The sequence below is a fragment of the Nocardia sp. NPDC056100 genome (genome assembly GCF_042266325.1).
Taxonomy (GTDB): Bacteria; Actinomycetota; Actinomycetes; order Mycobacteriales; family Mycobacteriaceae; genus Nocardia.
The window spans coordinates 1835564-1877353 of sequence record NZ_JBHJVY010000003.1; the positions used below are offsets into that span (position 1 = coordinate 1835564).

Here is a 41790-nt window from a genome sequence, read left to right on the forward strand (position 1 = left end):
CGGGGGCATTCTCATTCCGGCGACCGCCCAGGTGGCCAAGCGGCTGTCCTGGGGTGAGGTGTGCGGCGTCGGCTCACACGTGCGCGCCATCAAGGTCGGCGATCAGGTGCTCTTCAGCGCCGACGACCAGTACGAGGTCGAGATCCAGGCGCAGGCGTATTACGTACTGCGCGAACGCGATATCCACGCGGTCGCGAACGAGCAGGCCGAACACGGCACCGGCCTGTACCTCTGATCGAAGGCCGGATCGGAAACGGCAACGGCCCGTGCCGTTCCGGGGACACGGGCCGGTGCGCTCAGAGCGTTTTCACCGTCCCGCCGTCGATTACGAAGTCCGCGCCCATGATGTTCCCGGCCTGTTCCGAGGCCAGGAACGTCACCAGCGCCGCCACCTCGCCGGGTTCGGAGATGCGCCCCGACGCGATACCGAACTGCGTGGGGATCGCGTCCAGGAACTGTTCCTGCGCAATGCCGTTGGCCGCGGCCAGCTTGGCCCCGATATTGTCCGGTCCGCGCCAGATCCCGGTGCCGACCACACCCGGTGACACCGTATTGACCCGGACGCCGTGCGGCCCGAACTCCTCGCTGAGCCGTTTCCCGAATGCGGTCAGGGCGGATTTGGCCTCGCTGTAGCCGACCGGACCGGCCGCCGGGAGTCGCGAGTTGATAGAGGATACGGTCACGATGGCCCCGCGCCGTTCGACAATGCTCGGCAGTGCCGCGCGGGTGGTGGCGACCACTCCGAACAGGTTGAGGTCGAACAGCTTTCGCCACTGCTCGACGGAAGTATCGAGTACCCCGCCGAGTTCGAGCTGATCGCCGTCGCCGCCGCCGACATTGTTGATCAGGATATCGATCCCGCCGAGTTCGGCGAGGGCCGCGTCCACCGCCGAGGTCGCACCCGCGAGGGTGCTCAGGTCGGCGGAAATCGCTGCTTCCGCGACTTTTTCGAGTTCGGGGGTGATGGTGCGGGCAACGCCCGCGACCCGTGCGCCCGCCTCGGCCAGCGCTTCGGTGACGGCGAGTCCGATGCCCCGGCTGGCGCCGGTGACGAGGGCGGTCTTGCCGTGCAATCCGAGATCCATGAGATGCCTTTCTTGAACTTCAGGTCAAAAACTGGGGCAGAAAAATACGGGTCGCTCGCGCGGCCCGTGATTCGGGTGGTTCAGAGGGTGATCAGTGCGGTCTCGATAATGCGATACAGCGTCGAGGCGTCCGCCGTCATAGCCGTAATACGCAGTCCCGCAACGGTGTTCTGGATGAACTCCGCGTACCCGCGCGGATCGATATCGGCCCGGACATCGCCATCGCGCCGACCCTGGTCGATGCGGGCGGTGAGCGCCTCGACCATATGTCGCTGGGCGGCGTCGACCGCGCGTGCGGCCCGCTCGTCTTGTCCGGCGAGCTCCAGGGTGGTGTTCGCGACCAGGCAGCCGCGCCGATTCCGCTGTGCGAGATCGGAATCCACCACGAAACGCAACCAGGCGTGGATCCGGTCCCGGGTACTTCCCGGCTGGTCGAGTATTTCGGTGATGAGCGCGGTTCCCTTTCGGGTGTAGAGCTCCAGCGCCCTGTCGAACAGTTCGCGCTTACTGCCGAAAGTGTTGTAGAGACTGCCTTTTCCGAGTCCGGTGGCCTCGGCGAGCTGTGCCGGTGAGGTATTGGCATAGCCGTTGGTCCAGAACGCCTCCATCGCGCGCTCCACCACGGTGTCCGCGTCGAAGTTGCGTGGCCGTCCCATGACATGAAAATACCCCGTTCTGTACCTTCAGGTCAAGAACGGGGTATTTCAGCGGGAAACCCTAGAGCGCCTTCAGTTCCTCGGTGACCGCACCGACGGACTTCTTGGCATCGCCGAACAGCATGGAGGTGGTGTCGGCGTAGAACAGCGGGTTGTCGATACCGGCGAAACCGGAATTCATCGAGCGCTTGAGCACGATGACCGACTTGGCCTGATCGACGTTCAGGACCGGCATGCCGTAGATCGGCGAGGAGGCGTCCTCACGGGCGGCCGGGTTGGTGACATCGTTCGCGCCGATGACCAGGGCGACATCGGTACGGCCGAATTCGCCGTTGATATCGTCCATTTCCTTCATGGCGTCGTAGGAGACCTCGGCCTCGGCCAGCAGCACGTTCATATGGCCCGGCATACGACCGGCGACCGGGTGAATCGCGTACTTGACCTCGACGCCCTTGGCCTCGAGCAGCGCCGCCATCTCCTTGACCGCGTGCTGCGCCTGGGCGACGGCCATACCGTAGCCGGGCACCACGATGACCTGGTTGGCGTACGCCATCTGGATCGCGGCGTCCGCGGCGGAGGTGGCCTTGGCCTGCTTCTGCTCACCGTCGCCGGACGCGCCGGGAGCCGTTCCGCCGCCACCGAATCCGCCCGCGACAATGGCCGGGATGGACCGGTTCATGGCCTTGGCCATCAGGTTGGTCAGAATGGTGCCGGACGCGCCGACGATCATGCCCGCCACGATCATGGCGGTGTTGTTCAGCGCCAAACCCGCTGCGGCGGCGGACAAACCGGTGAGCGCGTTGAGCAGCGAGATGACGACCGGCATATCCGCGCCGCCGATGGGCAGCACGACCATCAGGCCGAGGATGCCCGCGAGCACCAGCACCAGGATCATCCAGTACTGCGGCACACCGTCTTTGGTCGCGCCGATACCGATGACCACCGCGGCCGCGATGGCGCCCGCGAGCAGCAATAGGTTCAGCGGCTGCTGTAGCTTGCCGACGCTGATCGGCTTGCCGGACAACAGTTCCTGCAGTTTGGCGAACGCGATGACCGAGCCCCAGAACGACACCGAGCCGATGACCGCCGCGAACAGCGAGGCGATCACGATGTGCGCGGTCGGCTGCTCCCCGGCCGGGAAGTCCGAGAAGCCCTTGGTCTCCAGGAATTCCGCCCACGCGATGAGCGCCACGGTGCCACCGCCGACGCCGTTGAACGCGGCGACCAGCTGCGGCATGGCGGTCATCTTGGTGAAGCGCGCCGGGGGCACGCCAAGGCCGATGCCGACCACCAGACCGGCGATGATGATGATCCAGTTATTGGTGTCGCGAATGGAGATGAACGTCGCGATGACGGCGATGAGCATGCCGACCGCCGCGATCTGGTTACCGCGCACCGCGGTCTTCGGGCCGGTGAGGCCCATCAGACCGTAGATGAACATCGCAAACGCGACGATGTAGAGAATATTGACCAGATTGTCCATGGCTTACTTGTCCGCCTTCTCTTGCGCAGCAGGCTTCTTGGCCTTGAACATGCCCAGCATCCGGTCGGTGACCACGAAGCCGCCGATGACGTTCAGCGTGCCGAATACGACCGCGACGAACAGGATGATCTGCATGAGCACCGACGGGTGCTCGATCTTGCCGAACACCACCAGCGCGCCCAGCACGACGATGCCGTGAATGGCATTGGTGCCGGACATGAGCGGGGTGTGCAGGGTGTTGGGCACCTTGGAGATGACGGCGAAGCCCACGAACCCGGACAGCACCAGGATCGCGATATTCGCGAGAAGTTCGGTGTACATCAGGCTTCCACCTCACGGGTGACGCAGGAATCGGCCAGCACCTGATCGGAGAAGTCGGGCGCGAGCGCACCGTCCTTCAACATCAGTTCCAGCAGCGCCGAGATGTTCTTGGAGTACAGCTCGGACGCGTGCTCGGGCATGGTGGCCGGGAGGTTCAGCGGCGAGGCGATGGTGACGCCGTGGCGCACAACGGTTTTGCCGGGCTCGGTGAGCTCGCAGTTACCGCCGGTCTCACCCGCCATATCGATGATGACGCTGCCGGGCTTCATACCCTCGACCGCGGCGGCGGTGACCAGTCGCGGTGCGGGACGCCCGGGCACCAGCGCGGTGGTGACCACCACGTCGAAGCCCTTGATGGCGTTCTCCAGCGCGGTCTGCTGCTGTGCGCGTTCCGCATCGGAAAGCTCACGGGCGTAACCGCCTTCACCGGCGGCGTCGATACCCAGATCGAGCCACTGCGCGCCGACCGAGCGCACCTGATCGGCGACCTCGGGCCGCACGTCGTATCCGGTGGTCCGGCCGCCGAGGCGCTTGGCCGTGGCCAGCGCCTGCAGTCCGGCGACGCCGACGCCGAGCACCAGCACGGTCGCGGGCTTCACGGTGCCCGCGGCGGTGGTGAGCATGGGGAAGAAGCGGGTGGACTCGGAGGCCGCCAGCAGCACGGCCTTATAACCGGCGACATTGGCCTGCGAGGAGAGCGCGTCCATCACCTGGGCGCGGGAGATGCGCGGAATCGCTTCCACCGCAAAGGCTTGCACGCCGGCGGCCTTGAGCGCGCCGATCTTGGTGTCGGCATTGCGGGGTGCGAGGAAGCCGATGAGCGTCTGACCACTCGAAAGCTTGGCGATCTCGGCGTCATTGGGGGGCGCGACCTTGACGACCACATCGGTGTTCCACGGATCGCCGATGGTGGCGCCCGCGTCGACGTAGGCTTCGTCAGGAATGAGCGCGCCCAGACCGGCACCGGATTCGACGATCACTTCCACGCCCTGCTTCAGCAGGGACGGAATGATCTTCGGCACCAATGCGACACGTCGTTCGTCCGCGTTGGTCTCGCGAACCACGCCGACACGCGCACCGCGGGGCGCAGCTGTCTGTGCGCTCTGCGTTGTGTCCACTTGTCAAACTTCCTTCTCGTGGTGAGCCCGGGCCACCCGGTACTTCCTGATGGGCCGTGTCACCGGTCCAAACGGTGGGCCGAACTTACTTGTGAGTAAGTTCGTGAGAATTCTCGCAACTGTACCTGCTTCGCGGTGAGCGTAGCGGAGATAGGCATCACATGGGGTCGCGGGAAAACTGGACAACTCCATGGTCGGCGGCGCTGCTACCGGCCACAAGAGCGCACGGCCCGGTGCGCTACCTACTGGTAGGTGTGTATCCAGGTGAACGGGCACGCGCCGCTCGCAGGGGTGTCGCGCATCACTTTTACGCCGTAATGTCTGCGAGGTGAGCGGCTGCGTATTCTGTCGGATCGTGTCGGGCGACGCGCCCGCGACCAAGATCTTCGAGGACGACATCCTCCTGGCGTTTCTCGATATCCGCCCGATCACCCGCGGCCATACGCTGGTGATCCCCAAAAGCCACGCCACCGACCTGGACGAACTGAATCCGGCGCTCGGCGCGCAACTCTTCGCGGGCGGGCACCGGCTCGCCAAAGCCATGCGGCGCAGCGACTTTCCGGCCGACGGCGCGAACCTGCTGATCAACGACGGCAAGGCCGCCTTCCAGACCGTGCATCACGTGCACCTGCACGTGATCCCGCGCCAGACCGGCGACACCTTCACCTTCGCGAAGGGGTTCGTCCTGCGCCGCCCGCACGATATGGAACATACGGCCGCCGCCATTCGCATCGGACTGGACCGGCTCGCCGCCGAGGAAAGGGAAACCCACGCATGACCGACACGGTGCCGGACCAGCGCGCGATCATCGCCGCCCTGTCCGACCAGTGGGACCGGCTCACCCGGCTAGTGGACGGACTCCCCGAAGACCGCTGGCGGACGGCCTCGCCGCTGCCCGGCTGGACCGTGTTCGATGTGCTCGCGCACATCGCCGGCACCGAATCGCTGCTGGCGGGGGAGCCGACCCCGGAACTGGAGGTCGATGGCGACCACATTCACAATGCGATCGGCGCGCTCAACGAGAAGTGGATCGCCTCGCTGCGACCGCTGTCCGGCGCTGAACTGCTGACGCGCTTCCACGAGGTGACGGCCGGAAGACTGAAGACGCTCGCGGGGCTCAGCCCGGAGGCCTGGGCCGAGCCCGGGCCGTCCCCGGTGGGCATGACGCCCTACGGCCGGTTCATGCGCATCCGGGTCTTCGACTGCTGGATGCACACGCTGGATATCGCCGATGCGCTGGGTGTTTCGATCGACGAGGGCGGGACGCAGGCCGAAACCGCCTTCCCCGAAGTGATTTTCGGCCTCGGCCGCGCGGTGGTGAAGGGCGGCGGCGCTCCCGAGGGCGCGCGCGTCACCTTCGAACTCACCGGACCGGTGACGCGCACCCTGCACGTCGCGGTGGTGGGCGGGCGCGCGAACCTCGTCGAAACCCTGGACGGTCCGGCCGATGTCGTGCTCACCCTGGATTCGGGACTGTTCGCGCGCCTGCGCGGCGGGCGCACGACGGCGGACGCGCACCTCGGCGAATTCACCATCGCCGGTGACACCGAACTCGGCAACCGCCTGGTTCGCGGCCTCACGTTCACCATCTGAGTTCCGGTGCGACTGTTCCTGTCCAGCTACCGATTCGGGGCGCACGCGAATCGGCTCCTCGACCTGACCGGCGAACCCGGCCGGGTCGCGGTGATAGCCAATGCCTGTGACGCCTGGCCCTCGGCCTGGCAGAGCGCGGTCACCAGCGATCTGGTTCCGCTGCGCCGCATGGGTTTCCAGCCCGAGGTGGTGGACCTGCGCGAATACATCGGCCGGGCCGAGGCGCTGGCGAACACCCTGTCCGGCTTCCCCGCGGTGTGGGTGCGCGGCGGCAACACCTTCGTCCTGCGCGCCCAATTCGCCCGCAGCGGAGCCGATCTCATCCTCACCCGGCTGCTCCAGGCCGACGCCCTGGTCTACGCGGGCTACAGCGCCGGAGCCTGCGTCATGACACCCGACCTGCACGGACTCGAATCCACCGACGACCCGGCCGAGGTGCGCACCGCCTGCGGTATCGAACCGCTCTGGGACGGTTTGGGTTTGGTCCCGCGCCGGATAGTCCCGCACCTGGACTCACCCACCGACCCCGAGGGACACTCGCGCAAACTGGTCCGAGACTACCTCGCCGCGGGCACCCCGCACTGGGCGCTCACCGACGACCACGTCGTCGTAGTGGACGGCGAACGAACAGAAGTGCTCACTTAGAAAATGGCGAAAGCCGGTCGACCATTGATCGACCGGCTTTCGAATGTTCTTGTCCTGACTGGTTACTCGCCGCCGTGGCGAATGCCGTGCACCACGGCGATGATCGCGGCCAGCGCGGCGGCGATACCGAGAATGGTGAAGCACAGCACGTACGCGCCCAGCGTCGGCACATGGGTATGCGCGATGACCTGCGAGGTCAGAATGGATCCGGTGATCGCGCCCGCCACGCTGCCGCCCGCGGTGCGCACCAGCGAGTTGATACCGCTGGCGATACCGCTCTCACTCATCGGCACATGCATCACCGCGAGCGTGCCCAGCGCCGCGTAACCGATACCGAATCCGGTGCCCTGCAGGATATTCGAGATCACCATCTGCCAGCCGTGATCATGGAACGCCGCGGTCCACAGCAGCGCCGCCGCCGCGAATCCCGAACCGATGGCGAGGGTGTACGCCGCGCCGATGCGGGCCGCGATGCGCCCGGTGCGGAAGGAGAACAGCGTCATCAGCAATGCGCTGGGCACACCGTAGAGTCCCACGGCCAGCACCGATCCGGACAGGCCGTAGCCGACCTTGTCGGCCGGGGTCTGCACGAAATTCGAGACCAGCGTGAAGGATCCGAACAGCGCGGCACCGAGGAGCAGCGAAATCAGGTTGGCGGTCAGCGATTTCGGCCCGACCAGCAGCGGCAACCGCACCAGCGGCTGACTCACCTTGAGCTCCACGAACACCCACGCCACGGTCAGCGCGATGGCCGCGCCGAACAGTCCGAGCACGCTGCCCGAGGTCCAGCCCCAGCGCGGGCCCTCGCTGATGGCGAGCAGCAGTGTGACGAGCAATCCGGCCAGCAGTGCCGCGCCCGCGTAATCGGGGGAGCCGCCGTGCCGCACGCCGGTGTCTTTGGCGCTGAACTGAATCAGGATGGCCGCGACCACGCCGAGCGCCGCGGTGACCCAGAAGACCGGATGCGGGTTGGTGGTGTGGTCGGCGATGACGCCGGTCATCAGCATGCCGATGGTGCCGCCGACGCCCATGGTGCCGGACACGATGCCGATGGCGGTGACCATCTTCTCCGGCGGGAAGGTATCGCGCAGAATGCCGATGGCCAGCGGGATCATGGCCGAGGCGGTGCCCTGCAGCGCGCGGCCGATGATGTAGACGCCGAGCGAGGTGGCGAAGGCGCAGACCACCGAACCGATGATCAGCAGCCCCATGGCGATCAGCACCATGCGCTTCTTGCCGTACATATCGCCGAAGCGGGACAGCAGGGGAGTGGCGACCGCGCCGGACAGCAGGGCGGCGGTGAACAGCCACTGGATGCCGGCGGCATTGGTGCCGAGCTGCACCATCATGTGCGGCAGCAGCGGGATGACCACCGTCTGCTGGAGCGAGACGACCAGACCGGCGGCGCCGAGCGCGAGCAAGGTGAGCCCGAGATGGGCCTTGGGGCGGTCGTCGGTGGTGGTTCCGGCGACCTGACCGACAGCGGTCGTAGTCATGCGGCAATCCTTCAGATTACTTACCAAAATTAAGTAAATGGGTTACGTAAGATAACCACATGCCGCCGCCGGAAGCCACATCCGTCCACCAAGTTGACGCAGCTCACATCGTGGAACTGGAAGGCGCGCTCGCCCGTGTCGCCTACCTGCTCACACGCGTCCGCCGCCACGATTACGCCATGATCAAATGCGGTGTCACCATGGATCGGGCCAGCGTCCCGCTGCTGCGCGTCCTGGCCGACGCCGACGAACCCATGCGCCTCGGCGAACTCGCCACCCGCCTCGACGTCGAGGCCCCGCACGTGAGCCGCCAGATCCAGCGCCTGGAAAAAGCGGGCTACGTCGAACGCACCCCCGATCCGGCCGACGGCCGCGCCCAGCGCGTCCGCCCCACCCCCGAAGGCCGCCGCGCGGTCGACGCCGTCCGAGACGTGCTGCGCAACTGGATGGCCGAAGCCCTCGCCGACTGGTCCACCGAAGACCTCAAAGCCCTCGCGGTCCTGAACCACCGCATGGTCGACGGCTTCCTCTCCCACGCCGAACAGATCGGCGACCTCGGCGCCACCGCCCGCGAAGCCCGCGTCCCCCGCGCCGACTGACCGCCCCCGGCCACCCCGGCATAGTTGGGGCAGGGGATTCACACGCGCAGAGCCGCAACCCGATTCGACAGATGGCGTCCCCGCGGCGCTAGGTCCGCTCCCTCGTCCCCACGGCACCCGCGGCCCACGCGCAAGCGAGCAGCGCGACGAGTGGCACCACCATCGCGGTCGTCAGCGGCACCAGTTTGGTGAGCCAGCCGATGATCGCGGGCCCGGCGAGCAGGCCCATGTAGCCGAGGCCGAATACCCGGGACATGTCCGTGGCGGCGGTCGCCGAGCCCAAATTGCCTGCGGCCGTGAAGACCTGGGGCACCGCGCCCGAGAGGCCGATGCCCACCAGCGCCCAGCCGAACAGGGTGAGCGGCAGCCAGCCGGACAGGGCGATCAGGCCGAATCCGAAGGCCCCCAATACGGTTCCCCAGCGCACCACCGCGACGCGGCCGATCCTGCCGCTCACCCGATCGGCCACGAGACGGCCCGCGGTCATGGTTGTGGAGAACGCGCCATAGGCCAGTGCGGCCGTCCCGACATCCACGCCGAGGCGATCGCGCAATTGCAGTGCGCTCCAATCCGCCGCCACGCCTTCGGCCATCAGTACGGCGAAGGCGATTATCCCGAGTACCAGCACTTTTCGTGAGATACCCGAACGCTTGGCGGTGGCGATCTCCGTGCCGGATACCCCGGGGTGATCGACTTCCGATGGCGGTGTCGCGGCCTGGTCCGGTTCGTGGGGGAGCAGGCGCGGGGTGCAGAGTGCCACGGCGGCCAGGCCGAGCGCGGCCGAGACCAGCAGGGTGGTGTGCACCGGCCAGTGCGCGCGCTGGGCGGCGGCCCCGCCGAGCGAGCCGAGCAGTCCGCCGAGGGAGAAGAAGGCGTGGAAGGCGGACATGATCGGGCGGGGGTAGGCGCGTTCGATATGGACGGCCTGGGCGTTCATCGAGACGTCCAGCATGCCCATGCCGATGCCGAAGAACGCCAGGGCGGCCGCGAGGGTGGCGGGGTTGGTGGCCAGTCCGGGTCCGATGAGGGCGAGTGAGAGCAGGGTGGCGGCGGTGGCGGTGAGGGTGCGGCTGCCGAAGCGGTCGGCCAGCGGTCCGGCGGCCTGCATGCCGATGATGGCGCAACCCGCCATCAACAGGATGAGCATGCCCAGCAGACTGTGCGACACCCCGGTCCGTTCGGTGACGGCCGGGATATGCACGATCCACAGTGCCGAGAGCATGCCGTTCAGGCCGAAGACCACGAACAGGGCGATACGGGCGTTCCGGATCGGAGGAGCGGGCGTCGCGGCGGCCATCGGCACGACGCTACCTCTCAGGGCAGCTCCTCGTCAGCCACTGCCCTTCGCGGCTTCCTCGACGCTCCGGGCGGTGCTCCGAATTCGGTGTACTACAAGCTCTTTCACACCAATTGTAGGCCCCGCCACCGACAGATCAGGCATCCGCCGTGACCGACCACACACCGGAATTCGCCACGTCACGGGCGTAGTCCGCGAAATCGCGGGGTGCGCGCCCGAGCGCCCGGAACACCCCGTCGGTGGTCGCCGAATTGCGCCCGTCCAGCACCGTGCCGAACAGGTAGTCCAGCAGGCTCACCTCATCGCCCGGTACCCCGTAAGAGGTCAGGGACGCAACGAATTCCGCGCGGGACAGTGGGATGAACGCGATCTCGCGCCCGGTGGCCCGGGCGATCTCGGCGGTGGCCTCGGCGAAGGTCAGCGCGCGCGGACCGGTCAGCTCGTACACCTGCCCGGTATGCCCGTCGCAGGTCAGTGCCGCCACCGCCACCTCGGCGATATCCTCCGCGTCCACGAACGGTTCGGGCACATCCCCCGACGGCAGCGCCACCTCGCCGGCCAGAATGTAGTCCGCGAAGGCGCCCTCGCTGAAGTTCTGCGCGAAGAACGCGCACCGCACCACGGTCCATTCGAGTCCCGAATCCCGCACGATCGCTTCGCATTCCAGGGCTTCGGGCTCACCGCGTCCGGACAGCAGCACGATGCGCCGCACGCCCGCCGCGACCGCCTGCACGGTCAGCGCCTTGATATCGGCGGGTGCGCCGGGCACCGCCAGATCCGGTTGATAGGACAGGTACACCGTGCCGATTCCGGCCAGTGCGGGCGCCCAGGTGGCCCGGTCGGTCCAGTCGAACGGGATTGCGGCGGTGCGGGAGCCGATGCGCACCGGCACGCCCGATGCTGTCAAGCGGGCTGCCACCCGGCCGCCGGTCTTTCCGGTGCCGCCGAGGACCAGGATGGTGTTTGCGCTGTTCGCGGTGTCTTTGTTCGTCATGAGACAAGTACACCGAGAAACCGTGAGAGCGAACATGGTTGAGAAGCGCGCGAGCATTTGCCATCGTCTTAACCATGGATGCTCTGGCCAGCCTGCTCGAAGGACCACGTGCGCGGGCGGCTTTCGTCATGCGCACCTCATTCGACCCACCGTGGTCCCTGCGCATTCGCGACGAGTCCCCGCTGACGCTGGTGGCCATGGTGCGCGGCGGCGGCTGGATCATGCCGGATCCCAAGGGCGGCAAGCCGACTCCGCCGCGGCAATTGCGCGCCGGCGATATCGCGCTGTTCCGCGGACCGGATCACTACACGCTGGCCGATGATCCCGGCACCGAACCGCAGGTGATCATCCACCCCGGTCAGACCACCACCACGCTCAGCGGTGAGGTGCTGTGCGAGACCCTGAGCCTGGGCGTGCGCAACTGGGGCAGCAGCGCCGACGCGCAAACCGTCATGATTACCGGCAGCTATGAGCAGGAGTCCGCCGCCAGCCGCCGACTATTGCGCGCGCTGCCGCCCATTGCCGTACTCGGTCGCGGCGAAGTGGATTCGCGGGTGCTGGATCTGCTGGTGGAGGAATCGGCGAAGGATCTGCCCGCCCAGGGCGCCATGCTGGACCGCCTGCTGGACCTGCTGCTGATCGCCACCCTGCGCGCCTGGTTCGCCCGCGCCGACGCCCCCGCCTGGTACCACGCCTACGGCGATCCCCTGGTCGGCAAGGCGCTGCGCCTCATGCAGCACAATCCCGCGCACGCCTGGACCGTGGCCTCCCTGGCCGCCGAGGTGGGCGTCTCCCGCGCCGCCCTGGCCCGCCGCTTCACCGAACTGGTCGGCGAACCCCCGATGGCCTTCCTCACCGACTGGCGACTGGCCCTGGCCGCGGACCTGCTGCACGAATCCGACGCCACCCTGGAATCCATCGCCCGCCGCGTCGGCTACGGCAGCGCCTTCGCCCTCAGCACCGCCTTCAAACGCCACCACGGCATCAGCCCCCGCGACCACCGCAACGCCCCCGACCAGCGCACGGCCTGACCCGCCAACCCCGCGCGTAACGCCGCTCACCTCGGATTGGACACTGTGAGCGTGAGCGATCTGGATTACCCGGTGCTGTGGCCGGTGCCGACCCGCTGGGCGGACAACGACCACTACGGCCACGTCAACAACGTGACGTATTACAGCTACTTCGATACGGCCGTGAACGCGTGGCTCATCCATGCCACCGGCACCGATATCCGCGACCTACCCGCCATCGGCGTGGTGGCGCAGACCTCCTGCACGTTCATCGGGTCGATCAGCTTCCCCGATCAACTGCTGGTCGGCATTCGCATTGCCCGCCTGGGCAATTCGAGCATCAACTACGACCTGGCCATCTTCCGCGACAACGGCGACTCCCTGGACCTGGCCGCCACCGGCACCTTCGTCCACGTCTACGTCGACGACGCGACGCGCAAACCGGTCCCGATCCCGCCGGTCATCCGCGCGGCGGCCGAACCCCTGGTGGTCACGGCCGCCGAACACTGATCCGCCGGTCAGACGCGGCCGAGCAGGGTGAGCGGATCCTCCAGCAGTGCGGCGACGCTGCTCAGGAATCGTGAGCCCTGTTCACCGTCGATGAGGCGGTGATCGAAGCTCAATCCCAGCGTGGTCACCCAGCGCACCGCGAGTTCGTCGCGGTGCACCCACGGGCGTTTGCGGATCGAGCCCAGGCACAGGATGGCGGCCTCGCCCGGATTCACCAGGGGCACACCGGTATCCACGCCGAACACACCCACGTTGGTGATGGTGAACGTGCCCGAGGTGAGATCGGCCGGGGTGGCCGAACCGTCCCGGGCGGCGTGCGCGATATCGCCGATCTCCTGGCACAGATCCCGAAGGCTGTGCGAATGCGCGTCTTTCAGGTTCGGCACCAGTAGCCCGCGCTCGGTCGCGACCGCGATACCGAGATTCACGTAGTGCTTGGTGACGATCTCCTGGTTCTCCTCGTCCCACGACGAGTTCAGCTCCGGGAACTCGCTGAGCGCCACCAGCAGCGCCTTCGCCACCAGTGCCAGCGGGGTCAGGCTCAGCCCGGCGAAGGTGGGGGTGGCGCGCAGATGATCCAGCAATTCCATGGATCCGGTGAAATCGGTGGTGACGAAGGTGCTCGCCTGCGGAATATGCTGCGCGCTGGCCACCATGGCGGCGGCCGTGCGCTTGCGGATTCCGGCTATGGGCGTGCGGGTTTCGCGCTCACCGGCGATGCGCGGAGTGGCGGCTCCGGTGTGCATGGGCGGCACCGGCGGGGCGGTGTGAATCGGAATGTGTTCGCCCACACGACTGTCCGGTCGCGCACCGCGCAGATCGTCAACGGTGACAGCGCCTTCCGGCCCGCTGCCGGTGATCGCGCGCAGATCGGCTCCGATCTCGCGGGCGAGTTTGCGGGCCCCGGGTGTGGCGGCGGGTCGCCCGAGGTCGGTCCCGAAGGCGGAGCCCGCCGTCGAATCACCGGCGGGCGCAGCGAGTTTCGCGGCGGCACTGCGCGCCCGCCGGGACACCGTCTCATTGTCCGGGCCGTAGCCGACCAGGACCGACTGTCGTTCGGCGGGTGCGGCCGAGTCCCGGGACGGCTCCTGGGTCATGGCATTCGCGTCCATCGCGGGCTGTGCGGCGGTCGCCGGGCTCCGGTAGAGCCGTTCGGCTCCGGCGTCCGCGTGCACCTGCTGTGCGGTGGCCGCGGCGGTGCCGATGCGGATGAGCGGTGCGCCCACCAGCACGGTGTCGCCGGGCTCCGCGAGCAGTTCCAGCACCGTCCCGGCGTAGGGACTGGGCAGTGCCACCTGAGCTTTCGCGGTTTCCACCTCGGCGATGACCTGGTTCAATTCCACCGCATCGCCGATTCGCACCGACCAGGACACCAATTCGGCGTCGGCCAATCCCTCACCGAGATCCGGCAAAGCGAATTCCATTACTTGACGCTGTTCTTCCACCGAGCTTCCTCCGAAGGCATGGACCGTTAGGCGGCGAGCGTGCGATCGACCGCGGCGAGAATGCGGTCGGGGTCGGGCAGGTGGTGCCGTTCGAGCTTAGCCGGGGGATAGGGGATGTCGAAGCCGCCGACCCGCAGGACGGGCGCTTCCAATTGATAGAAGCACTTTTCGGTGATGCGCGCGGCGATCTCGGCCCCGAGTCCGCCGAATACCGGTGCCTCATGGGCGATAATCAACCGACCGGTTTTACGCACCGACGTTTCAATGGTGTCGAAGTCGATCGGCGACAGACTGCGCAGATCGATCACCTCCAGCGAATGTCCTTCCGCCGCCGCGATATCGGCGGCCGTCAGCGCGGTGGCGACGGTGCCGCCGTAGGCGACCACGGTGGCGTCTTCGCCCTGCGTACAGACCCGCGCCCGATCCAGCGCGAGCCCGCCGCCCTGATCGAGCAGGTCGAAATCCACCTCGGCCCTATCCCAATACCGCCGCTTCGGTTCGAAGAAGATGATCGGATCGTCGAGCGCGACCGCCTGCCGCATCATGAGATACGCGTCCGCCGGATTACTCGGCGATACCACACGCAACCCCGCGGTATGCGTGAAATACGCTTCCGGCGATTCCGAATGATGCTCCACCGCGCCGATCCCGCCGCCGAACGGAATGCGAATGGTGATGGGCGCGACCACTTTCCCCTTGGTCCGATAGTGGATCTTCGCGACCTGGCAGACGATTTGATCGAACGCCGGATACACGAATCCGTCGAACTGAATTTCACACACCGGCCGCAGCCCGCGCAGCGCCATTCCGAAAGCCGTTCCGATGATGCCGGATTCGGCCAGCGGGGTATCGATGACGCGATTGTTCCCGAAATCCTTCTGCAGTGTGTCGGTCACCCGGAACACCCCGCCGAGGCGTCCGATGTCCTCACCCATCAGGATCACCTTCGGATCGTCCTCCAGCGCCCGGCGCAGTCCGAGATTGATGGCGCCCGCGAATGTCGTCTTCATGGCCGGACTCCCTCCAGATAGGCGGCGTACTCGCCGCGTTCGGCCTCGATCAGGCGGTGCGGGGTGGCGTAGACGTGATCGAAGAGTTCCATCGGATCCGGATCGGCCATGGCCAGGGTCGCGCTGCGCAGCCGGGCGGCGATCTCATCGGATTTGACCGCCGCCTCCTGCTCGAAATCGCTGTCCCACAGGCCCTCCCGCTCCAGCAGCCGCCGCAGCCGGTCGATCGGATCGCGCTGCCGCCACAGTTCGAGTTCGGCGGCGGTGCGATACCGGGTGGGATCGTCGGAGGTGGTGTGCGGTCCCATGCGATAGGTGATGGCCTCGATGAATGTCGGCCCGCCGCCGCTGCGGGCGCGGGCCAGTGCCTGCCGGGTCACCGCCAGCACGGCGAGCGCGTCATTGCCGTCCACCTGCACGCTGGGAATCCCGTATCCGACCGCGCGCTGTGCGATCGGCGTCGCGCTCTGCACCCGCACCGGCGCGCTGATGGCCCAGTGATTGTTCTGGCAGAAGAACACGACGGGCGCACTCCAGGAGGCCGCGAAACCGAGCGCCTCGGCGATATCGCCCTGACTGGTGGCCCCGTCGCCGAAATAGGCGATGGTCGCGATCTCCGCGCCCTCCAGATGGGCGGCGTAGGCGTAACCGGTGGCGTGCAAGCCCTGCGCGCCGACCACGATCGCCGGATTGGTCATCCTGTATTCGTCGGCGTCCCAGCAGGAATGCGCGATACCGCGCCACAGCGGGGTGATCTGTTCGGGCGGTACGCCGCGGCAGTACGCGACCCCGGCCTCGCGATAGGAGCAGAACACGTAATCGTCGGGGAGCAGCGCGTGCGCCGAACCGATCTGCGCGGCCTCCTGGCCCAGCAGCGGCGGCCACAGGCCGAGCTGGCCCTGCCGCTGCAATGCCGTCGCCTCGGTGTCGATCCGGCGGGCCACGACCATATCGAGGTACATGGCGCGCAATCGGTCGCGACCGGCGTCCTCGACCAGCGCGGAGTGCGCGCGATCGAATACGCGGCGGCCGTCGGGCTGGACGAGCTGCACCGGGTAGGTGTTCTTGTCGGGCATGGGTATCGCCTCCTCGAAACACCGGGTACACCGTTATCGCCGTGGGATTGTGTCCCGTGAGCAACGATGTGTGTCCTGTATCACCCAGCATCCTCCATCGAGCTATCTGCGCAAGTATTGCGGGCGAAACTGTGCAGAATGCTCGGTCAACGCGGTATCCGGCGTGTCATACTGCCTTGCATGTCCAGTAGGGAGCCTTTGACCGGGTCATTGGACGCCACCGACGCCCGGCTATTGCTGGAACTGGTGGCCAACCCGCGCGCCACCGGCGTGGAATTGGCTGCGCGACTGGGGCTTTCCCGCAATACCGTGCAGGCCAGACTGGCGCGCTGGGAGGCGAACGGGGTGCTGGCAAGCGTCGAGCGGCGGGTACAGCCCCGCGCCCTCGGCTATCCACTGGCAGCCTTCGTCGCGGTGGTGGTGGATCAGCATCGACTCGATGACGTGGTGGCCGAATTATCGGAGATTCCCGAGGTCACCGAGGTGTGCGGAATGACCGGGCCGACCGATCTGACCGTGCGCGTGGTGGCGCAGGACGCCGACGATCTGTACCGGATCGCCGGGGCCATATTGAAGATCCCGGGTGTGGAACGCACCAATATGGCGCTCATCATGCGTTCCCTGGTCGGTCCGCGCACCGCACCCCTGCTCGACCGCCTCGCCGGTGACGGCCCGCCGGAGCTCTAGCCTGAATTTCAGTCCAGTTTCGGTGGATTGGCTGGTGACCCGGGGTCCACTGGACCGGGACCATGAGCCGATGAGCACCACCGCCGCCACCGAGCCGCCCGTCATCGCAGATCCACCCGAGGCGGGGCTCGGCCAGCCCATCGGCGCGGGCATCGTCACCGCGCTGGTCGGGTTCACCAGCTCGTTCGCGGTGGTGCTGGCGGGGCTCAATGCGATGGGAGCGACTGCGGCACAGGCGGCTTCGGGGCTGCTCGCGGTATCGGTGACCATGGCCGTCGGCATTCTGGTGCTCAGCCTGCGCTATCGGATGCCGATCACACTGGCCTGGTCCACGCCCGGCGCGGCGCTGCTCGCCAGCACCGGGGCGGTGTCCGGCGGGTGGGCGGCGGCGGTGGGCGCGTTCGCGGTGGCCGGACTGCTCATCGTGCTGACCGGATTCTGGCAGCGGCTCGGTGCGCTGATCGCGGCCATTCCGGTGGAGATCGCACAGGCCATGCTCGCCGGGGTGCTGCTGCCGCTGTGCCTGGCACCGGTGAAGGCGCTGCCCGTCAGCCCGGCCGTGGTGGTGCCGGTCATCGCGACCTGGCTGATTCTGCAGAAGTTCGCGGCGCGCTGGGCGGTGCTCGCCGCCTTCGCGGTGGCGGCGATCGGCGCGAGCATCGATATCGCGGTCACGCATCGCAGTCTGGCGTGGTCGCAGATGGCCCCGCGCATCGAATTGACCATGCTGCACTGGAGTTTTCCCGCGCTGATCGGTGTGGCGATCCCGCTGTACGTGGTCACCATGGCCGCGCAGAACATTCCGGGCACCGCGGTGATGAGCTCCTTCGGCTACCGGATGCCGTGGCGTTCGGCCATGACGGTCACCGGTCTGGGCACCATGCTCGGGTCGGTGGCGGGTGGTCACGCCATCAACCTGGCCGCCATCAGCGCGGCCCTGGCCGCCGCCCCCTCGGCCCATCCGGATCCCAAGCGCCGCTGGATCGCCGCGACCACCGCGGGTATCACCTATCTGCTGCTGGCCCTGGCCTCCAGCGCCCTGGTGATCTTCATCGCCGCCGCCCCCGCGGGTGTCCTGGAAACCGTTGCGGGCCTTGCCCTCATCGCCACCCTGGCCGCCGCCCTCACCGCCGCCCTGACCTCCGCCGAACACCGCACCTCCTCCACCCTCACCTTCCTGGTAGCCGCCTCCGGCGTCACCCTGCTCGGCATCGGCGCGGCCTTCTGGGCCCTGGTGGCCGGACTCCTGGTCCGCTGGCTCCTGCGCCCCCGCCCCGCGCAGTAAGGTGGGGCCGTCTGGTTCCGGCGTGGATTCTGCGAAGAGGAGTTGGGTTGAGCGCGGTGCTGATTTCGGCCGAGGAGCTGCGGGAGCGGCTCGCCGACGGGGATGCGACGGTGCGGCTGCTGGATGTGCGGTGGGCACTGGGTGATCCCGATGGGCCGCAGCACTATTTGGACGGGCATATTCCGGGCGCGGTCTTCGTCGACCTGGAAACCGAACTCGCCGATCCGCCCTCGCCCGCCAAGGGCCGCCACCCCATGCCCGAACTCGCGCACCTCCAGAAATGCGCCCGCAGTTGGGGTCTGCGCACCGGTGACACGGTCATCGCCTACGACGCGACCGGCGGTATGGCGGCCGCGCGCGCCTGGTGGCTGCTGCGCTGGGCCGGGCTCGCCGACGTCCGCATTCTCGACGGCGGCCTGCCCGCGTGGGAACGCGCCGGCGGCAAGGTGGTCGCGGGCGAGGAAGCCGCTCCCGAACCCGGCGATGTGGCCTTGACCCCGGGCGGTATGCCGGTCATCGACGCCGATGCCGCGGCCGACTGGTCCGGCCTGCTGCTCGATGCCCGCGCGGGTGAGCGCTACCGCGGCGAGGTCGAGCCCATCGATCCGCGCGCGGGCCATATTCCGGGCGCGGTCAGCGGCCCCACCGCCGAAAACCTCACCGCCGACGGTACTTTCAAATCCGCCGGCGAATTGCGTTCGCGTTTCACCGAACTCGGCTCCGGCCCGGTCGCGGTCTACTGCGGTTCCGGCGTCACCGCCGCCCACCAGGTGGCCGCCCTCGCGGTGGCGGGCATCGACGCCGCCCTGTACCCCGGCTCCTGGTCGCAATGGTCCAACGATCCGAAGCGCCCCGTCGCCACCGGCAGCTGATCCGGCATACGAAGCTCGGCCGCCCATCGTGACGGGTCACGTCCGCCGCCGCGGGGGCATCCGCTGCGGCCGCAGGGGTGGATGCGGCTCTCGACTCATCCGAAAACCGCTCGGCGGCAAGGATATTCGCCACCGCAAGGTTCAGGGGCAGTTCTTCGCGATACGGCGCAGGGCCTTCTGGTCGCCGTTGGTGAGTGGTAGGTCGTATTCCAGCGCGACGGTGAGGTATTTGCCCGCGTAGAAGCAGTGGTTGGCGCGGGCGGGCGGGAGCCAGTCGGCGGGGGTGCGATCGCCCTTGTCCTGGTTGGCTTTTCCGTCAACGGCGAGCAGTTCCAGGTCGAGATCATTGGCGAAGCGCATGCGGCGCTCCAGGGTCCAGCCGGAGGCCCCCAGATCCCAGGCCGCGGCCAGCGGGAAGACATGGTCGATCTGCACGGCCTTGGCATCGCCCTTGTCGAAGACGATGTGCGTGCCCGTATACGGATCGTCCAGGGTGCCGCCCACCACCACGCACGATTTGCCGCCGGGGCGGAAGGCCGCGCCCGAGAGCTGGCGGGCGAGCACGTTATTGCGGGTATCGCAGCCGTCGCGCCCGCCGGGACCGTCCTGCGCATCGCTCCACGCGGGCCCGAACACGCAGCGCTGCCCGGATTTACAGCTCCGGTCGTAACCGCCCGGGCGCACCCGCGCGGGCACGGTGCGCACCCGATCCAGCATGGTTTCGAGGTAGGCGCGCGCGGGACTGCCCGGCGCGGGTGCGACCGGCGGGCTGATCACCTCGCACCCGGTGGTGCTCAGCACGACGATCGCGGCGCCGAGCGTCGCGAGCACTATCCGAAATGCCGACCCGATGGACCGCACATCCCAGATTTACCGCAGCGCGCCGGGGCAGTCGCGCAACCACGCGACTTCGCACCCCGGCGCGCCGGAGAAATCGGGTTACAACCAGGCGTGCGCGAGCAGATCGTCCGCCGCGGTCTCGGTCAATTGGGGTGGGAACCGCATGGCGGCAATGGATTCGGCATTGATCCCGTCATGGCCGATGAGCCAGGAGCCGCCGCGCTCTTCGCATTCGGCGATCTTGGCGAAGGTGGTGAGTAGAAATGTGATGGCGTCGCGCGCCTCGGGTGTGCGCGCCAGCCGCTGGGATTCTCCCGGCCGGGACAGATCGAGCCACACCCCCGCCTGTCCGTCCAGGCGCATGTCCACGATTTTGGTCGTGTCCACGAACGTGAATTTGCGTCGTTCCCACGGCGTTGTCGGCGTGAAGGACTGCTCTAGCACTTGGAGCAGAATCGTCATCTTCACGGCCTCCCTCGGTATCGAAAGTGCCACGGCTCCGGATTGAGTCGCGGTTATCAGGGTGCGTCCCCGCCCGGCTGTGAAGCGCGCATGACAAACATCGCAGCCATTGCGCACAGCCGACCCCGCCATATGCGGTGACCAGGGGTTATTCCAGTATGTCCCGGTTCGCGGCAGAAATAAAGACCCGGTAGGGGTCGTGATTCGCGAGATTACGAATCGAACCCTCGGTAACCGCTCCGTGCCCCGGATCACGGTCTCGAGCAGGGCGGCACGGATCTGTCGGCGGGGACTGGTTGGATGGTCGGATGCTGCACGGACTGTGGACGCCGGGATCGGGCTTGGTGCTGTGGCACGACCCCGATCGGGATGCCGTCGACGCCGCCGCACTGCCCGATCCGCTGGGCCGGATCGTGGGGGCCGCGAAATTCCGGCATCGGGCGACGGTGCTGGTGCGCGGCGCGTACGGACAGGAGAAGGCTCAGGTCAAAGCGCATGCGCTGGCTCCCGAGGCGGCCGCGAGCGTGCTGTTGCAGCACCTCCCGGACGGGTTGATCTCGGCCGAGCTGCGCTATCTCGGCCATATCGCGCGCGGTATCGACCGCTGGGTGCGGGCGGGCCGGATCGTGCCCGAGGTGCGCCGCGACGACGGCGAGTGGTGGGTGCGCTGGCGGCTGGTCGGGGGCCAGCGGCAGCGTGCCTGGCTGGCCGAACTGGCCGTCGCCATGCCCCCGGCCCTTCAGGTCGCGGGCCGCCCGGCCGAACTGCTGGACAATCTCACCGCCGAGCTCACCGACCCGATCACCCGGCTGCACCTGATGCCGAAGGTGCCGGACGGATTCGGTGAAATCGATACGCGCGGTGCGGAAATGGACGCTGCGGCCCGGGCGCGGCAGACGCTGCCGGAGGCGTGGGCGGAGCTGGCGACCGCCGATCGGCAGCCGGGGTTCACCATCGCCGATGACAATGAGTTTCCCGAACCGCGATCGCATGAGCTGGTGACTTCGCTGCTGAAAGCCGTTCCGCTGGAGAGCGGTTCGCATCGGGTGGCGGCGGTGCTGGAGGATTGGCGCACGAGTTTGACGGCGGGGGAGCCGGAGTTGGTGCTGCGCCTGCTCGAGCCCGATGGCGAGGACGCGGCCGAGCCGGGGGCGCTGTGGCGGCTCGAGGTGTGCCTGCGCGAGGAGGGGGAAGCGCCGCAACCCGTGCTGCTGCCCGGTGATCCGCATCTGGTGCGGCTCGCGGGGGAGAAGCTGGCGGCGGCCAAGGCGGCGTATCCGAGACTGCGGGATCTGCCCGGCGACGGCCGCAGCATGGATATGTTCCTGCCCACCGAGGTGGTCATGGATCTGGTCGCGCACGGGGCGAATGTATTGCAGGGCACCGGGATTCGCCTGATGCTGCCGCGCTCGTGGCGGATCGCCGCGCCCACCCTGCGGTTGCGGGTGCAGAGTCCGCCCGCCTCGGAGAGCGCGGTCGGATTGAACGGCCTGGTGTCGTTCCGCTGGGAACTGGCGCTGGGCGACACCACGCTCTCGCAGGCCGAGATGGCGCGCCTGGTGCAGGCCAAATCGGATCTGGTGCAGCTGCGCGGTGAGTGGGTGCAGGCCGATCACCGCATGCTGGCGGCGGCCGCGGACTATGTCGCGGGCCGCACCGACGCCACCGAGACAACGGCGGGTGCGCTCTTCGCCGAACTCGCCGCGCATCCGGCTATCGGCGTCCCGATCGAACCGGTGTCCGCGACCGGTTGGGCCGCACAGCTTTTCGATGCCGAGCGCAGTGACGAACCGGTCCCGGACCCGATCGGGCTGAAAGCTCAGCTGCGCCCGTATCAGCAGCGCGGCCTGGCCTGGCTCGCCACCATGAGCCGCCTCGGCTGCGGTGCGATCCTGGCTGACGATATGGGCCTTGGAAAGACCGTTCAGGTGCTGGCGCTGCTCGTGCATGAGCGCGAAATGGCGACGGCGACAACAGATTCCGGAGAATCAACGCGCGTCGGTCCGACATTGCTGGTGTGCCCGATGTCCGTGGTGGGCAACTGGCAGCGAGAGGCGGAGCGGTTCGCGCCCGACCTGCGGGTGCTGGTGCATCACGGCCCGGGACGGCGCTCCGGAGCGGAATTCGATGCGGCGGTGGCGGATTCGGATCTGGTGGTGACCACGTACGCGCTGCTGGCGCGCGATGTGGAGGAATTGAAGCGGCAGCCGTGGGCGCGCACGGTGCTCGATGAGGCGCAGCACATCAAGAACGCCGGGACCAGGCAGGCGCGCGCGGCGCGGCTGGTGCCCGCGCGACATCGGCTGGCGCTCACCGGAACCCCGGTGGAGAACCGGCTCGAAGAGCTGCGCTCGATCATGGATTTCGTGAATCCGAAGCTGCTGGGCAAGCCCGCGGATTTCCACGCCCGCTTCGCGGTGCCGATCGAGCGGGAGCGCGATGAGCTCGCGGTGAGCCGATTGCGCGCGCTCACCTCACCTTTCGTGCTGCGCCGGGTGAAGACCGATCCGGCGGTCATCTCGGATCTGCCCGATAAGATCGAGATCACCATGCGCGCCAACCTCACCGTGGAGCAGGCGGCGCTGTATCAGGCGGTGCTGGACGATATGTCCGCGAAACTGAAGGCCGCCAAGGGAATGGAGCGCAAGGGCGCGGTGCTGGCCGCGCTGACCCGGCTCAAACAGGTCTGCAATCACCCCGCGCACTATTTGCGCGACGGCTCGGCGGTGCTGCGCCGCGGCCATCACCGCTCCGGGAAATTGGCGCTGGTGGAGGACATTCTGGAATCGGTCATCGCGGACGGTGAGAAGGCGCTGCTGTTCACCCAATTCGCCGAATACGGCGATCTGGTCGGCCCCTATCTGTCCGAGCGGTTCGGTGTGGAGGTCCCGTTCCTGCACGGCGGGGTGAGCAAACAGCGCCGCGACGATATGGTCACCCGCTTCCAGGAGGATCCGGACGGCCCGCCGCTCATGCTGCTCTCGCTCAAGGCGGGTGGCACCGGCCTGAACCTGACCGCCGCCAATCACGTTGTGCACCTGGACCGCTGGTGGAATCCGGCGGTGGAGAACCAGGCCACCGACCGTGCCTTCCGGATCGGCCAGCGCCGGGATGTGCAGGTGCGCAAGCTGGTCTGCGTGGACACCATCGAGGAGCGGGTCGACGATATGTTGCAGGGCAAACGCCAGCTCGCCGATCTGACCGTCGGCGCGGGCGAGAAGTGGATCACCGAACTCGGCGATGACGAATTGCGCGCGCTGTTCGCGCTCGGCGCGGAGGCGGTGGGCGAATGAACACCTATATCGATGTCGGTGAGTTCGGCGACCGCCGCCCCGTCGAGGGCGGCGTCTCCTCGCGCAGCCGTCGCGGCGCGGCCTTCGCCCGCACCTGGTGGGGCCGTTCGTTTTTGCAGGCCATCGAGGATGTCGCCGATCCCGGCCGGCTCACCCGGGGCCGCTCGTACGCGCGCACCGGCCAGGTGATCAGCTATCACCTGGAGCCCGGTGCGGTCGCCGCCGAGGTGCAGGGCAGTCAGCCGCGCCCGTTCATCTCGGTGCTGACCCTGCGCCAGCTCCGCGATGAGCGCCTGCGCGAACTCGTCGACCTGGTGCGCGCCACCCCCGGCATGCTCGGTGAGATCGCCTCCGGCTCCCTGCCCAAATCCCTGGGCCCGCTGCTGCTTCCGAATACCGCCCCGGAATTGGATTTCTCCTGCACCTGCCCCGATGTGGGCTGGCCGTGCAAACATGTGGCGGCCATCTGCTACGTCATCGCCGAACGCCTCGACGAGACGCCGCGGGATCTGCTCACCCTGCGCGGCGTCGAACTCGACGATCTCATCGGCAGCGTGCAGCAGGACGGCAATCCGGCCGATGCGGCCGACCTGTACGGCGAGGACATTCGCCTGCCCGCCCTGCCGAAACCCGAATTCCATCCGGCCCCGGCGGATCTCGACGCGGTCCTGCTCCGCCGCGCCCTGCGCATGACGGCGGAGGACGAGCGCAGCGCCGAGATCGGCTACCGGCACCTGCGCACGCTGTACTCCCTGCTGGAGCCCTGAGCTATCGGACCGTTGTTCTCGCGGCCGCCTCGACCGTGCTGCCGGAACGTGTGCCCAGCGCGGTGAATCGATAGTCCGCGAAGTCGAAATGGCCTGCGCGCCAGAAGCCTTCGGGTGTGGTCATGGCGCGGAGCGGTACATCGCCGTTCTTGTCGAAGTAGTAGCTGTTGGCGCGGGTGCAGGAGTCCTGCCAGAACACCTGTGTGCCACGGCGATTCAGCATCTCCTCGAAGAAGCGTTCGTTCGCCTCCTCGGTGACTTCGATCCGGGTGGCATGGCTCCCGCGCGCCTTGCGGAGCAGCCGCAGGATATGCCGGGTCTGCATTTCGATCAGCGCGAAATACGAGGAACCGTTGTAGCCGTACGGGCCGATGATGGTGAAGAAGTTCGGGAAGCCCGGCACGCTGACGCCCTCGTAGGCTTGCAGCCGGTGCTCATCCCACCAATCCTCCAGCCGGACGCCGCCGCTGCCGTGCAGATCGAAGGTGGGCATATTGCCCGATTCCATCACCTTGAACCCGGTGGCCATGATCAGCACATCGACCCGATGGTGTCCGGCGGCGGTGCGCACGCCGGTCGCGGTGATCTCGGCAATGGGCTCGGTGTCGAGCCGCACATTCGAGCGATTGAACGTCTTCAGATAGTCATTGGAGAAGGACGGCCGCTTACAGCCGAGCGCGTAGTCGGGCGTGAGTTTCGCGCGCACCTCCGGATCGTCGACCTGATCCCGCAGATGCGCCAGCCCGGTCCGCTCGCCCAGCTTGGACATGGGCAGCACCCCGTAATAGTGCGCCGCCAGCGGGAAGGTGAGCTCCACGAATGCCTGGGAGAGCCAGCGCGTCACCAGTTTTCCACCGGGCAGTCCGAGCAGCCGGTGCACCACCGGGGGCAGTGCGGTATCGGGTCGCGGCAGGCACCAGATCGGGGTGCGCTGGAAGACGACGAGTTCCGCGACCTCGGGCGCGATCTCCGGAATCACCTGTACCGCCGAGGCCCCGGTGCCGATGACGCCGACCCGCTTACCGCGCAGATCCTGATCATGATCCCAGCGCGAGGTGTGCATGGTGACGCCGGTGAACCGTTCCACCCCAGCGATTTCGGGCAGTTTGGGCCGGGTGAGCACCCCGGTCGCGCCGATCACATAGCGCGCGGTGAGTTCCTCGCCGTCGCCGGTGCGCAATCGCCACAGGTGCAGCGCGTCATCGAAATCCGCGCGGACGATACTGGTGGAGAAGCGAATTCGCGGCCGCAACCCGTACTTGTTCACGCAGTGCTCGGCGTACGCCTTCAATTCCCGTCCGGGTGCGTACACCCGGGACCAGGTGCGCTGCTGTTCGAACGAGTACTGGTAGCTGAATGACGGAATGTCCACGCCGATACCGGGATAGGTGTTCCAGTGCCAGGTGCCGCCCGCCCCGTCGGCGTCGTCGACCATGAGGAAATCGTCGAAGCCCGCCTTGCGCAACGCTATCGCCGTCCCGATCCCGGCGAATCCCGCTCCGACGATAATGATCTCGTGATCGACCACGGTGCTGTTCACAATGCGTCCTCCGCGTAGATGATGCAGTCCACCCGATGTTCGACACCGTCCACGGTGCGAATCCCGAGCGGGGCGAGCCGGGCGATCGGCCAGGTGACGAGCTCGCAGTTGGGCTGGTTCAGCGCCCGGTAGTACCCGCCGTGCAGGCGGACACCGGTGGCGGTATCGGGGGTGAGCTGCCGTCGCACCCAGGAATCGCGCACCGAGACGAACAGATTCGCGGTGGCGGCCAGCCGCAACAGGGTCGCGGCGATACCGTGCGGTGGCTGGGCCGCGCCCGGCAATGGCTGGGAAGCGGGGTCGCCGGGCAATGGTCGCGCACTGTCGCTGGGCAGCAGTCCGAGCAGATCATCCGGTAGTCGGCGCAGCAGTTTGCGCCCGGGAATGGGCGGTGCGGGCAGTATCCACACCGGATCCCGCTGGAAAACGGTGACTCGTCGGGCCTGCGCGGTGATACCCGGCAGCACCTGGGCGATCGCCGTTCCGGAGCCGATCACCGCCGCGTGCCTGTCCCGCAGCTCGAGTTGCCCTCGCCAGCGCCCGCAGTGCACCTGCGGTCCGGTGTAGCTGTCCGCGCCGCGCGGTCCGGCGGCGCGAACCCTGCCCGAATCACCCTGCCTGGCAGTGGCGTTCATTTCGCCACCGGATCGTAGGTCAGCCCCTGCGACCAGGTCGGCGGCTTGCCGAGCACCCGCACCGGGAAATAGTCGATGGCCTTGTTCAGCACATCATTGATGCCCTGGATCGGTTGCCACCGGTTGATGGTGGCCTTCCCGTGCATCCGCACCACGTGGAAGAGCGGTACGCGCTTGATGCTGGGCGCGCGATCACCCGCTTTCTCATACCGCCGCACCGCGTTCCAGAGCTTCTCTTCATCCAGGCCCATTGCCATGATGTTGGTGGACATGCGGGACAGCAGCGGTGTGTACAGCAGTGCTCCCATGAGCAGTGTCGGCCGCAGTGCGAAACCCGCCGTCTCGATGGCGATGCGCCGCATCGGCCCGGCCCCGAGCTGTTCGAGCACCTGGAATCCGACCGCCAGATGCCGGGACTCATCGCTGTTGATATGCCGGAAAACCTCGTGGCACAGCGGATCCCGCACCTCGTCCAGCAGGAATTTCACCAGCGCGCCGTCGAGCGCGCACTCCAGTGACGGAATCACCGTGCCCAGCACCGGCAGCGTCAGATCGTCGCCGTACCGGTCCACCCACTGGATGACCATGCGAATGTTCTTGTTGGGCAACGGCATCTGATCGCCCTCGAGCATGCCCCAGCGCCGCATGAGCGCCAGTTCGGCATTGGCGTGCTTCTGCTCCTCGGCGTGGAAGTACCGGTAGATCTCCTTGAGCGGCCCCTCCGGCGCGCGTTTGGTGAGCGCCGCGAAACCGCGCGCGCCCACATGTTCTATCCACACGAGATCGGCCATGAACGCGGTGAGCGCGGGCCGCTGTTCCTCGGTGATGAGGTCGGCTCCCGGTGCGTCCCAGTCGATATCGACCAGCGCCCACTGCCGGTCCTTGATGACCGTGAGCATGTCGGAATACGCGAACGCCATTGTTCACTCCTTCTCGTGAATGGCCGTCGTGCTACCGCACCAGCCGCTCCAGCAGACCGGCGGCGCGGGTGTAGGGCTCCGGCAGTAGTCGTTTGGACTGCCAGATCAATTTGGCTTCGATTTGCGGGACGACATAGAGCTGACCGCGGTCAACGGCGTCCAGGGTGGTGCGCGCGATCGAGGCGGGCGGGCGGCCGGTCCAGCGCAGCAGCCGGTCGCCCCATTCCGAGATGTTCTCGTCGCCGATCGAAACGTCCTGGAGGATATTGGTTTTCACCGCCGTCGGGCAGAGCGCGGTGACGCTGACGCCGGTGCCGGAGAGTTCCGCGGCGAGGGTTTCCGAGAGCGCCAGCACGCCCGCCTTGCTCACGTTGTAGGCGGCCATGCGCGGTGCGACGCCGAACGCCGCGGCGGAGGCCACATTCACGATCGCACCGGTTCCGGCGGCGCGCAGGCGGGGCGCGAAGACGTGGCAGCCGTGGATGACGCCCCACAGGTTGATATCGAGCACCTGATGCCATTCGTCCAGGGGCGCATCACCGATGACCTCGCCGCCGCGGCCGATTCCGGCATTGTTGACCACCACGTCGGGGGTCTTGCCGAACCACTGCTCGGCGGTGGCGGCGAGCGCCTCCACCTGGTCGATCCTGCTCACATCGCATACCGCGTCGAATGCCTTGCCGCCGGTGGCGCTCACCAATTCGACTGTCGCGCGGGCTCGTTCGGCATCGATATCGGAGCAGATCACCCGCCCGCCGCGGCGGCCGAGTTCGACCGCGAAGGCGCGGCCGATACCGCTGCCCGCGCCGGTCACCACCGCGTCCGCCTGCTGGGTGCGGCGGGAACCGCCGAAGGGGTTGAGTCGCATGGGAACTCCCGGATCCGAGGTGTCCGGTGCGGCAACTGGTGGCATCTGCCACCATTGGCCGCGCCTGCCCCCAATTAGGCGCGCGATAGGGCAAAATGTCAATGATGAACGTGCGCGCACCCGCCCGGACCTGGGGTGGGCGAACCCAGGAGGAACGCCGGACCGAACGCCGTGCCCGGCTGATCGCCGAGGCGCTCGCGATCTGGCTCGAAAACGGCTGGGCCGCAGTCACTATGCGCGGGGTGTGCACCCGCGCCGCGCTCAACGACCGCTACTTCTACGAGCACTTCGCCGATCGCGACGAGCTACTGGCCGCGGTCTGGGACGAGGTCTGCCTGGAGGTCTTCGGCGAATTGTCCGGCGTGGTCGCGGAGCACCTGCACCTGCCACCGTTGGAGATCCTGCACCGTGCGATCGCCCGCGCCGTCGCCCTGCAATTGGACAGTCCGGCCCGCATTCTCTTCGGTGATCACGCCGGATCGCGCGTGCTCGAGGAGCGGCGCAAGGCCATGCTCACCGAGGCGACCGACCTGCTCATCGCCACCGGGCGGCCCTATCTGCGGCCCGGTTTCGACGAAGCCGATCTGCGCATGGGAACCCTCATGGGCATAGGCGGTTTCGTGGAACTGCTCACCGCCTGGCGCACCGGGGCCATCGAATCCGACACCGACCGCATCGTCGAACACGTCAGCCGCACGGCGCGACTATTGGGCACGCAGTACCTGGCCGTGCCCGACTGAATCGCACCCGCCGCGCGACCGCCGGACCTCGCCGACCCGGTCAGAGGTTGTCGATGCGATAGACCCGCTGGGCATTGCCGCGGAACACCTGTTCCAGCGCCTTCTCATCCGCCCCGTGCGCGGTGAGCGCGGTCGCCACCGCCTCGGCCGCATTGCCGATGCTCGTAATCGGTTTGTCCACCGGGAAATTCGAGCCCCAGATGAGCCGATCCGCGCCGAAGACGTCGAGGGCGTGCTCGAGCAGCGGTGAAATGCGCTCCAGCAGTACCGGTACCGGTGTCGGATTACCGCGCGGTGGCACCGGATGCCCGAGGATCGGCATCATCAGCCCGCTCACCTTGGCCACCACATTCGGGTGCGTGGCCAGTGCGCTGAGATCATCGCGCCAGCGCACGAACAACTCCCGCCGCTGGCCCGGATTGTGCCCGGTCTCCTTGCCGACGGGGCCGAAAATGCCCGCGGGCGTGCCCAAATGGTTCAGCACGATGGTGGCGTCCGGATAGTGCCCGGCCAGCGCGGTGACCTCGGGCAGCTGGTTCGAGAACACCCACGCCTCGAAGCCGAGCCCGCGTTCGGCGAGCGCGCCGAAGCCATCGAGGAACGCGGGCGCGGTGAGCGCGCCCGGAGCTTTGTTGTGCGCGCGCACCTTCGGATCCGGGTGATACTCCACCCGGGTGCGGATGCCACGGAACAGCGGTGACGCCGCGAGATGCGCGTCCAGCAGCTCCGCGAATCCCGGTGCGGCCGGATCGCCCGCGCCGATGATCGCCCCGAGCGCGGGCGTGTCCACCCCGAACGGCAGACTCGCCACCCAGCGTGTCTCCCCGACGGGCGCGAGCGGACCCTTACCGCTCCACTCCACCTCGATGTGCACGATGCCCTCGACCGGAACATCCCCGGCATTGGTGCGGTAGTCGGCGGGTAGATACGGATGGACGAACGGTTCCGGGTCGCCGACGAATTCGCGATCCCGCTTGGGAGCCAGTCGTTTGGCCCAATCGATGGGAACGGGCACGTAGTGGAACAGTTTGGCGAGCCCGCTGAATTCGCGCGGTGTGGTCAGCGGATCCCACTGGTGGATATGCGCATCGACGACTGTCATGCCCGCAAGGTCCATGATGTCCCTTCCGTCCGGATCGACCTGCAGCGGATTGTTTCACGCGCCGCATCCGGAAACGCCGAAATCGGGTAGCGGCACCGGAAACAGCCGGAGGCGTCCGGGTGCCGGGCGGTCACAGTCGCAGCCCGGCTCCGATCGATTCGCCGGACGCGATTCCGGGCGGCATGGCGAATATCGCGCTACCGGTGTGCTGCACCACGGTATTGAGCCGATCGCTCGCCGCCAGCAGGCGCTGCGCCCGGATGAACTGCTCCGGCGGATTGTTCATATACGCCGCGAACAGCAGTCCGGCATCGAGCTGGGCATGCCCGCCGTGCGTGTGATTCGGGGCGGTGCCCTCGGGATGATCGTGTGCGGGAACGGCTTCCGGGGCCGGTGCGGCGGTGGTCGCACTGGTGGCCACCAGCGTGCCGTAGTCGTAGCTGTAGCCGCGCCGCAGCATGGGGATACCGTGCACCAGCCGCACATGCGCGTCCGCCGGAATGATCGGCTCCCCGTTCGCCGCGCGGGCGTTCAGATCCACCGGATCGAATTCGGCACCGCCGGTCAATGGCGATCCGTCATCGCGCCGCCGCCCGATGATCCGATCCTGCTCCGGACGCGACAGCATGTCCCATTCGGCGGTGCTCATGCGGATCTTGCGGAACACCAGATACGTTCCGCCCCGGAACCATTCGGGTTCCTCGGGCGCGTTCGCCCAGACGGCCGCGTCGAATTCGGCGGTACCGGCCACCGGGTTCGCGGTACCGTCCTTGTGCCCGAACATATTTCGTGGGGTGCCGCCGCCCGCGGGCCGACTCAGGAAACCGTGCTGGGTCCAGCGCAGATTGCCGAGACCGGGCATGCGGGCGCGCAGCGCGCGAAAGGCGTGGCTGACAATCTGCGGATCATCGGCGCAGATCTGCGCCATGATGTCGCCGCCGGTCCAGCTGGGGCGCAATTGATCTCCCGCGAATTCCGGCAGGGTCGCCAGATGCCGGGGCCGCCGATCCGCCAGCCCCGACCAGTCCTCGAAGAGCGCCGGACCAAGTCCGAAGGTGATGGTGAGCCGGGCCGGATCGAGCCCGGTGGCGAAATCGGTGTGATCGCTGAATCCCGGTGCGCTGTCCGGCTTATCGGGCACCCGGGCGCCCGCCGTCAGCGCGGCCGCGGTCTCGGTCCAGGCGGCGAGCAGATCCCGCAGCACCCCGCGATCCCGGCTCGCGAGATCGCAGGACAGGAACAGCGCGTGCGATTGTGCCGTGGTCGCGATGCCCGCCTGTCGCACGCCGTGGAAAGCCACTGTGCGGGAATCGTTTTCGGCAGGTGCGGTAATGCGTCCGGCTACCGCGCCCGCGGTGGCCGCACCCGCCGCCACCAGGGCTGATCCGAAAAGTCCGCGCCGGGAGACCCGGGGCATGCCCATAGAATTACTACGATCTGTAGTAGATCCGCTCATGGTCACGAAGGATAGCCCGCTTCCGGCTCACCTTCAACCATACTGAAGGTCGGCGAAAAGTGCACGGCTCCCGGGCCATTACCGGTCCATACGCGAGACTGGAGCCGTGACCACCGAGAACGGCCGCCCCCGCCCGCGAATAACCAGCGCGGGCATCGTCCTGCTCACCCTGGCCAAACGCGTCGAGACCGAACTCAACACCGCGCTCACCCCGCTGGGCCTCACCGTCGCCAGATTCGGACTGCTCGCGCATATCTCCGCGCGGCCCGGAGCGTCCTTCAGCGACCTCGCCCGCATGTCCGGCGTCAGCGTGCAGAGCGTGCACACCGGCGTGAAAACCCTGGTGGCATACGGCCTGGTGCACGATCGCACCGCGCGCGCCGGATCCGCCTCGATCATCGAACTCACCGCGGAGGGCACCCGCGTACTGCGCCGAGCCGAACAGGTGGCCGTCGAGGTCGACGCGCAGATGTTCGGCCCGGAGGCGGATCCGATTCAACGGCAGATCGGGCAGAGCGTGCTCGCCGCCTTCGTCGAACCGGAGTCCTGACCCGCCGCGATCAGGGGAGTTCGTACTCGAAGCTGATGTGATGGGTGCCGTCCGCGTCGACGGTGATACTGCCCGTGCCGGTGATGCCCGCCAGCTCGCCGGTGCCGCTGCCCGGCACGATGATGAAGTACTCATTGCTGCGATCGGTGCCCGAGGTGGTCGCCGAATGCGCGAAATTGAACGCGCCCGCCCGGCCCGCCAGCGCGCCCTCGAACGATTCCATGGCCACGTAGGTCCCGACTCCGGCGGCCTGATCGAAGGCCGAGGTGAACAGGGTCGCCGCGCGGCCCGCCACCTCACCCTCGAACTGCTTCTCCATCTGGACGACGCCCACGGGCACGGCGGTGGCGACGGCCGGGTCCGGGACGACCTCGGTGGGTACGAATGACTTGACGCTGAAAGTTCCTGTTACCTGCACGAATCCGAGCGTATCGGCGGCGGCCGACCTGCTCTTGTAAATACGCGTCAGGCCGGTCGCCGCACCTCAGACATTGCGCCGATACTGACCGCCGACCATGAAGAAGGTGTCGGTGACCTGACCCAATGTGCACACCCGCGCGGCATCCATGAGCGCGTCGAAGACATTCGCGTCCGAACTCGCCGCCTCGGCCAGCCGGGCCAGCGCGGCGGGGGCCTGCTCGCGATGGCGGTCGGTGAACTCGCGCACCCGGTGCAGCTGCGACTGCTTCTCCTGTTCGGTGCCGCGCGCCAATTCCAGGACGCGGTGCTCCTCCTCGTGCGGATTGCGGAAGGTGTTCACCCCGATCAGCGGCAGGCTGCCGTCATGCTTGCGCCGCTCGTACAGCATCGACTCATCCTGGATGCGGCCGCGCTGATAGCCGGTCTCCATGGCCCCGAGCACACCGCCGCGCTCACTGATCCGATCGAATTCGCGCAGTACCGCCTCCTCGACCAGATCGGTCAGCTCATCGATGATGAAACTGCCCTGCAGCGGATTCTCATTCATCGCCAGTCCCCACTCGCGATTGATGATGAGCTGAATGGCCAGCGCGCGCCGCACCGATTCCTCGGTCGGGGTGGTGACGGCCTCGTCATAGGCATTGGTGTGCAGGCTGTTGCAGTTGTCGTAGACCGCGATCAGCGCCTGCAAGGTGGTGCGAATGTCGTTGAAGCTCATCTCCTGTGCGTGCAGTGAGCGGCCCGAGGTCTGCACGTGATACTTGAGTTTCTGCGACCGTTCGTTCGCCCCGTACCGATCCCGCATGGCCACCGCCCAGATGCGCCGGGCGACCCGGCCGATCACCGAATACTCCGCGTCCATGCCATTGGAGAAGAAGAACGACAGATTCGGCGCGAAATCGTCGATATCCATACCGCGCGCCAGATACGCCTCCACATAGGTGAATCCGTTGGCCAGGGTGAAGGCCAGCTGGCTGATGGGATTCGCCCCGGCCTCGGCGATGTGATAGCCGGAGATGGACACCGAGTAGAAATTGCGAACGGTGTTGCGTACGAACCATTCCTGGATATCGGCCATCATGCGCAGGCTGAATTCGGTGGAGAAGATGCAGGTGTTCTGGCCCTGATCCTCTTTGAGAATGTCCGCCTGCACGGTGCCGCGCACGGTGGACAGCGTCCGGGCGCGCAGGTCCGCGGCCTCCTCGGCGGTCGGCTCGCGACCCTGCGCGGCCGAGAACTGTTCCAGCGCTTGATCGATCGCGGCATTGAGGTAGAACGCCAGAATCGTCGGCGCGGGACCGTTGATGGTCATCGATACCGAGGTGCTCGGGGCATCCAGATCGAAACCGTCGTACAGCGCCTTCATATCGTCCAGCGTGGCGATGGAAACACCCGAGGTGCCGACCTTGCCGTAGATATCCGGGCGTTCCGCCGGATCGTGCCCGTACAGCGTCACCGAATCGAAGGCCGTCGAAAGTCGTTTGGCGTCAGCGTGTTCGGACAGCACCTTGAATCGCCGATTGGTGCGGAAGGCATCGCCTTCCCCGGCGAACATGCGCGCGGGATCCTCATTGTCCCGCTTGAACGGGAACACCCCGGCCGTGAACGGGAACCGGCCCGGCAGATTCTCCGCCCGCAGGAACCGCAGCAGCTCACCGTGATCGGTGAAACGGGGGAGCGCGACGCGGGGAATCGAACTGCCGGACAAGGTTTCCCGCCGCAGCCGCGTGCGCAATTCCTTATCCCTGATGCGCACGACCTGCTCATCGCCCCGATAGGATTCGGCGACCGCGGGCCAGGCGGCCAGCAGTTCGGCATTCTCCGGGGACAGCGCTTTCCTGGAATCGGTGAGCAGATCCGCGACGGCGGCGTCCTCGGGCAGTTCCGCGAGCACCTGCTCCACGCGCTGAACCCGTTGCGCCGCAACGATCTGCCGCTCCGTCGCGGCGTGATAATCGCGGATGGTCTCGGCTATCTCAGCCAGGTACCGCACGCGCGCGGGCGGGATGATCTGCGCGAACCGAGTCGAGGACCGGGTGTCGACGCGGGGCAGCACGCCCGACTCCAAGGGCAGGCCCTTTTCGCCGAGCAGACCGCTCAGATGCTGGTAGAGCGCCGTCACCCCGTCATCGTTGAAGGTCGCGGCGCTGGTGCCGAATACCGGCATATCCTCCGGCAGGGCGTGGAACGCCTCCCGGTTGCGCACCAACTGCCGCGACACATCGCGCAACGCGTCTTCCGCGCCGCGCCGCTCGAACTTGTTGACCGCCACCACATCCGCGTAATCCAGCATGTCGATCTTCTCCAGCTGGGAGGCCGCGCCGAACTCGGGCGTCATCACGTAGAGCGAGACGTCCACGTGTTCGGCGACCGCCGCGTCACCCTGTCCGATACCCGGCGTCTCCAGCACGATCAAATCGAAACCCGCTGCCTTGCAGGCGATCACCATCTGATCGATATTCTGCGGCAGCTCCCGCTCACCCCGGGTGGCGAGGGAACGGAAGTACACCCGCTCCCCGTCGAGGGCGTTCATGCGAATGCGATCACCGAGCAGCGCACCACCGCCGCGCCGCCGCGTCGGATCGACCGCGAGCACCGCCACCCGCAGCTTGTCCTGCTGATCGGTGCGCAGCCGCCGAACGAGTTCATCGGTGAGAGAAGACTTTCCGGACCCGCCGGTGCCGGTGATGCCCAGGACGGGCACCCGCCGCGCACTCGCCGCGGCGGTCAACTCGGCCATATCCGCCGAGGGTAGCGCGTCCTGCTGCAAACAGGTGAGCGCCCGTGCCAGCGCCGCCCGATCCCCGCTGAGCACCGCCTCCACCGGTGCGGGCGTGGTGGACAGATCCACATCGCAGCCCGCGATCAGCTGATTGATCATGCCGGGCAAGCCGAGTCGCTGCCCGTCCTCCGGGGAGAAGATGGTGACCCCGGCGGCCGCGAGCCGTTCGATCTCCGCCGGAATGATCACCCCGCCGCCCCCGCCGAAGATGCGCACGTGCCCGGCCCCGGCCTCGCGCAGCGCGGTCGCCAGGTACTCGAAGTACTCGATATGCCCGCCCTGATACGAGCTGACCGCGACGCCCTGCACATCCTCGCTGACCGCCGCGTCCACCACCTCACGCACGGCGCGGTTATGTCCGAGGTGAATCACCTCGGCCCCCTGCCCCTGCAGGATTCTGCGCATGATGTTGATGGCCGCGTCATGGCCGTCGAACAGCGCCGCCGAGGTCACGAACCGCACCGGGTTCGCTGGAACATGCAGATCGGCCATGGGAATCCTCCGCGTCTACGGCCGCACAGTTGATACCCCAATAGTAGGACGTCAAATCAAAAGTGACGTGAGATCCGCCACAGCAACATCTCTGGAAATAGATGGATGTCCAACTATATGGTGACCTAAGACCGCGTGGACCACGCGGTGACATCGAGACAGGACTGGCATGGTTCGCGAACTCACGCACTTCATCGGCGGTCAGCACGTGGCCGGGACCTCCGGCAAATTCGGAGACGTCTTCAATCCCAGCACCGGACAGGTGCAGGCGCGGGTGCCGCTGGCCACCAAGACCGAGGTCGAGGCCGTCATCGCCAATGCCGCCGAGGCGCAGCAGGTGTGGGCCGCGTACAACCCGCAGAAGCGCGCCCGCGTGCTGATGAAGTTCCTGACCCTGGTGCAGGACGAGATGGATTCGCTCGCCGCACTGCTGTCCAGCGAACACGGCAAGACCATCCCGGACGCCAAGGGCGATATCCAGCGCGGCCTCGAGGTCATCGAATTCGCCACCGGCATACCGCATCTGCTCAAGGGTGAATACACCGAGAGCGCGGGCACCGGTATCGACGTCTACTCCATGCGCCAGCCGCTCGGCGTCGTCGCGGGCATCACCCCGTTCAACTTCCCGGCCATGATCCCGCTCTGGAAGGCCGGACCGGCGCTGGCGTGCGGTAACGCCTTCGTGCTCAAGCCATCCGAGCGCGATCCCTCGGTACCGCTGCGACTGGCCGAACTGTTCCTCGAGGCCGGACTGCCCCCGGGCGTGTTCAACGTGGTCAACGGCGGTAAGGAAGCCGTCGACACACTGCTGAACGACGATCGCATCAAGGCCGTCGGCTTCGTCGGGTCCACCCCGATTGCGCAGTACATCTACGAGACCGCGACCGCCAACGGTAAGCGCGCGCAGTGCTTCGGCGGGGCCAAGAACCACGCCATCGTCATGCCGGACGCCGATCTGGACGATGTCGCCGATCAGCTCATCGGCGCGGGCTACGGCTCCGCGGGCGAGCGCTGCATGGCCATCTCCATCGCGGTGCCGGTCGGTGAGGAGACCGCGGATCGCCTGCGCGACAAGCTGATCGAACGCATCGCCAAGCTCAATGTCGGCCTCTCCGATGATCCGGGCGCGGACTTCGGTCCCCTGGTCGGACAGGACGGCGTGGACCGCGTCAACGACTACGTGCAGATCGGCGTCGACGAGGGCGCGGAACTGGTCATCGACGGGCGCGGCCTGGTGGTCGAGGGCGGCGAAGAGGGATTCTTCGCGGGTGCGACGCTTTTCGATCGCGCCACCCCGGACATGCGCATCTACAAGGAAGAGATCTTCGGTCCGGTGCTCACCATCGTGCGCGCCAAGGATTACGAAGAGGCGCTGCGCCTGCCGAATGAGCACGAATACGGCAATGGCGTAGCGATTTTCACCCGCGACGGCGATACCGCCCGCGACTTCGCCGCTCGCGTGCAGGTCGGCATGGTCGGCATCAACGTCCCGATTCCGGTGCCGATCGCGTACCACACCTTCGGCGGCTGGAAGCGGTCCGGCTTCGGCGATCTCAACCAGCACGGCCCGGACTCGATCCGCTTCTACACCAAGACCAAGACGGTGACCCAGCGCTGGCCCTCCGGCCTCAAGGAGAGCAACGCCTTCGTCATCCCGACCATGGACTGACGATGTTCACACTCGACGAAGACGAAAAGGCGATCACCGCGACCGCCCGCTCCTTTGCCGACGAGCTGCTCGCGCCCAATGCGCTGGAATGGGATGAGCGCAAGCACTTCCCGGTGGACGTACTGCGCAAGGCCGGGCAGCTCGGCCTCGGCGGCATCTACGTCCGCGAGGATGTGGGCGGATCGGAACTGCGGCGGCTCGATGCCGTGCGCATCTTCGAACAGCTCTCCACCGGCTGCCCCGCCATCGCCGCCTACATCTCCATCCACAATATGGCCTCGTGGATGATCGACAGTTACGGCGATGCGGCGCAGCGCAATCGGTGGCTGCCGGGGCTGACCTCGATGGATCTGCTGGCCAGCTACGCGCTCACCGAACCGGGCGTCGGCTCGGACGCGGCGGCCCTGAGCACCAAGGCCGTTCGCGACGGTGACGACTATCTGCTCACGGGCGTCAAGCAATTCATCTCCGGCGCGGGCAGCAGTGATGTCTACGTGATCATGGCGCGCACCGGAGACAATGGGGCGCGCGGGATTTCGGCCTTCATCGTGCCCGCCGACACCCCCGGACTGTCCTTCGGCGCGAACGAGCGCAAGATGGGCTGGAACGCGCAGCCCACCCGGCAGGTCATCCTCGACAATGCCCGGGTGCCCGCGGCCAACCTGCTCGGCTCCGAGGGCAATGGCTTCCGCATCGCCATGAACGGGCTCAATGGCGGACGGCTCAATATCGCCGCCTGCTCGCTCGGCGGCGCACAGGCGGCCATGGATCAGACCGTCAGCTATCTGGCACAGCGCAAGGCGTTCGGCGCGCGGCTGCTCGACAACACCGCGCTGCAATTCGAACTCGCCGATATGCGCACCTCCCTGGAAGCCGCCCGCACCCTGCTGTGGCGGGCCGCCGCCGCCCTGGACGCCGACGCCGACGACAAGGTCGAACTCTGCGCCATGGCCAAGCGGTTCACCACCGACGCCGGATTCGAGGTGGCCAACAAGGCCCTGCAACTCCACGGTGGCTACGGTTACCTGGCCGAATACGGGATCGAGAAGATCGTCCGCGACCTGCGGGTGCATCAGATTCTGGAAGGCACGAACGAGATCATGCGGGTCGTAGTCGCCCGCTCGGTGGTAGGAGCAGCATGAGTGACAACGCAGAACCCGAGGTGCTGATCGGTAAGCGCGACGGCCTCGGCCTGATCACGCTCAACCGGCCCCGGGCGATCAACGCGCTGAATCACCCGATGGCGCTGGCCATTCTGGACGCGCTGCGTGCCTGGGAGACCGATGACGAGGTGCGCACCGTGGTGCTCACCGGCGCGGGGGAGCGCGGCCTGTGCGCGGGCGGCGATATCGTCGCCATCCACACCGATGCCAAGAACGCTGTGGCTCATCATGATTCACCGTGGACCGCCGCCGATTCGCCCAGCGGGCGGTTCTGGCGGGACGAATACATCCTGAACGCACTCATCGGCGGCTACGCCAAGCCGTACGTCGCGATCATGGACGGCATCGTCATGGGCGGCGGCGTCGGCCTGTCCGGGCACGCCTCGCACCGCATCGTCACCGAACGCTCCAAGATCGGCATGCCCGAGACGGGTATCGGCTTCATCCCGGATGTGGGCGGCACCTACCTGCTCGCGCACGCACCCGGCGAGATCGGCACGCACGTCGCGCTCACCACCGCGCGCATGACCGCCGGTGACGCCATCGCCGCCGGATTCGCCGACGCCTTCGTACCGTCCGAACACCTTCCGGCACTGCTGGAAGCGCTCGGCACCCTGAGCGCGGATGACGCCATCGCGAAATTCGCACAGCCCGCACCTGTGTCGGAATTCATCGCCCAGCGCGACTGGATCGACTACTGCTACGGCGCGGACACCGTCGAGGAGATCGTGCACCGGCTGCAGACCGACGGGCGTGCCGAGGCCGCCCAGGCCGCCGCCGATGTGCTGTCGAAATCGCCTGTGGCGCTGAAAGTCACGCTGCGGTCGCTGCGCGAGGCGCGCAAGGCCGACAGCCTCGAGGCGGTGCTGAACCGGGAGTACCGGGTCTCGGCCGCCTCGCTGAACACCCATGACCTGGTGGAGGGCATTCGCGCCCAGGTCATCGACAAGGATCGCAACCCGAAGTGGCAGCCCGCGACACTCGCGGATGTCACCGACGCCGATGTGGACGCCTACTTCGGCGCGCTCGGCGATCGCGAATTGGGTTTGGCCACACCGAAGGATCAACAGTGAGCTCTGAAAAGATCAGCAGGGTAGGGTTTCTCGGCCTCGGCCATATGGGCGGCCCGATGGCGGCCAACCTGGTGAAAGCCGGATACGAGGTTCTCGCATACGATCCGGTGCCCGCCGCACAGGATCAGGCGCGGGCCGACGGTGCCACCGTCGTCGCGACACCCGTTGCGGCCGTGGCCGAATCGGAGATCGTCATCACCATGCTGCCCAACGGCCGCATCGTGCTCGACCTCTACAACGATGTGCTGTCCGCCGCCAAGCCGGGCACGCTGTTCGTCGACTGCTCCACCATCGACGTCGGCGATGCCAAGGCCGCCGCGGAACTCGCTGTGGCAGCGGGACATCGGGCCCTGGACGCCCCCGTCTCGGGCGGTGTCGCGGGCGCGGCGGCGGGCACCCTCACCTTCATGGTGGGCGGCGCGGACGCCGATTTCGCCGCCGCCCTGCCGCTGCTGGACGTCATGGGTGGCAAGGTCGTGCACTGCGGCGGTGCGGGCGTCGGCCAGGCCGCCAAGATCTGCAACAACATGATCCTGGGCATCTCCATGATCGGGCTCTCCGAGGCCATCGTGCTCGGTGAGAAGCTGGGGCTGACGCATGACAAGTTCTTCGATGTGGTGTCCACCGCGTCGGGGCAGTCGTGGGCGCTCACCTCGTACTGTCCGGTGCCCGGTCCGGTGCCGACCAGCCCGGCCAACAACGATTACCAGCCCGGTTTCGCCACGGCGCTGATGAGCAAGGATCTGGGCCTCGCGGCCAATGCCCTGCAGGCCAATGGGGTTGACGGACAGATCGGTTTGCTTGCCGCGGAGATCTACCAGCGCTTCAACCAGGACGAAGCGGGCAAGGATTTCTCGGCTATCGTCACCGATATTCGTACCCGATCTGGAGGAGAACAGGCGTGACCGACTTCGAGACGATTCTGCTGGAGCGTAAAGGCCGCGTCGCCCTCATCACGCTGAACCGGCCGAAGGCTCTGAACGCGCTGAACTCGCAGGTCCTGACCGATATCTCGGCGGCCCTCGACGAGCTCGAGAATGACAACGAGATCGGCGCGGTCGTGCTCACCGGCTCCGAGCGGGCATTCGCGGCCGGTGCGGACATCAAGGAGATGTCCGAGAAGTCGTACATGGATATGTTCCTCACCGACCACTTCGCCGGATGGGACCGCCTCGTCGCCTTCCGCAAGCCCATCATCGCCGCGGTCGCGGGATACGCCCTCGGTGGCGGCTGCGAACTCGCCATGATGTGCGACATCCTGCTTGCCGCCGACACCGCCAAATTCGGCCAGCCCGAGATCAAACTCGGCGTCATCCCCGGTATGGGCGGCTCGCAGCGCCTCACCCGCGCCGTCGGTAAGGCCAAGGCCATGGATCTCATCCTCACCGGCCGCAATATGGACGCCGAGGAGGCCGAGCGCGCGGGCCTGGTCTCGCGCATCGTCCCGGCCGCCGACCTGGTCGCGACCGCCCTCGAGGTCGCCGAGACCATCGCGTCCATGTCGCTGCCCTCGGTCATGATCGCCAAGGAAGCGGTCGACCGCGCCTTCGAAACCACCCTCACCGAGGGCCTGCGCTTCGAACGCCGCGTCTTCCACTCCCTGTTCGCCACCGAGGATCAGAAGGAAGGCATGGCGGCCTTCGTCGAGAAGCGCCCGGCCAACTTCAGCAACAAGTAACGGAACCGGTTGGGGCACAGCCCCACCCGGGACATGGCCGGGGGTTTGGGGGGCGGGCCCCCCAAACCCCCCACAATGAACCCCCCGGGGGGGGGCGTGGCGGGGGGGCCCCCCCCCCAACCCCGGCGGGGGCGTTACCTACGGGTGGGGGGCCCCGG

The 41790-nt window shown here is 67.3% G+C and carries 40 protein-coding genes (1 of these 40 running past the window's edge); 19 read left to right on the forward strand and 21 right to left on the reverse strand.

The features are described 5' to 3' along the window. Positions 1 to 235, forward strand: the 3' portion of a protein-coding gene (locus ACFC0O_RS30155; protein WP_364646293.1) for a co-chaperone GroES. Its footprint begins 86 nt before the window's first position; 235 of the gene's 321 nt are visible here — the last part of the coding sequence; its start codon lies beyond the left edge, outside the window; it ends in the stop codon at positions 233 to 235. Between the two features lie 61 nt (positions 236 to 296). Here the strand turns inward: ACFC0O_RS30155 and ACFC0O_RS30160 are convergent, their stop codons facing one another. The 5 genes from ACFC0O_RS30160 to ACFC0O_RS30180 form a co-directional block, all read right to left on the reverse strand. Further along, complete coding sequence (locus tag ACFC0O_RS30160; protein ID WP_375963573.1) at positions 297 to 1085, reverse strand: SDR family oxidoreductase; 789 nt, start codon at positions 1083 to 1085, stop codon at positions 297 to 299. An 80-nt stretch (positions 1086 to 1165) separates the two neighbouring features. Beyond that, entirely contained in the window at positions 1166 to 1741 is a 576-nt protein-coding gene (locus ACFC0O_RS30165; protein WP_375963576.1) for a TetR/AcrR family transcriptional regulator, read from the reverse strand. Positions 1742 to 1802: 61 nt separating this feature from the next. Further along, complete coding sequence (locus ACFC0O_RS30170; RefSeq protein WP_364646302.1) at positions 1803 to 3224, reverse strand: NAD(P)(+) transhydrogenase (Re/Si-specific) subunit beta; 1422 nt, start codon at positions 3222 to 3224, stop codon at positions 1803 to 1805. Positions 3225 to 3227: 3 nt separating this feature from the next. Then, positions 3228 to 3545 carry an NAD(P) transhydrogenase subunit alpha gene (locus ACFC0O_RS30175; RefSeq protein WP_153805792.1) on the reverse strand — a complete coding sequence of 106 codons (318 nt, stop codon included), beginning with the start codon at positions 3543 to 3545 and terminating at the stop codon, positions 3228 to 3230. Then, positions 3545 to 4663, reverse strand: coding sequence for a Re/Si-specific NAD(P)(+) transhydrogenase subunit alpha (locus tag ACFC0O_RS30180; protein ID WP_375963580.1), 1119 nt, complete (start codon positions 4661 to 4663; stop codon positions 3545 to 3547). Before ACFC0O_RS30180 ends, ACFC0O_RS30175 begins: the two co-directional genes overlap by 1 nt. 328 nt (positions 4664 to 4991) lie before the next feature. Here ACFC0O_RS30180 and ACFC0O_RS30185 point away from each other — a divergent pair, with 328 nt between their 5' ends. Genes ACFC0O_RS30185 through ACFC0O_RS30195 form a run of 3 tightly spaced genes read left to right on the forward strand, consistent with a single transcriptional unit; the run spans position 4992 to position 6901 of the window. Next, positions 4992 to 5441: an HIT family protein gene (locus ACFC0O_RS30185; protein WP_375963583.1), complete on the forward strand. Its 450-nt coding sequence runs from the start codon at positions 4992 to 4994 to the stop codon at positions 5439 to 5441. Continuing rightward, a complete protein-coding gene (locus ACFC0O_RS30190; RefSeq protein WP_375963586.1) occupies positions 5438 to 6256 on the forward strand; it encodes a maleylpyruvate isomerase family mycothiol-dependent enzyme in 819 nt (272 codons plus the stop codon). The genes ACFC0O_RS30185 and ACFC0O_RS30190 overlap by 4 nt, the downstream gene beginning before the upstream one ends. Positions 6257 to 6262: 6 nt before the next feature. Further along, complete coding sequence (locus ACFC0O_RS30195; RefSeq protein WP_375963588.1) at positions 6263 to 6901, forward strand: Type 1 glutamine amidotransferase-like domain-containing protein; 639 nt, start codon at positions 6263 to 6265, stop codon at positions 6899 to 6901. 62 nt (positions 6902 to 6963) lie between these two features. Here ACFC0O_RS30195 and ACFC0O_RS30200 read toward each other — a convergent pair whose 3' ends face one another. Then, entirely contained in the window at positions 6964 to 8397 is a 1434-nt protein-coding gene (locus ACFC0O_RS30200) for an MFS transporter (protein WP_375963590.1), read from the reverse strand. Positions 8398 to 8507: 110 nt separating this feature from the next. Here ACFC0O_RS30200 and ACFC0O_RS30205 point away from each other — a divergent pair, with 110 nt between their 5' ends. Next, positions 8508 to 8996, forward strand: coding sequence for a MarR family winged helix-turn-helix transcriptional regulator (locus ACFC0O_RS30205; protein WP_375963593.1), 489 nt, complete (start codon positions 8508 to 8510; stop codon positions 8994 to 8996). 88 nt (positions 8997 to 9084) lie between these two features. Here the strand turns inward: ACFC0O_RS30205 and ACFC0O_RS30210 are convergent, their stop codons facing one another. Beyond that, complete coding sequence (locus ACFC0O_RS30210) at positions 9085 to 10293, reverse strand: MFS transporter (RefSeq protein ID WP_375963595.1); 1209 nt, start codon at positions 10291 to 10293, stop codon at positions 9085 to 9087. 136 nt (positions 10294 to 10429) lie between these two features. After that, on the reverse strand, positions 10430 to 11287 hold the full coding sequence (locus ACFC0O_RS30215; protein ID WP_375963598.1) for an NAD(P)H-binding protein: 858 nt from the start codon (positions 11285 to 11287) through the stop codon (positions 10430 to 10432). A gap of 74 nt (positions 11288 to 11361) precedes the next feature. On the opposite strand from ACFC0O_RS30215, the gene ACFC0O_RS30220 reads away from it, so the two are divergent. Both ACFC0O_RS30220 and ACFC0O_RS30225 read left to right on the forward strand, forming a co-directional pair. Then, a complete protein-coding gene (locus ACFC0O_RS30220) occupies positions 11362 to 12318 on the forward strand; it encodes a cupin domain-containing protein (RefSeq protein WP_375963601.1) in 957 nt (318 codons plus the stop codon). 60 nt (positions 12319 to 12378) lie between these two features. Continuing rightward, positions 12379 to 12807, forward strand: a complete 429-nt coding sequence (locus ACFC0O_RS30225) for an acyl-CoA thioesterase (RefSeq protein ID WP_375963953.1) — start codon at positions 12379 to 12381, stop codon at positions 12805 to 12807. Positions 12808 to 12815: 8 nt separating this feature from the next. Here the strand turns inward: ACFC0O_RS30225 and ACFC0O_RS30230 are convergent, their stop codons facing one another. The 3 genes from ACFC0O_RS30230 to pdhA are packed head-to-tail and all read right to left on the reverse strand — an operon-like array spanning position 12816 to position 16338. Next, positions 12816 to 14231, reverse strand: coding sequence for a dihydrolipoamide acetyltransferase family protein (locus ACFC0O_RS30230; protein ID WP_375963603.1), 1416 nt, complete (start codon positions 14229 to 14231; stop codon positions 12816 to 12818). Between the two features lie 47 nt (positions 14232 to 14278). Continuing rightward, entirely contained in the window at positions 14279 to 15262 is a 984-nt protein-coding gene (locus tag ACFC0O_RS30235; RefSeq protein ID WP_364646338.1) for an alpha-ketoacid dehydrogenase subunit beta, read from the reverse strand. After that, positions 15259 to 16338 carry a pyruvate dehydrogenase (acetyl-transferring) E1 component subunit alpha gene (pdhA, locus tag ACFC0O_RS30240; protein WP_375963606.1) on the reverse strand — a complete coding sequence of 360 codons (1080 nt, stop codon included), beginning with the start codon at positions 16336 to 16338 and terminating at the stop codon, positions 15259 to 15261. Before pdhA ends, ACFC0O_RS30235 begins: the two co-directional genes overlap by 4 nt. Positions 16339 to 16518: 180 nt before the next feature. Here pdhA and ACFC0O_RS30245 point away from each other — a divergent pair, with 180 nt between their 5' ends. The 3 genes from ACFC0O_RS30245 to ACFC0O_RS30255 all read left to right on the forward strand — a co-directional run bounded on the left by ACFC0O_RS30245 (position 16519) and on the right by ACFC0O_RS30255 (position 19182). Then, positions 16519 to 17025, forward strand: a complete 507-nt coding sequence (locus tag ACFC0O_RS30245) for an Lrp/AsnC family transcriptional regulator (protein WP_375963609.1) — start codon at positions 16519 to 16521, stop codon at positions 17023 to 17025. Between the two features lie 70 nt (positions 17026 to 17095). Next, positions 17096 to 18310, forward strand: coding sequence for a benzoate/H(+) symporter BenE family transporter (locus ACFC0O_RS30250; protein ID WP_375963611.1), 1215 nt, complete (start codon positions 17096 to 17098; stop codon positions 18308 to 18310). Positions 18311 to 18357: 47 nt separating this feature from the next. After that, positions 18358 to 19182 carry a sulfurtransferase gene (locus ACFC0O_RS30255; RefSeq protein ID WP_375963614.1) on the forward strand — a complete coding sequence of 275 codons (825 nt, stop codon included), beginning with the start codon at positions 18358 to 18360 and terminating at the stop codon, positions 19180 to 19182. Between the two features lie 141 nt (positions 19183 to 19323). Here the strand turns inward: ACFC0O_RS30255 and ACFC0O_RS30260 are convergent, their stop codons facing one another. Both ACFC0O_RS30260 and ACFC0O_RS30265 read right to left on the reverse strand, forming a co-directional pair. After that, positions 19324 to 20034 (reverse strand): HNH endonuclease family protein, encoded by a 711-nt coding sequence (locus tag ACFC0O_RS30260; RefSeq protein WP_375963955.1) that lies wholly within the window; start codon positions 20032 to 20034, stop codon positions 19324 to 19326. Positions 20035 to 20121: 87 nt separating this feature from the next. After that, positions 20122 to 20484: a hypothetical protein gene (locus ACFC0O_RS30265; RefSeq protein ID WP_364646350.1), complete on the reverse strand. Its 363-nt coding sequence runs from the start codon at positions 20482 to 20484 to the stop codon at positions 20122 to 20124. Positions 20485 to 20792: 308 nt separating this feature from the next. Between ACFC0O_RS30265 and ACFC0O_RS30270 the strand changes: the two genes are divergently transcribed. Then, positions 20793 to 23777: a DEAD/DEAH box helicase gene (locus ACFC0O_RS30270; RefSeq protein WP_375963617.1), complete on the forward strand. Its 2985-nt coding sequence runs from the start codon at positions 20793 to 20795 to the stop codon at positions 23775 to 23777. After that, on the forward strand, positions 23774 to 24544 hold the full coding sequence (locus ACFC0O_RS30275; RefSeq protein ID WP_375963620.1) for an SWIM zinc finger family protein: 771 nt from the start codon (positions 23774 to 23776) through the stop codon (positions 24542 to 24544). Before ACFC0O_RS30270 ends, ACFC0O_RS30275 begins: the two co-directional genes overlap by 4 nt. A 1-nt stretch (position 24545) precedes the next feature. Here ACFC0O_RS30275 and ACFC0O_RS30280 read toward each other — a convergent pair whose 3' ends face one another. Genes ACFC0O_RS30280 through ACFC0O_RS30295 form a run of 4 tightly spaced genes read right to left on the reverse strand, consistent with a single transcriptional unit; the run spans position 24546 to position 28507 of the window. Further along, positions 24546 to 26087 (reverse strand): flavin-containing monooxygenase, encoded by a 1542-nt coding sequence (locus ACFC0O_RS30280; RefSeq protein ID WP_375963958.1) that lies wholly within the window; start codon positions 26085 to 26087, stop codon positions 24546 to 24548. After that, positions 26081 to 26719 carry a hypothetical protein gene (locus ACFC0O_RS30285; RefSeq protein WP_375963622.1) on the reverse strand — a complete coding sequence of 213 codons (639 nt, stop codon included), beginning with the start codon at positions 26717 to 26719 and terminating at the stop codon, positions 26081 to 26083. Before ACFC0O_RS30285 ends, ACFC0O_RS30280 begins: the two co-directional genes overlap by 7 nt. Then, positions 26716 to 27639: a ferritin-like domain-containing protein gene (locus ACFC0O_RS30290; protein WP_375963625.1), complete on the reverse strand. Its 924-nt coding sequence runs from the start codon at positions 27637 to 27639 to the stop codon at positions 26716 to 26718. The genes ACFC0O_RS30285 and ACFC0O_RS30290 overlap by 4 nt, the downstream gene beginning before the upstream one ends. A gap of 31 nt (positions 27640 to 27670) precedes the next feature. Then, positions 27671 to 28507 carry an SDR family NAD(P)-dependent oxidoreductase gene (locus ACFC0O_RS30295; protein ID WP_375963627.1) on the reverse strand — a complete coding sequence of 279 codons (837 nt, stop codon included), beginning with the start codon at positions 28505 to 28507 and terminating at the stop codon, positions 27671 to 27673. Positions 28508 to 28617: 110 nt separating this feature from the next. On the opposite strand from ACFC0O_RS30295, the gene ACFC0O_RS30300 reads away from it, so the two are divergent. Then, a complete protein-coding gene (locus tag ACFC0O_RS30300) occupies positions 28618 to 29247 on the forward strand; it encodes a TetR/AcrR family transcriptional regulator (protein ID WP_375963961.1) in 630 nt (209 codons plus the stop codon). Between the two features lie 40 nt (positions 29248 to 29287). Here the strand turns inward: ACFC0O_RS30300 and ACFC0O_RS30305 are convergent, their stop codons facing one another. Then, on the reverse strand, positions 29288 to 30349 hold the full coding sequence (locus ACFC0O_RS30305; protein WP_375963629.1) for an amidohydrolase family protein: 1062 nt from the start codon (positions 30347 to 30349) through the stop codon (positions 29288 to 29290). Positions 30350 to 30479: 130 nt separating this feature from the next. Beyond that, on the reverse strand, positions 30480 to 31766 hold the full coding sequence (locus ACFC0O_RS30310; protein ID WP_375963631.1) for a Dyp-type peroxidase: 1287 nt from the start codon (positions 31764 to 31766) through the stop codon (positions 30480 to 30482). 145 nt (positions 31767 to 31911) lie between these two features. Between ACFC0O_RS30310 and ACFC0O_RS30315 the strand changes: the two genes are divergently transcribed. Continuing rightward, entirely contained in the window at positions 31912 to 32355 is a 444-nt protein-coding gene (locus tag ACFC0O_RS30315; protein WP_375963633.1) for a MarR family winged helix-turn-helix transcriptional regulator, read from the forward strand. Between the two features lie 10 nt (positions 32356 to 32365). Here the strand turns inward: ACFC0O_RS30315 and ACFC0O_RS30320 are convergent, their stop codons facing one another. Beyond that, positions 32366 to 32773 carry a DUF3224 domain-containing protein gene (locus ACFC0O_RS30320; protein ID WP_375963635.1) on the reverse strand — a complete coding sequence of 136 codons (408 nt, stop codon included), beginning with the start codon at positions 32771 to 32773 and terminating at the stop codon, positions 32366 to 32368. 66 nt (positions 32774 to 32839) lie between these two features. Then, complete coding sequence (icmF, locus tag ACFC0O_RS30325) at positions 32840 to 36049, reverse strand: fused isobutyryl-CoA mutase/GTPase IcmF (RefSeq protein ID WP_375963637.1); 3210 nt, start codon at positions 36047 to 36049, stop codon at positions 32840 to 32842. Positions 36050 to 36218: 169 nt separating this feature from the next. On the opposite strand from icmF, the gene ACFC0O_RS30330 reads away from it, so the two are divergent. The 5 genes from ACFC0O_RS30330 to ACFC0O_RS30350 are packed head-to-tail and all read left to right on the forward strand — an operon-like array spanning position 36219 to position 41632. Then, the gene (locus ACFC0O_RS30330; RefSeq protein WP_375963640.1) at positions 36219 to 37718 is read left to right on the forward strand and encodes a CoA-acylating methylmalonate-semialdehyde dehydrogenase; all 1500 of its coding nucleotides are present in this window, start codon (positions 36219 to 36221) and stop codon (positions 37716 to 37718) included. Positions 37719 to 37720: 2 nt separating this feature from the next. Continuing rightward, on the forward strand, positions 37721 to 38860 hold the full coding sequence (locus ACFC0O_RS30335; protein ID WP_364646391.1) for an acyl-CoA dehydrogenase family protein: 1140 nt from the start codon (positions 37721 to 37723) through the stop codon (positions 38858 to 38860). Then, entirely contained in the window at positions 38857 to 39954 is a 1098-nt protein-coding gene (locus ACFC0O_RS30340; protein WP_375963643.1) for an enoyl-CoA hydratase/isomerase family protein, read from the forward strand. The genes ACFC0O_RS30335 and ACFC0O_RS30340 overlap by 4 nt, the downstream gene beginning before the upstream one ends. Continuing rightward, the gene (mmsB, locus tag ACFC0O_RS30345) at positions 39951 to 40859 is read left to right on the forward strand and encodes a 3-hydroxyisobutyrate dehydrogenase (protein ID WP_364646396.1); all 909 of its coding nucleotides are present in this window, start codon (positions 39951 to 39953) and stop codon (positions 40857 to 40859) included. The genes ACFC0O_RS30340 and mmsB overlap by 4 nt, the downstream gene beginning before the upstream one ends. Then, a complete protein-coding gene (locus ACFC0O_RS30350) occupies positions 40856 to 41632 on the forward strand; it encodes an enoyl-CoA hydratase (protein ID WP_375963646.1) in 777 nt (258 codons plus the stop codon). Before mmsB ends, ACFC0O_RS30350 begins: the two co-directional genes overlap by 4 nt. Positions 41633 to 41790 lie beyond the last annotated feature (158 nt).

Coding starts and splice junctions, on each gene's coding strand:
- ACFC0O_RS30160 (WP_375963573.1), bottom strand. CDS start 1,085: ATGGATCTCGGATTGCACGGCAAGACCGCCCTCGTCACCGGCGCCAGC.
- ACFC0O_RS30165 (WP_375963576.1), bottom strand. CDS start 1,741: ATGGGACGGCCACGCAACTTCGACGCGGACACCGTGGTGGAGCGCGCG.
- ACFC0O_RS30170 (WP_364646302.1), bottom strand. CDS start 3,224: ATGGACAATCTGGTCAATATTCTCTACATCGTCGCGTTTGCGATGTTC.
- ACFC0O_RS30175 (WP_153805792.1), bottom strand. CDS start 3,545: ATGTACACCGAACTTCTCGCGAATATCGCGATCCTGGTGCTGTCCGGG.
- ACFC0O_RS30190 (WP_375963586.1), top strand. CDS start 5,438: ATGACCGACACGGTGCCGGACCAGCGCGCGATCATCGCCGCCCTGTCC.
- ACFC0O_RS30200 (WP_375963590.1), bottom strand. CDS start 8,397: ATGACTACGACCGCTGTCGGTCAGGTCGCCGGAACCACCACCGACGAC.
- ACFC0O_RS30210 (WP_375963595.1), bottom strand. CDS start 10,293: ATGGCCGCCGCGACGCCCGCTCCTCCGATCCGGAACGCCCGTATCGCC.
- ACFC0O_RS30215 (WP_375963598.1), bottom strand. CDS start 11,287: ATGACGAACAAAGACACCGCGAACAGCGCAAACACCATCCTGGTCCTC.
- ACFC0O_RS30220 (WP_375963601.1), top strand. CDS start 11,362: ATGGATGCTCTGGCCAGCCTGCTCGAAGGACCACGTGCGCGGGCGGCT.
- ACFC0O_RS30230 (WP_375963603.1), bottom strand. CDS start 14,231: ATGGAATTCGCTTTGCCGGATCTCGGTGAGGGATTGGCCGACGCCGAA.
- ACFC0O_RS30235 (WP_364646338.1), bottom strand. CDS start 15,262: ATGAAGACGACATTCGCGGGCGCCATCAATCTCGGACTGCGCCGGGCG.
- pdhA (WP_375963606.1), bottom strand. CDS start 16,338: ATGCCCGACAAGAACACCTACCCGGTGCAGCTCGTCCAGCCCGACGGC.
- ACFC0O_RS30245 (WP_375963609.1), top strand. CDS start 16,519: ATGTCCAGTAGGGAGCCTTTGACCGGGTCATTGGACGCCACCGACGCC.
- ACFC0O_RS30250 (WP_375963611.1), top strand. CDS start 17,096: ATGAGCACCACCGCCGCCACCGAGCCGCCCGTCATCGCAGATCCACCC.
- ACFC0O_RS30265 (WP_364646350.1), bottom strand. CDS start 20,484: ATGACGATTCTGCTCCAAGTGCTAGAGCAGTCCTTCACGCCGACAACG.
- ACFC0O_RS30270 (WP_375963617.1), top strand. CDS start 20,793: ATGCTGCACGGACTGTGGACGCCGGGATCGGGCTTGGTGCTGTGGCAC.
- ACFC0O_RS30275 (WP_375963620.1), top strand. CDS start 23,774: ATGAACACCTATATCGATGTCGGTGAGTTCGGCGACCGCCGCCCCGTC.
- ACFC0O_RS30285 (WP_375963622.1), bottom strand. CDS start 26,719: ATGAACGCCACTGCCAGGCAGGGTGATTCGGGCAGGGTTCGCGCCGCC.
- ACFC0O_RS30290 (WP_375963625.1), bottom strand. CDS start 27,639: ATGGCGTTCGCGTATTCCGACATGCTCACGGTCATCAAGGACCGGCAG.
- ACFC0O_RS30295 (WP_375963627.1), bottom strand. CDS start 28,507: ATGCGACTCAACCCCTTCGGCGGTTCCCGCCGCACCCAGCAGGCGGAC.
- ACFC0O_RS30305 (WP_375963629.1), bottom strand. CDS start 30,349: ATGACAGTCGTCGATGCGCATATCCACCAGTGGGATCCGCTGACCACA.
- ACFC0O_RS30310 (WP_375963631.1), bottom strand. CDS start 31,766: ATGCCCCGGGTCTCCCGGCGCGGACTTTTCGGATCAGCCCTGGTGGCG.
- icmF (WP_375963637.1), bottom strand. CDS start 36,049: ATGGCCGATCTGCATGTTCCAGCGAACCCGGTGCGGTTCGTGACCTCG.
- ACFC0O_RS30330 (WP_375963640.1), top strand. CDS start 36,219: ATGGTTCGCGAACTCACGCACTTCATCGGCGGTCAGCACGTGGCCGGG.
- ACFC0O_RS30335 (WP_364646391.1), top strand. CDS start 37,721: ATGTTCACACTCGACGAAGACGAAAAGGCGATCACCGCGACCGCCCGC.
- ACFC0O_RS30340 (WP_375963643.1), top strand. CDS start 38,857: ATGAGTGACAACGCAGAACCCGAGGTGCTGATCGGTAAGCGCGACGGC.